Source organism: Aeromonas sp. R1-2, from assembly GCF_040908505.1.
GTDB lineage: Bacteria > Pseudomonadota > Gammaproteobacteria > Enterobacterales > Aeromonadaceae > Aeromonas > Aeromonas veronii.
The window spans coordinates 167,764-225,273 of record NZ_JBFODU010000060.1; the positions used below are offsets into that span (position 1 = coordinate 167,764).

Sequence of the window (57,510 nt, forward strand, 5' to 3'; positions counted from 1 at the left end):
ACCCAAGATCCTTGAGCAGGAGCGTGTAGTAGAGATCATGGCGCAGCCGGGCATCCAGTCCCAGCCGCTCCCCCAGACGGGAACCTATCCAGCAGCAGCGAATGCAGTGTCCTCTTGGTTGCCCCTCAGTCATATCGAGCGCATGACTGAGGGAACCAATCAACTCCGCCAATCGCAATCCATTCACCGTCATAGTCTACTCCCTTAGACATCATGGCGATTTTGCCAGCAGATTAGGTATACCCCATCTGAAGCTGGATCGATCTGGATTCAGTTGAATTTAGGCAGCAGCCTTGCCCTGATTAGCCCGCTCTTCCAGCTCCGCACGGCTCAAGGTAGAGACAAAGCGGCCATCGAAGTAGATATCCATCAACTCGCCACGCTTCTCGCCACGCATCATGCTGCGGCGGCCATCCAGATAGTGCACCTCCATCTGGGCGGTATGCTCGTCCGGGTAGCTGATCTCTACCTCGCGCACCCCTTGTGGCAGCATGGCCAGCGGCACCTTCTTGAGGGCCGGATCCAGATGCTGGTTCACCTTGATCACCGGATTGGCCTTCATGTCCACCACAGCCGGAGATTTGCCGGTGATGGGGTTCTTGCCAGACCAGAACTCGATGGTATTGAAGACGAACAGGTCAGCGGTCGCGGCCAGACCGTAGACAGGGGAGAGCAGCATAAAGACCCCGGCACGAGCGTAGCGGTTATCCACCACGCTCAGGTTGCCCTTGGTGACCATGCCGGAAAGCCCCATCTGCCCCATACAGCCGCCCAGCCCCATGCTCGCGACCATAACCAGCAGGGCCATTGCCCGCCCCTTCTGTTGTAATGCCATCGTGTTCTGTTCCTGCTCTGAAATAAATGAGGCGGCAAGCCTAATCAAGGGGCCAGAAGAGGACAATTCACAATGGCGGGACGATACAGGAGGGGTTCAGATTGGGGCACTGACTGCTCAAATATGAGTCAATGCCCCGGCATGACAGGAAGTCTGGGGGTTCAGATTGCCAGATCAGAGACGGTGCTGGAGACGTTGCTCGCTTCCCGGCGGATGTCGCTCATCACCTCATTCACCTCGCCCACCTGCTGCTTGCCCAGCTCGGCGCTGCTGGCGACATCGGACATCTCGGAGGTGACCTTGGCGGTCAACTCCCGGTTGTTTTGTACCACCTTGGCGATCTCGTCGGTAGAGAGGGAAGTGCGGGCCGCCAGCTGGCGAACCTCGTCAGCCACCACCGCAAAACCACGCCCCTGATCCCCCGCCCGCGCAGCCTCAATGGCCGCGTTAAGGGCCAGCAGATTGGTCTGGTCGGCGATGCTGCTGATGGTGGAGACGATCGCCTCGATGCTGCGCGACTGCTCGTTGAGCTGGTTGATAAGGCCGATACTGTGAGTCAACTGGCTGGCAATCAGGCTGGAGGTATCGACCACCGAGGAGAGCAGACCCGCGCCACGCTCGGCGCAATTCAGGGTCTCCTGCGCCGCATCGTGGGCCAACATGGCCGCTTCCCGCACTGCATCGCTCTTGTTGATCCGCTCGGTAATATCGCTTGCGAACTTGATCACCTTCACCACCCGGCGGTTGTCATCCAGGATCGGGTTGTAGGTTGCCTCCAGCCACACCTTGCTACCGTGACTGTTCTGACGACAGAAGAGACCGGACTTGAACTGACCACGGCCCAGTTCATCCCAGAAGTGAGGCTGGTCTCGATAGAACTGATCGTCGCAGAAGATACGGTGATGCTTGCCCTGCACCTGAGCCAGCGTATAGCCCATGGTATGGAGGAAATTGCCATTCGCAGCAATCACCTCCCCACCGGGGGTGAACTCGATGACCGCCAGCGACCGATCCAGCGCCGTCACCACCGCCTGCTGGCTGAGCAGTTGCAGGTGGTGCTCGGTAATATCGGCCGCGATCTTGATCACCTTGGTCACCACGCCCCGCAACTTGACCGGAAAATAGGTCGCTTCCAGCCAGATCGCCTCGCCCCGTTTGTTGAAGCGCTGGAACACCCCGGTACGGGAGCGCCCCTGCTTCAGGTCCGCCCAAAACTGCTGATAGTCGCTGCTCTGGGCATAGAGCTTGTCGCAAAAGATACGGTGATGCTGGCCGATAACCTCGGGCGCACTGAAGCCCACCACGTTGAGAAAGAGATCATTGGCGGCCAGCACAGTGCCATCCGGCGTAAAGGTGATGGTCGCCACGCTGCCGTGCACTGCGTCAAAAAATCCCTGCTGTTCCAGAAGTTGATCCTGGCACTGCTGCAACTCGGCTTTCAGTTTGCTATTGAACATCGAAACGTATCCTCCAGACTGGCACCCACCATGGCCAAACCACGCAGTGGATCAATAAGATAATGGTGGCGTGCTCCATCAGCATAGTTGGCGGCGTTGCCGCGATCCCATCTGACGCCATATTTATTGCTGTAAATCAAATTCACCGACCAAACGCCACTCATGCAGAGCTGAAACCCTTATTCCACCGCCGGTTGCCACTCCAGATAGGCTGGATTGGCGACAAAGCCGATCCGCTCATAGAGAGGGCGCCCCTGCTCGCTGGCATGGAGCCACACCTTGCCCAGCTGACGCGATCTGGCGAAGGCTGTGATGGCATCGAGCAGCGCCGTGGCGATCCCCTGCTGGCGCCATTGTGACCGCGTATACATATTGAGCAGGTACCCCTCCACTCCCGCCAGATTGCCGGGATAGGGCGGCCGTTCAAATAATGCCAGCGTCCCTGCCGCCACGATCTGTTTGCCGCCCTCCTGCGTATCGGCCTCAGCCAGCCAGGATAAAGCACTCTCTTCACTCATCGCCTGGGTGAAATAATCAAAGGTGGCCTGCCACAAGGCCGGGTCTGCCTGCGGCGTCACCAGCTCACCGACCTCACAAAACAGCTCCATGCGCAGCGCCACCAGTGCGGGAATATCTGCGGCCTTTGCCTGACGAATGATCATTGGCTGCTCCTTTTCTCTCATGGGAAATTTCGCCGGCCGTAATTATGACAAAGAGCGCCTTGTGGCGCTCTTTGTCATTGGGGAAAATCACTGATAAATCAATGGTTGCGACGTGTCAGCCAATAATCCAGGCTCAGCACACCGCCGCCCCAGATGATCAGGGTCAGCAGCATCCAGCCCCACAGCTGGTGATCGTAAAAGCCACCCGCCCAGAGGGTCGGGTAGGAGATCACCGCCATGATATTGAAGCCAAACAGCAGCAAGGCGGCCGGGCGAGTAAAAAGCCCCGCCAGCAGGAAGAGCGGCAGCAACAACTCGGTCGCCGTCCCCAGATAAGCAGCCCACAACCAGGGCAGCAGGGGCACCTGATACTCGGATTCAAACAGATAGAGGGTGGAATCCCACGCCGTCAGCTTGAGCCAGCCTGAAGTGATAAAAACCGACGCGACCCACAGCCGCGCCAGCAACAGCACAGCAGCGCTGCTCCAGCGCGGCAAATCACCACTCGAGCTGGCCAGCGCCAGCCATTTGTTTGCCATCATGGCATTACCTCCATATCCACCAGCAGACCAAGGGTTATCAGGCGAGTGAGATGTTCACTGGCCGCAGGGTCGGCCGCAAGCAGATCGACCAGCGCCGTACCAGCGAGACATCCCTGTAGCAGCGCCCACTCACCCGCCGTCAGGGGCAAGGGGGCAACCCGGCAATCCAGCTGTTTCTTCAATGCCAGCCAGACGGGGGCATCAAGCGCGTCCACCGCTTCACCACAGTGCAGCGCCATCTGCCACAGGGCCAACACCGGATAATCGCTGGCAACCAGCAGCAGATCCGTGGCTGGCAAGAGTCGCAGCCGCTCCCATTGTTGCGGCGATAATGCGGCCAGACGCTCGGCTGGCCAGCTGCGTGATTCCAGCGGCAGCAGACTGGCACGCTCAAGCTGCCATTCGAACTGAGCCAGCGCCTCCAGCCAGGGCAGTCCGGTTGTAGTTGGCAAGCGGGCCAACCATTGGCCAAATCCGACGCCATAGTGCATGACGCTCCCTTCCCTGAGCGGCTCGGCCAATACGAAGCCACGGGCCGCCGCTGCAAAAAAGTCATCCCCGACCATAGCCTTGACGGCGGGATAACTGCTCGCCAGCACCTCGCCAAGGCTCAGGATGAAGTGGTTGCGATAGACCTGCAGCACAGATTCGGCAGGAAAGAGCCGGGAGCTGATGTGAGGGGCAATAGCGTCAGGCGCCCCCAGCAGACCATCGGCAAAGTGCTGTTGCAGCTGTGCCAGTTCAGCCATGGGCCACCTCCCGTGGTGCACTCATGGCACGCGCCTCATCCAGAATGGCACTGGCCTTCGCCGCCTCTGCCAGCAAGACCGGCAGCGGCGGGATCTCGAGGTCCCACTCAATCAGGGTGGGAATGGCCTGCTTGCGGCAGATCTGGCGATAGAGTTCCCAGACCGGCTCCACCACAGGGGCGCTGTGGGTATCGATATAGAGGGAGCCTTCCGGCAGCTGCTTCTCGGTATAACCGGCCAGATGGATCTCCCCGACGGTGGCGAGATCGATCGCCGCCAGATACTCATCGCAAGAGAAACCGTGATTGAAGGCACTGACATAGAGATTGTTGAGGTCGAGCAGGATGCCGCACTCGCTGCGCTGCTGCAGCTCGGCCAGAAATTCCCACTCGCTCATCTCCCCGGCCAGTTGCAGATAGGAGGAGGGATTTTCAATCAACATGCGGCAACCCAGGCTCTGTTGTACCTGCTGGATCTTGTCGCTCATATTGCGCAGGGAGGCGCGGGTATAGGGCACCGGCAGCAGATCGTTGAAGTAACGCCCGCCAATGCTGCCCCAGCTGAGATGTTCGGAGATCCGTGCCGGTTTGATCGCCGCGACCAGTGTCGACAACTGCTGCAGATGGTGCGGATCGAGCGGGTCGGCAGAACCGAGGGACATGCCAACGCCGTGAAGACTGACGGGGTAGTGTTGCGCCAGTTCGGCGAGCACCTGAAAACCCTGGCTGTGCCGTTCGAAGTAATTTTCACTATGCACCTCCAGCCAACCGACTGTCGGCAGCGTTTTCCGGATCTCGTCGTAATGGGGAGTGCGTAATCCGATACCAATCAAAGGGTTCATCGCAAGACTCGCTTTCGCCAACCAGAGAAGATGCAGGGGGCGGCCCGTTGGCCATCCCCTGCCCGATGTCTCTTACTTGGGTTGCAGCGAACCGCCGACCAGCTTCTCGCACAGCCCTTTGGGCATCACCACAAAGGCATCACCCTGAGCATCTTCCTTGGCGGTACCGGCGCAGGAGCTGCTCTTGGTCGCACAGTCATTCTTGCTGGCCTTGACCACGCCGTAGCACTTCTCCTTTTCATCGGCAGCCATTGCTGGTGCCGCGATAAATTGGGCGCCCAGCGCCAGCAGACCGGTCATGGCGGAGGCGATAGCAGTGCTTTTTTTAACATTCATGTTCATGTTCCTTTTGATGTCGTTGGATGTTGCTGATATCCCCGATTTGTCGCAACCGGGTACCTGCAATAGAACCGGCAAACGGGATATTCCCTTTCAAAAAAAACACAAAAAGAGTTAAAAAGCCCAAAGACAAACACTCAATCAATTGATTTTAAACAACTATTTCATCATTGAAAATTGCTCGACGACCACCCATTAATGAACGAGAAAAGTGCCATATGGTGCTTTCATCCCGTTAATCTTCTTCACTGCTTCCGTCAAAAGAGATGCGTCAGACATAAAAAAGCCCCGCCAACAGGCAGGGCTGGATGCAACTTTAAAGAAACAAGAAATAAACAATCGGAGTGGTGTTGGGAACCAGGAGTTGCGGCAAGCAGATAAAAAAAAGAGACAGCTTTGGCTGTCTCTTTTTGCACATGGTGCGAATGGGGTTTAGTAGAAGATCCGCTCGCCACGCTCGCTCATTTTGAGCCAAACCGGTTTGGTGCTGGTTTTATTCCAGATCCGGTGCAGATAACTGTAGAAGCGGGCACGATCGCTGCGAAACAGCATCACGGGGAAAGCCAGAATGCCCACCAGCAATACATAAATGCGACGAAGAATAATCTGAGTCAGGGAAAAGGGATGAAACATGATGTAACTCCTTACTGGTAAGACCACTGAGCAAAGATTACCCCACTCCATGTAGGATTACTACATCATCAACGCATTTTTTTATAAAAAAATGGTGAAAAACGGGAAATACTGAAAACGGGTTACGTCATTAACCAACAGTTAACAAACTTGCGAAAATCGTGCGCTTTGCCACAGTTATCAGGGGAAAAACATGCAGTAGGGAGACACGCATGAAACTGCCGGAAGTGGCACTGCTGGTGCTGATGGTTGCCCTGACACGGGCACAACTGGAGGAGTGGCAAATGAATCGGGAAGATGCCATCGTGCTGGCCGAACGGGGCGTGCCCACCGTCAGCCTGTGGCAATGCGGCACACTGAAGCAGCGGATTGCGGATCTCAACCTGCACAGTGCCGAGGTGCAGTTTCAATATCGGGGGCAAAACATGGCGGATGTGAGCCACTATCTCGAGCGCGAGTGGAAACAGGCTGGCTGCGAACAGTTACTGGTGCAGCAAGGATACTGACCAAGCTTCACGGCTCGAAGAGTGATAAATCAGGTAAAAGAGAGGGAATATGGAGGCACGTTCCGGAGTCGAACCGGACTAAACGGATTTGCAATCCGCTGCATAACCGCTTTGCTAACGCGCCATGCTGACAAGACTGATTGTCTTGAAAGTGAGTTCCATCGTTGGTGCGATGGAAAATTGGAGCGGGAAACGAGACTCGAACTCGCGACCCCGACCTTGGCAAGGTCGTGCTCTACCAACTGAGCTATTCCCGCGTTACTGCTTTCGTGCCAGTTGCCTGACAACGAGGCGCATTATACGTACCACGAGCGCCAGCACAACCCCTTTTTCGCAATTTAAGCCCTGATGCAGACTGTTTGCTCAGGGTTTAAACGCCTTGCTGCATTTTTCTCCAGCCAGCTGTGACCCACCAAGCGAATTTGGGATAAAGTCGTTGAAATGATTACGCTTTCGTTCGAGACTTGAGCGGCTTAATAACCGGATTCTCAATTGAAAATCACAAGATGAAATGGATCTTCACGCTTCGTGGGCTCAGGCCGCAGTTAATGCTGGCTTTTTTCATGTTGGGCATGGTGCCCTTTTTGGTCATCACCCTCTTCTTCCTATACAGCCACGGCAAGGATCTCACCACCCAGACCTCCAACCACCTGGTCTCCGTTCGTAATATCAAGAAGAGTCAGCTCGAGGATTACTTCAACAACCTCAAAGAGCAGATCATCAACTTCTCCCAGCAGGATTTTGCCGGCAACAGTATCGGCCGTTTCTATGGCTTTACCGGCGCCTTCGAGAAGTTGGGCACCACACCGCAGGAGGCCCGCAGCCGCGCCCAGGCCCGCTATCTGCCCGGTTCCTGGGATCAACTGCGCAAACCGGACAGCCAAGTAGAGATCGAACCCTCCATCACGGCGCTTATCCTCGCCGACGAGATGTATGGCCGGGTGCACCAGCGCTTTCATCGCGGCTATGCCGACATGGTGCGCAAGTCCAACTACAGCGACATCTTTCTGGTGGACCTCAACGGTGATGTGGTCTATTCGGTCACCAAGCACCCCAACTTTGCCACCAATCTGCTCTCCGGCCCCTATCAGGGCAGCGGCTTGGGCCAGACCTTTGCCAAGATCAAACGCCGCCTTGATGGCGGCCAGAAGCCGCAGCAGATCTTCGAATTCACCGATTTTGGCCGCAACGAGCTGACCGGGCAGGTGGTCGCCTACATGGCGGCCCCCGTGATGCAGTACGACTATGTGCGCGGTGTGGTGATTTTCGAGCTGCTGCCGGACAAGCTCAACCAGATCATGGCGGAGCGGGAGGGGCTGGGCGAGACCGGCGAGACCATCCTCATCGGCCCCGACAAGCGGATGCGCGCCGATGCCTGGCTGGCACCGGAGTTCAGCGTCGAGAACAGCTTCAGCCCCAACTTCCGGCCGCTGCAAACGCCCCTCATCACCAAGACTCTCTCCGGCGAGCAGGGGGTAGGGCTGTTCCACTCCTATCAGGATGACGAGGTGCTGGCCGCCTACACCCAAGTGAAGGTGTTCGATACCGAGTGGGCCTTTATCGCCGAGATCTCCACCCGGGAAGCCTATGCCCCGATCCGCCAGCTGGAAACTCTGGTGATTGTGCTGGGTGCCGGCTCGGTGCTGCTGCTGATCCTCTTCTCCCGCTGGCTATCCCACTCCATCACGGCGCCGCTGCGCTCTCTCACCGAAGCAGCCGAGCAGGTTGCCGACGGTGCGCTGGATCACCCCATCGCCATCGAGCGCACCGGCGATGATATCGACCGGCTGGCCGAAGCGTTTCGCCATATGCAGCGCTCGGTGAAGGACAAGATCGAACTGATCGAACAGCAGACCCAGGAGCTGCAACAGCAGGTCAAGCTGACCCACAAGCAGAACCTCAGCCTGCAGCAGGCGGACAAGCTCAAGGATGAACTGCTGGCCAACACCTCCCACGAGCTGCGTACCCCCATTCACGGCATCAAGGGGATGGCAGAGTCGATGCTCGCCAGCCAGCAGGATTTGACCGAAGGGCAGCAAAAGCAGCTCGGGCTCATCATCAAGAGTGCAGACGGCTTGGCCCGTCTGGTGGACGATCTGCTGGACTACCACCAGATGCGCTACGGCCAGCTGGAGATCCACTCACAACCCGTCTCATCAAAAGGGGTTATCCGGCTGGTGCTGGATCTCTGCCAGCATCTGGTACAAGCCAAACCCCTCACCCTGGTGGATATCAGCCCGGCCGAACTGCCGCCGGTGCTGGCCGACGAGCAGCGGCTCGAACAGGTGCTCTACAACCTGGTGGGTAACGCCATCAAGTACACGCCGCAGGGCAAGGTGGTGCTCAGTGCCATCGTCGAGAACAACTTCCTGCGCATCAAGGTCACGGATACCGGCATCGGCATCGCCCCCGACCATCTGGAACATATCTTCGAGCCGCTGGTGCAGATGAGCCCGGAGGTAAGCAAGCAGGGAGCCGGCCTTGGCCTCTCCATCACCCGCCAGCTGGTGCACCTGATGGGGGGCGAGTTGTTTGTCGAGAGCGAGCCGAGCGTTGGCTCTACCTTCGCCTTTACCCTGCCCCTTGCCACCGGCAAAGCGGCCAATCTGACTCTCGACAGCCGCCAGATCGAGCATCAGCTGGTGCGCCAGCAACCGCTGATCCTGCCGGACTGGGAGAGCGACGATCTGCCCCCTCCCCCCGAGGATGCTCCGCTCATTCTGGTGGTGGATGACGAGCCCATCAACCTGCACATCCTGCGCCATCTGCTGCAGCCCTGCGGCTACCGCATCCTGCCCAGCAGTGACGGCCACGATGCGCTGGCCAAGCTGGCCGAGGAGCCGGTGGACCTCATCCTGCTCGATGTGATGATGCCGACCCTCTCCGGTTTTGACGTCTGCCGTCGCCTGCGCCAGCAACACCCGAAAGATATGCTGCCGGTGCTGCTGCTCACCGCCCTCAACCAGCCCAAGGATATCGAGGAGGGCTTCGGGGCCGGTGCCAACGACTATCTGGTCAAACCCTTCTGCAAGGAGGAGCTGTTTGCCCGGGTCAAGGCACTGCTGGAAGCCAAGGCCGGACGCGCATCGCTGGTAGAGAACCGGCTATTGAAGCAGGAGATCGAACATCGCCTCACCCTGCAGGAGCGGCTGCATCAGGATCAGCAGCGGCTGCTGGCCCTGCTCGGCGAAGGGGCCGACCCCATGATCTTTATCGACGAGCAGGGCACAGTGCTGTTTGCCTCCCGGGTGATGGCACGCCTGCTGGGACAGGAGCCGGAAGCCATGGAGGGGCAGCCCCTCAATGAGTGGCTCGCCACCCCGCTGCAACAGCAGTGGCCCGACCTTGCCAGCGAGCGGGAACACAATCTGGAGTTTCTGGTGGCCGGGCAGAAGGACGTGCTCAACGCCCGTGCCCTGCCCATCGCGCTCGGAGGACAGGCCGCTTTCGCCCTCACTCTGAGTACCGAGCTGCGTCAGGATGAGAACCGGGTAATGGCGCTGGAGAACGCCCTCAAGAACCTCTCGCGGCAAGCCATCATCGAAGATGAACAGTTGCTGGGCGAGCTGAGCCGCCTGGGTGGTGAGTTCCGTTCGCTGGCCGACGACCTTATTCGCCAGCAGGATGACGAGCCGCTGCGCCGTGCGCTGGTAGAGACCATGCAGCTCACCCTGGATGCCTGGCAGCAGGGGACCGGCAAGGGCAAAATCGTGCTGGCGGAGAAGAGCAAGCTGTGGCGGGTCTATATGGACAGATCCAGCCCGCAGACCCGCACCCTCGACAAATACCTGAGTCTGGACACCCTGCCCAAGTCGCCACGCTGGAAGACGGTCGTGGCCACCACCGAGTATGTGCTGGGCCACTGCCCGCTCAATGACCACCAGCGCCAGCAGTTGCAGCACAGCGCACAGACCCTGCGTCAACTCGCCAACCGCAAGCCGTGACACGGCGCCCTAAACGGGCGCCGGATCACAATTGGCAATCTGGTTTCTTTTTATGCAAAACAAAGCCCCGCCCGACCCCGAAACCGAGAGCAGATCCAATTCACAAATTTGTCATATACGCCATTTTCACAGCCACTTTCTACGCGAGAGCAAATAACGCAAACCAATGATTATAAACAGATAAAAATGCATTTTGACGAGATTGACGTAACACCGTCAATTTTTACGAAAACAACGAAATCAATAGTTGTTGTTTTCCTGTTAATTCTGGTTTGCTTAGGGCGTTGGAAAACAGAACGACAAAGGTTAGACACCTGACCAACACAGAGGGCCGATTTCATCAGCATGCGAAACCGGTGCTCACACAAAACAAGGCGAACCCTCGGGAATGCCAAAAAATAAGAAAGGAAAACATATGCTTGCCAAAGTATCCAAAATCTCTACCGCTGTAATGCTGGGAACCATGATGCTTGCCGGTGCCGCCGGTAACGCCATGGCCGCAGAAAACAAAACCGTGCTGACCATGGTCGCACAGCAGGAAACCGCCTGGGTCAAGAACTTCAACCCCTTCCTGCAAGCGGGCTTGCTGCACACCACCCGTCACTTCATCTATGAACCGCTGGTGATCTTCAACGATATGCAAGGGGGCAAACCCGTCTATCGTCTGGCCACCAACTATGCGTTCAGCGATGACCTGAAATCCGTCACCTTCGATCTGCGTGACGGCGTGAAGTGGTCTGACGGCGAAGCCTTTGATGCCGATGACATCATCTTCTCTTTCAATCTGGTCAAGGCCAACAAGGCGCTGGATGAGCGCTCTATCTGGACCCAGATCAAGAGCGTCGAGAAGCTGGCCCCAAACAAGGTCAAATTCGACCTGACCGAGGTCAACACCAACGTGGTGAACGATCTGGTGCTGGTACCAATCGTGCCGGAGCATCAGTGGAAATCGGTGAAAGATCCGGTTGCCTTCACCAACGACAAGCCGGTTGGTACTGGCCCCTTCACCGAAGTGGACAACTTCTCTGCCCAGCTCTACACCCAGTGCCGCAACCCGCACTACTGGGATAACGCCAACCTCGCTATCGACTGTATCCGCATGCCGCAGATGGCCACCAACGACCAGGTGCTGGCGGCTGTAATGAAGGGTGACATCGACTGGTTCGGCTCCTTCGTGCCGGATATCGAGCGCCTCTACGTCGGCAACGATCCGAAGAACAACAAATACTGGTTCCCGGCCTCCGGTACCGTGGCGTTCAACGTCAACTTCCAGACCAAGAACCCGGGCAATAACGAAGCCTTCAACGACATCAACTTCCGCCGCGCCTTCTCCATGGCGATGGACCGCCAGTCCATGGTGGATATCGCGGGCTACGGCTACCCTACCGTCAACGAGTACCCGTCAGGTCTGGGCAAAGCCTTTGACTCCTGGAACAACCCGGAAGTGGACAAGAAGTACGGCAAGTACAACAAGTTCGACTTGGAAGGGGCCAAGGCCCTGCTGAAAGAGGCAGGCTACAAGGATTGTGACGGCGACAAGTTCCTCGACACCCCGAGCTGCAAAAAGATCGAGTTCAAGGTTCTGGTGCCGAACGGCTGGACCGACTGGGTCAACACAGTACAGATCGGTGTAGAAGGGCTGCAGGCGCTGGGCCTGAACGCCAAGACCGCCACCCCGGAAGCGACCGTCTGGACCGAGAACCTGATCACCGGTGACTTCGATGTCGCCCTGCAGGGTTACTTTGCCGGTGCCAACCCGCACAAGTACTTCGAGACCGCGTTCCACTCCCGCAACATGGGTGACCGTGGCAACCGCTTCGCTGCGCCCCGTTACAAGGATCCCGAGCTCGACAAGCTGATCGATGACTTCACCCAGACCGCCGATGCGGCCAAGCAGAAGGAGATCATGTTCGCCATCCAGGATCGTGTTGGTGCCAACCAGACCATCATTCCGGTCTTCAACAACCCGACCTGGTACGAGTACAGCACCAAGCGCTTCAACGGCTGGTTCAGTGCTGATAACCCGGTAGCCAAACCTCAGCTCCACCCGGACACCCCTGAGCGTCTGCTGCACGTGTTGTCCCTCAAGCCAAACAGCTAAACAATCCCGGCCCCCTGCGGGGGGCCATCTTCCCCGTTAATCCCCTTCTTGCCCGGCACCGCCGGGGTTGGGGTAGCTATACCCGACGCGGGGCAGACTTGCAGTAAAAGGTACTATCATGGGATTCATACTGAGACGCTTTTCCTTCTATCTGGTTGCCTTTCTGGTAGCCGCCACCATCAACTTCCTGTTACCCCGTGCCATGCCAGGGGATCCTGTCTCCGTGATGTTTGCCCGCGCTGGCGCCATGATGGAACCCGCCGCCCTGGAAGCCCTCAAAGCCACCTTCGGCTTTGTCGACGGCCCCATCGGCACCCAGTTTCTCACCTATGTGAAGAGTGTCTTCACCTGGGATCTCGGCACCTCGGTGCGCTTCTACCCGCAGCAGGTCTCTGACGTGCTGGGCCGTGCCATCGGCTGGACCCTGTTTCTGGTCGGCACCTCCACCATCCTGAGCTTCTCCATCGGTTCCATCGTCGGCATCTTTGCCGCTTGGTATCGCGGCGGCCGGATGGACAGCATTCTCTCCCCGCTCACCCTGGTGATGCAGGCCATTCCGCCGGTGGTGGTCTCCCTGCTCGCCCTGTTCCTGTTCGGGGTCAGCCTCGAGTGGCTGCCCATCGGCTACGCCTACAGCCCGGAGATCAAGGCTGACTGGGGCTGGGAGCACATCAAGAGCATCATGACCCACGCCATCATGCCGGTGCTGACCCTGGCCGTGGTGCAGGTGGGGGGCTTTCTCATCACCATGCGCAACAACATGATCAACCTGCTGGGCGAGGATTACATCACCATGGCCAAGGCCAAGGGGCTCTCCAGCAACCGGGTGATCTTCAACTACGGCGCCCGCAACGCCATTCTGCCCAGCGTCACTGCCCTCTCCATGGCGCTCGGTTTCGTCATCGGTGGCTCTCTCATCACCGAGGTGATCTTCAACTATCCCGGCCTGGGCCTGACCCTTTATCAGGGCATTCTGGCCCGCGACTACCCGCTCATTCAGGGGCAGCTGCTCATCATGACCATCACCATGCTCAGCTTCAACTTCCTGGCCGACGTGCTCTACGTCTTCCTGGATCCCCGTCTGCGTACAGGAGGCAAATAAGATGCGTATGCCGACCATTCTCAAGATCCTGCTGGGCAACAAGAAGGCTGCCTGTGGCCTCGCCATCGTGGTTGCCTTCGTACTGATGGCCATCTTTGCCCCCATTCTGGCCAGCAACGAGCCGACCAAACGGGTGGCCCGCCCCCACCAGCCGCCCAGTGCCGAGTTCGTGATGGGTTCAACCCGCATGGGCCACGACATCTGGGCCCAGTTCACCAACGGCGCCCGTATTTCGCTGCTGGTGGGCTTCAGCGCAGGCCTGCTGGTTTGCACCCTCGCCGTCGCCATCGGCATCACCGCCGGTTACTTCGGCGGTCTGGTGGATGAGTGCCTCACCTTCCTGATGAACGTGGTGCTGGTGATCCCCAACCTCCCCTTGCTACTGGTGCTGGCGAGCTTTATCGGGGAGGCGTCACCGGCGGTAATTGCCGTGATAATAGGGTTGACCTCGTGGGCCTATGGCGCGCGGGTCATCCGGGCCCAGACCCTGGCCCTGCGCGAAAAAGAATTCGTTATCGCCGCCGAAGTGCTGGGCGAGCCGGCCTGGCGCATCATTCTGGTGGAGATCCTGCCCAACCTCATCTCCATCATCGGGGTGAGCTTTATCGGCTCCATCATCTACGCCATCGTCACCGAAGCGACCCTGGAGTTCCTGGGTCTCGGCGACCCGACCGTGGTGAGCTGGGGCATCATGCTCTACAACGCCCAGACCTCCAGCGCCATTCTGGTCGGCGCCTGGTGGGAGATCCTGGCTCCCTGCTTTGCCATCGCCACCCTGGGTGCCGGTCTGGCCCTGCTCAACTTCGCCATCGACGAAATTGCCAACCCGCAGCTGCGCTCCCACAAAGGGCTCAACCGCTGGAAGAAACTTGCAACACCGGTCGCAACACCACTCTCTGCCGCACAGGAGAAGACAGCATGAACAAGCATCCCCTGCTGTCAGTACGCAATCTTTGCGTCGACTACATCACCGAAAATGGCGACGTGCGCGCCGTCAACTCGGTGAGCTTCGATATCAGACAGGGCGAGATCTTCGGTCTTGCCGGTGAGTCGGGCTGCGGCAAATCCACCGTCGCCTTCTCGGTGGCCAGGCTGCACAAGCCGCCCGCCTACATCAGCGGTGGCGAGATCCTGTTCAAAGGGGAGAACATCCTCCATTACAACGACGAGCGACTGCGCTCCTACCGCTGGCAACAGGTGTCGGTGGTGTTCCAGTCCGCCATGAACGCCCTGAACCCTGTGTTGCGGATGGAGGAGCAGTTCTGCGACGTGCTGCTGGCCCACAACCCCGGCATGACCCGTTACGAGGCGATCAAGCGCGCCCAGGATCTGCTCACCATCGTCGATATCCACCCGAGCCGGCTCAAGGATTACCCGCACCAGTTCTCCGGCGGCATGCGCCAGCGGCTGGTGATCGCCATCGCCATGGCGCTCAACCCCGAGCTGCTCATCATGGATGAACCGACCACGGCGCTCGATGTGGTGGTACAGCGGGAGATCCTGCAGAAAGTCTATGCCCTGAAAGAGAAGTTCAACTTCTCCATTCTGTTCATCACCCACGACCTCTCCCTGATGGTGGAGTTCTGCGATCGCATCGGCATCATGTATGCCGGTGAACTTGTGGAGGTCGCTCCCTCCAAGGCGATCCTGACCGCACCGCTGCACCCCTATACCAGAGGGCTCGGCAACTCCTTCCCGCCCCTGCACGGGCCGAAGAAGGTGCTGGAGGGGATCCCGGGCACCCCGCTCAACCTGCTGGAGGTGCCGGTCGGCTGCCGCTTTCAGGCCCGCTGCGGCAAGGTGCACGATCGCTGCCGTCAGGAGTACACCAAATTGGCCGAGATCCGCCCCGGGCAACAGACCGCCTGCCACCTCTATGAAGAGCAGGGGCTGCAACAAGATTCCGTGATCTATCTGGACAAGGCCGCTGGCTGTTAAGGATGTCTGTCATGCAAATCGCCAAAACCGATGCACCCATCATCGAAGTCCAGCACCTCTACAAGGACTTCCCCATCAACTCCAATGCCATCAAGAGTGGCAAGATGCGGGCGCTGTCCGACATCACCTTAAACCTGCACCGGGGCCGCGCCCTGGCGGTGGTCGGTGAATCGGGCTCCGGCAAGAGTACCATCGCCAAGATCATCGCCAAGATGTACAAACTCAGTGCCGGGCGCATTCTCTATCGCGGCCACGATCTGGAGGAGTTCAACAAGGGCACCGCCCTGCTGGACTATCGCCAGAGCGTGCAGATGGTGTGGCAAGATCCGTTCGGTTCGCTCAACCCGACCCACACCATCTATCACCACATCGCCCGCCCCCTGCTGCTGCACAGCAAGGTGATCGACAAGAAAGAGCTGCCAGACATGGTCTACGCCCTGCTGGAGAAGGTCGGCCTGACCCCCGCCAAGGCGACGGCGGCCAAGTATCCGCACCAGCTCTCCGGCGGCCAGCGTCAGCGGGTCAACATCGCCCGCAATCTGGCGGTGGAGGCGGAAGTGGTGCTGGCGGACGAGCCCACCTCCATGCTCGACGTCTCCATTCGCATCGGCATCCTCAACCTGATGGAGCAGATGAAGAACGAGCTCGGCGTCTCCATGCTCTACATCACCCACGACATCGCCACCGCCCGCTATGTGGCGGAAGATCTGGCAGTCATGTATGTGGGACACATGGTGGAGTGGGGCGAGGTGGATGAGATCCTGCACCACCCGCAGCACCCCTACACCCAGCTGCTTATCTCGGCGGTGCCCGACCCGGAGAAGAGCATCCATGCCGAACTGGAGGGTGGCCGCAAGGGGGAGATCCCGCTCTGGACGCCGGAATCCTGCGGTTGCCCCTTTGCCGGGCGTTGCAATCAGGCGATGCCCCGCTGCAAGGAGGCGCTGCCCCCCATCACCAAGCTTGCCGACAACCACTTCGTGCGCTGCTACCTCTACGAGTGAGGGTGAGCCTTAGACCGGCCGGACAACCCTGTCCGGCCATGCCTCGATACGGGGCAGCCACAGCCCCGTGATGTGCCTCACCGCCCGGCGGTGAACCACAGGAGTAATACCTTGATGGAACTCTTGATCAATCAGGTGGGCTACGAGTGCGACGGACACAAGGTCGCCCTGTTGCAAACCTCCCCCGCCCCTGATCTCGGCGGCTATGTCAGGCTGCAACGCCTCGATGATGGCCAGATCCTGTTTGAAGCCCCGCTGCAACCGGCTGGCAGCGTCCCAGGCTGGCAAGGCCGCGCTTACTGGCGCGCCGACTTCTCCGCCTTCAAAGAGCCCGGCCACTATCGGCTGGAGGCGATCACTGCCCAAGGCATAGTCCGCTCGACCCGCTTTGCCATCGGCCAGGATCTGCTGGCCAGCAGTTGCCTCTCCGACGTCATTCACTACTTCAAGGGGCAGCGCGCCAGCGGCACCTTTGATCGGGCCGACCGCAACGCCCGCCTGTTTGGCACCGACCAGCACAAAGATGTGCACGGCGGCTGGTTCGATGCCAGCGGCGACATGAGCAAGTACCTGAGCCACCTCTCCTACGCCAACTACCTCAACCCCCAGCAGACCCCCATGGTGGTCTGGTCCCTGCTCAAGTGCCGGGAACTGCTGGCCCCGCGCCGCGATATCGACGGAGTGAACCTCTGCAAACGGCTCAATGACGAGGCGCTGCACGGCGCCGATTTCCTCTGCCGGATGCAGGATGAATCGGGCTTCTTCTTCATGACCCTGTTCGACAAGTGGAGCAAGGATCCCGCCCAGCGCGAGCTGTGCGCCTATGCCACCCAGCAGGGTATCAAATCAGCCAACTGGCAGGCGGGTTTTCGCCAAGGGGGCGGCATGGCCATCGCCGCGCTGGCCCGCGCCGCCCGCGAGAGCGTCAGCGGCGACTTCGATGCCAGCCGCTATGCCGAGGCCGCCAAACGCGGCTACCTGCATCTGCGTGAGCACAACCTTGCCTACCTCGATGACGGGGTCGAGAACATCATCGACGACTACTGCGCCCTGCTGGCAGCGGTGGAGCTGACCCGCTCCTTCGGCTCCGAGTGGCTCAATGAGGCGAGAGTCCGTGCCAGCAAGCTTTGCGCCCGCCAGCGCCCTCATCCTGAGCTGGGTCACTACTGGTCGGCCAACGAGGATGGCTCGCGCCCCTACTACCACGCCGCAGAAGCTGGTCTGCCGGTGCTGGCGCTGCTGGAATATCTGGGCGTGGAGCCGGATCAGGGGCACCAGGCCCGGGTACAAACCGTGGTGGAGCAGGCGCTGGCCGCCGAGCTGGCGCTGTGCGCACGGGCGGGTAACCCCTTCTCCCTCGCCCGCCAATATGTCAAAGGGGTGGATGAAGCGCCGCGCGTCAGCTTCTTTATGCCCCACCACAACGAGTCCGGTTACTGGTGGCAGGGGGAGAATGCCCGCCTCGCATCGCTGGCGGCCATGGCCTTTGCTGGCGCCCGCTACTTCCCCCGCCAGAGCCAGCCGCTCATCACTTACGGTCAGCGCCAACTCGACTGGATCCTCGGGCAAAACCCCTTCAACGCCTGCATGCTGGCGGGCCACGGCATCAACAACCCCGCCTATACCGCCGGGTATCCCAATGCGCAGGGGGGCATCTGCAACGGCATCACCTCAGGGTTTGATGACGAAAACGAGGTGGCCTTTATTCCGGAGGAGTACAAGGATCGGCTGGATCAGAACTGGCGCTGGGGCGAGCAGTGGATCCCCCACGCTGCCTGGTTTGCCCTGGCCATCAGCTGGCAAAATGCCGCAGGAGGTCGACATGATTGAGTACTGGGTCGGGGTTGATGGCGGTGGCACCCACACCCGCGCCCGCATTCGGGATCGGGCCGGCAAGCTGCTCGGTGAAGGGCGCGCTGCTGGCTCCAATCTGGAGCTGGGGATCCCCCACGCTCATGCCAATGTGCTGGCCGCCATCGCCAGCGCCCGCCTTACGGCCGGACTCGGCATCGAGTGCGAACAACAGATGGGGGTCGGGCTGGCGCTCGCCTCCGCCGAGCTGGCCGACTGCTATCACGCCCTGCTCGAGATGCCCTTCCCCTTTGCGAGCGTGCGGCTCACCTCCGATGCCTTTGGCGCCTGCCTCGGCGCCTTTGGTGGTCGGGAGGGGGCCATTCTGATCGCCGGCACCGGTTCGGTCGGGCTGGTTTATCAGAATCACCGGATCCGCACCTGCTCTGGACGGGGCTTTCCCATTTCGGATCTCGGCAGCGGCGCCTGGCTGGGGCTACGCGCCATCCAGCAATCCCTGCTCTGCCACGACGGCATTCTGCCCCCCAGCACCCTCGCCATCCGCTTGATGGATAGCTTCAAGCGGGATCAGGCCGAGGTGGTTCGCTGGGCCGCCCGCGCCATTCCGGCGGACTATGGCCACTTTGCCCCCTGGGTATTCGATGCCGCCAGCGATGGCGACGAGCTCGCCAATCAGCTGCTGGACGAAACCTGCGAACAACTGCGGATCCTGCTGGAGGGAATGACCCAGCTCGGTGCCAGACAGATCGCCCTGCTGGGGGGGATTGGCACCCGCCTCGCTCCCCGTCTCGGCCAGCTCAACCTGATCCCTCCCCAGGCAGATGCGCTCGATGGCGCCATCCTGTTTGCCCAATCAGAGGATTTTCCATGTCTACACCCCTGATCCACACCCAGGTCGCCCGACGTGACGGCGAGGATGTCTGGTTCACCTTCACCCTATCCCGCATGCCGGATACCAAGTGGAAGCTGCACTTCTGTCTGGCTCGCCATATCGACCCCGACTCCTTGCAAGGGGGGGAGCTGGAGCGCCAGAGCGGCAGCTACAAGGTGATTGTCCCGAACGCTGGCAGCTGCGAGCTGCGCTTTTGCTGCCGTCAGACCCCCATCAAGAAGCTCTCCGACATGCCGCAGGGCTTCTTTCTCAGCCTGCCGGAGGCGACCACGGGTGCCCAGCTGCTGCCGGTGACGCTGGCGGCGCAGGATCTCGGACTGGAGAACCCGCCGGTAGCCCGCCCAGATCTGCCGGATATCGAGCCTCTGCCCGGTATAGTGCCGCAACCGGCCCATCTGGTACTGCCGGAGGGGAACTTCCGTCTGGCCGAGCGGGCTCATGTCAGCGCCCCCCGCGATGTGCCGAAATTGCTGGCCCACTTCAACGAGCTGACGTCGCTGGCGCTGGAGCAGGATCACGACGCTGAAATCCGGCTGACCGAGGCCAAGCTGGCCCCCGAAGCCTACCAACTCACCATCACGCCGCAGGAGGTGGTGATTGCCGCCGCCGACGAAGCGGGCTGGCGCCACGGGCTGGTGACGCTAGCCCAGTGGTATCTGCAACATGGGGAGAGCCTGCCCTGCATCACGCTGGAGGATGCCCCGCGCTTTGGCTTTCGCGGCATTTTTCTCGACTGCGCCCGCCACTTCCACACTCCGGCTACCATCAAGCGTCTGCTCAAGCTGATGAGCCTCTACAAGTTCAACCGCTTCCACTGGCATCTGACCGATGACGAGGGGTGGCGACTCGAGATCAAGGCCTTCCCGGCACTGACCGACGTAGGTGCCTGGCGCGGCCACGATCTGGCGATCGGCCCCCAGCTCAGCGGCGGTGCCGAACCCTATGGCGGCTACTACACCCAGAGCGAGGTGAAAGAGCTGGTGAGCTATGCCGGTGAACTCGGCATCACCGTCATTCCCGAGATCGACATTCCGGGCCACTGCCACGCTGCCATCAAGGCGCTGCCCGAGCTGCTGATCGAAACGGCGGATCACTCCCGCTACCGCTCGGTTCAGCATTTCGATGACAACGTGCTCAACCCCGCCCTGCCCGGCACCTACCGCTTTCTGGAGGCGGTGCTGGACGAGGTATGCGAGCTCTTTCTCGGCCCGCAGATCCACATGGGGGGTGACGAGGTGCCGACCGGGGTCTGGACCGACAGCCCCGCCTGCCAGCAGCTGATGGTCGAGCAGGGCTACGCCGACTGCCGCGAGCTGCAGGGCCATCTGCTGCGCCACTGCCAGCGCTATCTGGCCGCCAGAGGCAAACAGATGATCGGCTGGGAGGAGATCCTGCATGGCGACAAGGTGAGCCGCAAAGCGGCCATCTGTGCCTGGACCAGCTTTCAGGCGGGGTTGGATGCTGCCGCGGCCGGTTATCCTGTGGTGATGGCGCCCGCCCAGTTCCTCTATCTCGATCTCGCCTGGAGCGCCGATATTCATGAACCCGGCCTCTACTGGGCGGGTACCCTCAATCTGGAGCAGATCTACTCGTGTGACCCTGCCCCAGCCGATTTCCATGCCAACGATAACATCCTCGGGGTGCTGAGCCCCTTGTGGTCAGAATTGATCACCAGCCGTGATCGTCTCGACTACATGTTGTTCCCGCGTATGCTGGCCACGGCCGAGGTGGCCTGGAGCGATCCCACCCACAAGGGCTGGGAGCACTTCGCCGCCCGCCTGCTGGGTCAGCTGCAGATCCTCGATCAGTTGCAGGTGCGCTACCGGATGCCACAGAGGTAATGTTGTCTCTACTTTGGCGGCCAATCGGCCGCCTTTTTTACGATTAGCCAACAAAACATCAACTTCCCCCTACCATTCATCCGCCATTATTGGCAAAATCCAGCCCCCAATGAAGCTGGTCTGCCTCCTGCTGGCGCGAGCCTGCGGCCACCTCCAGATCTGCCACAATAACAACGACAACATTATCAACAAGAACATCGGAGCGTATTCCTATGGCCCGCAGAGATGTCCATACCCTGGATAGCGAAGTGGAGTTTCCTGCCGACGTACAACTGGTCTCCACCACTGACCTGCGCGGGGTGATCACTTATGCCAATCCGGCTTTTTGCACCATCGCCGGCTATAGCGCCGACGAGCTGGTCGGTCACAACCATAATCTGGTACGCCACCCGGACATGCCCAAGGCCGCCTTCGCCGATCTCTGGGCCCGCCTCAAGGAGGGCAAACCCTGGCGCGGCATCGTCAAAAATCGCTGCAAGGATGGTCGTTACTACTGGGTAGATGCCTACGTCACCCCCATCTACGAAGGCAACAGGATCAGCGGCTACCAGTCGGTACGCTGCAAGCCCGAGCCCCAATTCAAGCGCATCGCCGCTCAGACCTACCAAGCCCTGCTCAAGGCCGAGCGCGGCAACAGCAACAACCTTCCCTCTCTTGCCAGAGTGCGCACCCCGGCCATTACCCTGCTGCTGCTCGGCATGATGGGCTGGGCCTTCGCCAGCCAAGGGGCTATGACCGTCCTGCTGATGCTGCTGCCCCTGTTGCTTCTTGGCGGAGCCTACTGGCGCGAGCTCTTTGCCCTGCCCCACTATCTGCAGCAACTGGGCCGTGAATATGACAGTCTGACTCGGCTGGTCTACTCCGGTGACAACCCCGGCGCCATTGCCGATTTTCATATCAAGATGCTTCAAGCCCGCATCCGAACCGTATTGGGACGGATCAACGATGCCACGGCACCTCTGCAAACCTTGGCCATCAATCTGAAGCAGGCCTCTCATCAGGCCTGTCTCGATATCAACGAGCAAGATGCCCAGACCCAGCAGATGGCTACGGCTATGACTCAAATGGCCAACACAGCTCACGAAATCGCCCGCAACATTCAGGACTCCAACGGTCAGGTCAACGAAGCTCGCAATCGTTGTGAACAAACCAACCAGCAGTTGAACCAGACCGAGCAACAGATCGAACAGCTCGCCAAACAGGCAGAGCTGGCGTTCAACTCGGCAGTGGAGCTCGCCAGCGAATCCGAACGGATTGGCAGTGTAATGGGCGAGATCCAGGGCATCGCCGAGCAGACTAACCTGCTGGCCCTCAACGCCGCCATCGAAGCGGCTCGCGCCGGGGAGCAGGGCCGTGGTTTTGCAGTGGTCGCAGACGAGGTGCGTACTCTATCGACCCGCACCCACAAGGCGACCGAGCAGATCCAGGGCAGCATCAAGCAGATCCAGCACACGCTGGGACGTTGGAAGGAGATGATGCAGGAGAACCTGCAACAGACCCGCGCATGTGCCGAGATGACCCGCCAGGGCGCCAGCAGCCTCCATACCGTGCTGGCAGAGATAGAGCTGGTCACCGAACACTCCACCCAGATCGCCACCGCTGCTGAGCAGCAACAAGCAGTAGTGGAGGAGATCAGCCGCAGCATCCACCAGATCTCCGAGTACTCCCACGCCAACAGTCAGAAGATGCTGGATGTCGATCACTCCAGTCAGGCTCTGCTGGAACGGGCCAAGCAACTGAAGGGGCTTAGCCAGACATTCGGCTGAATCATTGCCAGCTCCATGACAGAAGCGCCACAATGGCGCTTCTGTTGTTTTTGACGAATCGGGTCTATGAGCATTGAATCAAGTCCATCCCCATTGAACAAAGCTGCCCGTATCGAAGCGATCATCGCCCTGATCCCGGCAGGCCGGGTGGTCAGTTACGGTCAGGTGGCCGATCTGGCGGGGCTGCCCGGACGGGCAAGACTGGTAGGCAAGGTGCTGCGGGAAACCGACAAGGTACTGCCGTGGCATCGGGTGCTGGGCGCAGCGGGCACCATCTCGTTACCGAAAGGATCGCCAGGCTTTGCCGAACAGACGGGACGCCTGCAGCAGGAGGGGGTCGTGGTGATCGGGGGGAGGGTCAGAATGAAGGAGTGGCAATGGCAGCCCGATCTGGCCGAGCTGCTTTTTCTACTGCCGTTTTGAGGGGGTCACAGCCGGATCACTCCAGCGGCGCCAGGATCTCGTCGCTGCGCACCTGCACCGGTATGGTCTCATCCGCGCGCTGCAGCAGCACCAGCAGGCTCTGCCGGTCAACCTCCAGCACATAGGCCGCCCCTTCCCGGGTCATGCAGCTCATGCCCGGCCGGATCTCGTTAATCTCCATCTCAACCTCCTTGTCTACTTCGCGATTGACGACAGCTGCACTCCTTGCAGCTGTCTCAGTATACCGCTATCCATAAGCAAAGAGGCCCCTTGTCGGGGCCTCTTTTCATCAGGCTTTTTTAGCCTTTGGCAAACTCTCTTGCCAGGTACCGTTGTCGTAGTGAGCAGTCCAACCGGTCGCCTTGCCGTTAACCTCGCTCATCACATACTGCTCCTTGGTCTTGCGACTGAAGCGCACGATGGCGGGGTTGCCGTCCGGATCGGTGAGCGGGGCACCAGCCAGATACTTGTGCTTGGCGGAGATGCGATCCTTGAAGCGCTTGAGCTCTTCCACCAGCGGCGCGCGGGTCTCGCGAGATTTGGGGAAGTTGCTGGCCGCCAGGAACAGACCGGCAGCCCCGTCACGCAGCACAAAGTGGGCATCGGACTGGGTGCACTTGAGCTCCGGCAGCGGCACCGGATCCTCCTTCGGCGGCGCGATGTCGCCGTTTTTCAGGATCTTGCGGGTGTTCTTGCAGGTCTCGTTGGTGCAGCCCATGTACTTGCCGAAACGGCCGTTCTTGAGCTGCATTTCGCTGCCGCAACGGTCGCACTCGATGCTCGGCCCTTCGTAGCCCTTGAGCTTGAACTGGCCCTTCTCGATCTCGTAGCCATCGCAATCCGGGTTGCGACCACAGACGTGCAGCTTGCGGCTGTCATCGATGATGTAGGCATCCATCGCTGTGCCACAGACGCCGCAGCGGTGCTTGGCGCGCAGCGCTTCGGTTTCCGCCTCTTCGCCGTCAGTGGCGGAGACAAACTCGTCGGCAGAGACCAGGTTGATGGTCTTCTTGCAGCGCTCTTTCGGCGGCAGGGCATAGCCGGAACAGCCGAGGAACACGCCGGTGGTGGCGGTACGAATCCCCATCTTGCGGCCACAATCCGGGCAGTCGATGTCGGTCATCACCATCTGGTTGGCACGCATGCCGCCCTCTTCGGGCGCCTTGTCGGCCTTCTCCAGCTCCTGGGTAAACTCGGCGTAGAAGGCGTCCAGCACCTTCTTCCACTCCAGGCTCCCTTCGGCGATGCCATCGAGTTTGTCTTCCATCTTGGCGGTGAACTCGTAGTTCATCAGCTCAACGAAGTTCTCCACCAAACGATCGGTGACAATCTCGCCCATCTTCTCGGCGAAGAAACGGCGGCTCTCGACCCGCACATAACCGCGATCGACGATGGTGGAGATGATGGAGGCGTAGGTAGACGGACGGCCGATGCCGCGTTTTTCCAGCTCGCGCACCAGCGCCGCTTCGGTGAAACGGGCCGGCGGCTTGGTGAAGTGCTGGCGCGGATCCAGCTTGACCAGTTTCAGCACCTCGCCAACGGTCACCGCCGGCAGCTGGCTATCTTCGCCCTTGCGACCCATCGGCGGTAGTGCCTTGGTCCAACCGGCGAAGCGCAGGGTACGGCCACGGGCCTTGAGCTCGAACTCACCCGCCTTGACGGTCAGGGTGGAGGAGTCGTATTGAGCCGGGGTCATCTGGCAAGCAACGAACTGACGCCAGATGAGATCGTACAGACGCATGGCATCCGGCTCCATCCCTTCCAGCATCTCGGCAGTCACCTGTACGTTGGAGGGACGGATCGCCTCGTGCGCTTCCTGGGCATTGGCCTTGGCGCCATACAAATTCGGCTCGGCTGGCAGATAGGCAGCGCCATACTGCTCGCCGATATATTCACGCACCGCCTCAACCGCCTCTTTGCTGAGGTTGGTGGAGTCGGTACGCATATAGGTGATGTAACCCGCTTCATAGAGACGCTGGGCCATCATCATGGTCTTCTTGACCCCGAAGCTCAGGCGGGTAGAGGCCGCCTGCTGCAGGGTGGAGGTGATAAACGGCGCGGACGGTTTGGAACCGGTCGGCTTGTCTTCCCGGTTAACAACCTTGTAGTCGACCCCTTCCAGGGCTGCGACAGCGGCAAAGGTCTCGGCCTGGGTCACCGGCTTGAAGTCGGCCCCGTTGCGGCTGACCACTTCCATCCGCAGATCGCTCTTGTCGGCGGTCAGCAGGTCGGCATTGAGATCCCAGAACTCGACCGGAACGAACGCCTTGATTTCGCGCTCTTTATCGACGATGAGACGCACCGCGACAGACTGCACCCGACCGGCGGAGAGACCGCGGGCCAGCTTTTTCCACAGCAGCGGGGAGACCATGTAACCCACCACGCGGTCGAGGAAACGACGGGCCTGCTGGGCATTGACGCGGTCAATATTGAGTTCGGACGGCTGGGCAAACGCCTCCTTGATGGCGCTCTTGGTGATCTCGTTGAACACCACGCGCTTGTAGCGGCTGTCGTCGCCACCGATGATCTCGCGCAGGTGCCAGGCGATCGCCTCTCCTTCTCTATCCAAGTCGGTTGCGAGATAGATGGTGTCGGCTTTCTCGGCCAGACTTTGCAACTCGCTGACCACCTTCTCCTTGCCGGGCAAAATCTGGTAGTTAGCCTGCCAGCCAGCGGTCGGATTGATACCCATCCGGGCAAACAGGGCCTTGCGATCCTTGGCAGCCTTCTCGGATTCGCTCAACTTGATGCCGCGAATGACAGGTTTCTTGGGCTCGGTGCTGGCGCTGCCGCTGGTGGGCAGATCGCGAACATGACCCACGCTGGATTTCACCACGTAGTCCTTGCCCAGATATTTGTTGATCGTCTTGGCCTTGGCCGGAGACTCCACTATGACCAGTGATTTGCCCATGCTGTAACTATTATCCTCATTGCACCCGACGGGGTTGGTGTGCGGTTTTGTGGGGCTGTATAAGAGATTTGGCGCGAAAAAGCAATCTTGTGAGCAAATTTGCCTGACCAGCCCGAACCACACGGCTTCTTTTATTGCTTCTTTATTTATTAATGCGAAGGCAACAGGCCGGACGCAACCGCTTTTTCAATTTTCTGCCATACCGCCCCTCTTTTTATATCTGAAACGACATAAAAACGTCTGCTGGTTACCGGCTTGTTACAAAAACATAAAATCTCTTTATAATGGCCCAACCCCGACGCATTGCGCGCGGAAGGAACCGCTACCCATCATAAAAATCGAAAGGATGTACTCAATGAAGCACTTCGAGGTCAATTTCGACGGTCTGGTCGGCCCGACTCATAACTATGCTGGCCTCTCCTACGGCAACGTTGCCTCCCAGAGCAATGCCCAGGAGGCTTCGAATCCGAAAGAGGCCGCCAAACAGGGACTGCGCAAGATGAAGGCGCTGACCGAGCTTGGCATGACCCAGGGGGTGCTGGCGCCACAAGAGCGTCCCGATCTCGCCACCCTGCGCCGCCTAGGCTTCACCGGCAACGATGCCCGGGTGCTGGAGCAGGCCGCCAAACAGGCTCCCGCCGTACTGGCTGCCTGCTATTCGGCCTCCAGCATGTGGACAGCTAACGCCGCCACCGTCTCCCCCAGTGCTGATACCCAGGATGGCCGCATTCACTTCACCCCCGCCAACCTGACCAACAAGTTTCACCGCTCCCTGGAGCCGGACGTCACGGGCCGTATCCTGCGCGCCGTGTTCAACAACGATCGCCACTTCAGCCACCACCTCCATCTGCCGGAAAATGACCACTTCGGCGACGAGGGGGCGGCCAACCACACCCGCCTCTGCCGCGCCTATGGCGAGGCGGGGGTCGAGCTGTTTGTCTATGGCCGCAGCGCCTTTGACTACTCCCGCCCGGCGCCGAAGCGCTACCCGGCACGCCAGACCCTGGAGGCAAGCCAGGCCATCGCCCGCCTGCATGGCCTTGGCGAGGAGAGCGTGGTGTTTATTCAGCAAAACCCGGAGGTGATCGATCAGGGGGTATTCCATAACGACGTGATCGCGGTGGGCAACCAGAACGTGCTCTTCTTCCACCAGCAAGCGTTCCTCAACACCGAAGCGGTGCTGGCCGAGATCAGCGACAAGTTTGGCGAGGGGGATTTGCACTTTATCGAAGTGCCGACCGCCGAGGTGTCGGTGCTGGATGCGGTGAAATCCTACCTGTTCAACACCCAGATCCTCACCCTGCCGAGCGGCGAGATGGCCATTATCGCCCCCACCGAGTGCCGCGATAATCCGGCGGTGTCGGCCTATCTCGGCAAGCTGCTGACGCAGGAGACTCCGATCAAGGCGGTCCACTATATGGATGTGAAACAGAGCATGCGTAATGGTGGCGGCCCGGCCTGCCTGCGACTGCGGGTTGCCATGAACGATCAGGAACTCGCTGCGGTCAATCCGGCCTGCCTTATCAACGACAGCCAGTTTGCCCGCCTCAATGGCTGGGTCGATCGCCACTACCGTGACCGGCTGACCCTCGACGATCTGCGGGATCCCGCACTGGTGCAGGAGTCCCGCAGCACACTGGACGAGCTGACCCAGATCCTGAAACTGGGTTCGGTCTACCCGTTCCAGCGCTAAATGTGATGCCCGGGAAGACCGCCAACGCTGGCGGTCTTCTGCTATCTGCTATCTGCCTTCTCTTCAGCGCGATCGCAAAATTGCACGGATGCTGTTTTGTGCAGAAAAGCAGCGCACAACTTGCTGATAAGCTTGAATTTTGAGCTGGATGTATCAAAAAATCGACGAACAGTCATTTTTTACTGCCAGATGCCTCATCAAGGGGTTCACAAAGCCTCTGGATCTGATAGTATGCGCCTCGCACTTGGGGAGGGGTTCCCGAGCGGCCAAAGGGATCAGACTGTAAATCTGACGGCTCTGCCTTCGAAGGTTCGAATCCTTCTCCCTCCACCATTCAAGTGCAAAAGTAGTGACAATCAGGAAATACCCCGTGGAGGGGTTCCCGAGCGGCCAAAGGGATCAGACTGTAAATCTGACGGCTCTGCCTTCGAAGGTTCGAATCCTTCTCCCTCCACCATTTCCCCGATTGAAATGGCTGAATACAATTTGCTTTGCCCCTGTGGAGGGGTTCCCGAGCGGCCAAAGGGATCAGACTGTAAATCTGACGGCTCTGCCTTCGAAGGTTCGAATCCTTCTCCCTCCACCATCATTCAAGAAAACCCGGCCTAGCGCCGGGTTTTCGCTTTCTTCCATTCTCATCACATTTTCCCGACCTTGTCAGATCTGACAGTTGCAATTGCGTCCGATATTGATGATTGTGGCACCATCAATAACAGGGTATTCACATCATGTTTGAAGTCTGGGACGAGCATGGTCACGCCACCGGTCTGACATTGCAGGCGCTCAAAGTCAGAATCAGCAACGACTATCAGGGCGAGCTGATGGTGCGCTACAGCAACAAGCTGGGACTCCCCACGACCCTCTTTCTGACCATTCATCAGGGCGTTGCCTATCAACGCTTCAAAGCGGGTTCGCCAAGACTGGATTGGGAATGGCTGGCCACTGCAGGCAATGGCCACAGCCCCCGTAATTTTATGAGCGAACAGTTTCCCGATTTTCAACTCGCACTGGATAATTGAACATCAGCAACTATCGCTAACCCACCATCAAAGATTCCCCAAAAACTGATTTTCCATTCGCATGATATTCCTGCCAAATTGCATGATGACGTGGGTGCGAGTACAATCTCGCACCCCGAATATCCGGTGCATCTTCTTTAGATAACCCCGGATATGCCGTCATCGGGTAGCGCTGCATTGAGCCTCCTCTCGGAGAGCTTCTTGCACCGCAACTCAACCACTACGATGCCATCAGGTGGCATCGTCCTGATTTGCAATCAGATATAAAGAGTCCGCCATGTTTAAACCAGAATTGCTCTCCCCCGCAGGTTCCCTCAAGAACATGCGTTACGCCTATGCCTATGGCGCTGATGCCGTCTATGCCGGTCAGCCCCGCTACAGCCTGCGGGTGCGCAACAACGAATTCGATCACGAAAACCTACAGCTGGGCATCAACGAAGCCCATGCGCTGGGCAAGCAGTTCTATGTGGTGGCCAACATCCAGCCCCACAACTCCAAGCTCAAAACCTTTATCCGCGACATGCGCCCTGTGGTGGAGATGAAGCCGGATGCGCTGATCATGTCCGACCCTGGTCTCATCATGATGATGCGCGAAGCCTTCCCGGATATGCCGGTTCACCTCTCGGTGCAAGCCAACGCGGTCAACTGGGCGACGGTGAAGTTCTGGCATCAGATGGGCCTGACCCGCGCCATCCTGTCCCGCGAATTGTCGCTGGACGAGATCGAAGAGATCCGCATGCAGGTGCCGGAAATGGAGCTGGAAGTGTTCGTTCACGGCGCGCTGTGCATGGCCTACTCCGGCCGCTGCCTGCTCTCCGGCTATATCAACAAGCGTGACCCCAACCAGGGCACCTGCACCAACTCCTGCCGCTGGGAGTACAAGGTACACGAGGGTAAAGAAGATGACGTGGGCCAGATCGTCCACCGTCAGGAGCCCATCGCAGTGCGTCCGGACAACACGCTAGGCCTTGGCAAACCGACCGATGCGCTGGTGCTGCTGGAAGAGTCCAACCGCCCGGGCGAGTACATGAGCGCGTTCGAAGACGAACACGGCACCTACATCATGAACTCCAAGGACTTGCGCGCGGTCGAGCACGTCGAACGACTGACCAAAATGGGCGTGCACTCGCTGAAAATCGAAGGGCGCACCAAGTCCTTCTACTACTGTGCCCGCACCGCTCAGGTCTATCGCAAGGCCATCGACGATGCTGTCGCCGGCCGGCCGTTTGACCGCAGCCTGATGGGCACCCTCGAAAACCTGGCCCACCGCGGCTATACCGAGGGCTTCCTGCGCCGTCACAACCACAGCGAATACCAAAACTACGACTACGGCTACTCCGTCTCCGACACCCAGCAGTTTGTCGGCGAGATCACCGGTCGCAAAGGTGACATGGTCGAGGTCGAGGTGAAGAACAAGTTCCTGGTGGGCAACAACCTGGAGCTGATGACCCCGCAGGGCAACGTCCGTTTCAATCTGGAGCAGATGGAGAACCGCAAAGGGGAGCTTATCGACACCGCGCCGGGCAACGGTCACGTTGTCTATGTGCCGGTCCCGAAAGATCTGGATGTGAACTACGGCATTTTGCTACGCAATCTGGGCGACAGCCAGGATACCCGCAACCCGCACACGGCGGCCTGAAATGGCGCTGCTCATCACCGACAAGTGCATCAACTGTGACATGTGCGATCCCGAGTGCCCCAACCAGGCCATCAGCCTGGGTGAGGAGATCTACGAGATCGACCCCAGTCGCTGCACCGAGTGCGTCGGTCACTATGAGAAGCCGACCTGCATCAGTGTCTGCCCTATCGACTGCATCATCTGGGATCCCGCTCATGTGGAGACCGAAGATCAGCTGATGGAGAAGTTTGTGCGGATGCACCGGCAGTAGCGGATACACAGACCGTAAAACGAAAAAAGGCCGAGCAATCGGCCTTTTTTGATCCTGCGTGCAGCGGCTGGCCATCACTTGCCGACCAGCCGGATCAGTTTGTCCAGCTCACGCTGGGCCTCCAGCATCCGGGTCTGGGACTCCTCCAGCCTGGCCTGCCGCTTGGCAATCTTCTCCGGTTTGCCACTGACTCTCGCCTCCTGCAGCTCGAGCAGACGCTCGTCCACCTCACCACGCAGTTTGTTAACCCGCTCTTTCTGCTCCTTGAGCAGACCTTCATCGGTACAGTGGGCCTTGATATTGCGTGCTGCCTGTTCGAGCCCGGCAATTTGCCCGGCATTGTTGTGTGCTTTGGCAAACACCAGCTGGTCGTTGACGGCCTGCAGACGGGCCTTGCAACCGACCGCCTCACTGCCAAAGGCCTGACCCGCCAACAGCAGCAAGCCGGCTCCCAATACTTTCCACATCTCGATTCATCCGGTCTTGTTTGCGAGCTGACCATAAAAACCTCGATCGGCAGCAGGGTCAAGCAAGCGGGAAAAAGGTGCGACAGAAGTTGTGCAACATCACGCAATTGCCACCCTGTTGGTTCTACAATGGCGCTCTTTCCAATCGGGAGTCTGTTATGAATCAACAAATTGTGGTCATTGCCAACGGTGCCCCCTATGGCAGCGAATCCCTGTTCAACGCCCTGCGTCTCGCTATCGCCCTCAACGAACAGGGTGGTGCCAGCCTGAAGCTGTTCCTGATGTCCGATGCGGTGAGTGCAGCACTGGCCGGTCAGGCACCGGCCGAGGGATACAACCTGCGCCAGATGCTGGAGATCCTGCTGGCGCAAGGCGTCACCATTCGCCTGTGCAAGACCTGCACCGATGCCCGTGGCATCACCGCCCTGCCGCTGATCGAGGGCATTGAGGTCGGCACCCTGCCGATGCTGGCCCAATGGACCCTGGCGGCCGACAAGGTGCTGACGTTCTGATCTCCCCCTCCGGATCTCTTGCCCCTTTAGCTCTCATCTGACCCTCCATGGCCCCCGCCACGCGGGGGCATTGCGCACGCCGCCAGCCTCACTGACTACACTATCAGTTGCCACGCCAGCTTGTTTGTCCCACCTCACGGACAGCGTAACGCCCAGTAATAAACCGAGGACGACGATGAATCCGACCGAACAGACCCTGCTTGAGCAGATGAGGATCACCGACTTCGAGATTGCCCATCGCAAGGAGTTATTGCTGCTCAATGAGCAGGATGTGGCGCGGCTGGCAAGTTATTGCGGCAAGATAGAACCACGGATAGACGCCCTGGTGGATCGCTTCTACCAGCAGCAGACGGCCATCACCGAGATCGCCCTGTTGATCGGGGATGCCGATACCCTCATACGGTTGCGCACCGCGCAACGGCGCTATGTGCTCGATCTCTTCAGCGGCCATTACGATCTGGAGTACGTCAACAACCGGCTGCGGATCGGGTTGGTTCACAAGCGGATCGGGGTCGAACCCAAGCTCTATCTGGCCGCCATCAACACCCTCAAAGCCCTGCTGATCGAGGATATGTTCGAGCAGATCCACGATGAACCGGAGCGTCTCGTCATGCTGGCCGCACTGGACAAACTCTTTCTGTTCGACATCACTCTGGTCTTCGAAACCTACATTCGCAGTCTAGTGTCGGAAATAGAGTCCTCCAGAGAGAAGTCAGAGAACTATGCCAAGAGTCTGGAGCAGAAAGTACGCGAGCGTACCAAACAACTGGAGGAGCTGAACCGCACCGATGCCCTGACCGGATTGCTCAACGTTCGCCACCTCAACGAGCTGTTGCTGCTAAGCCTGCGCACCTGTCAGCGCCGTGCCGAACCCATGGCCATCGCCTATCTCGATATCGACAACTTCAAGCAAATCAACGATACCGAAGGTCACCAGCGCGGAGACGAGATCCTGCGCATCGTCGGCAACTGCATCCGTCAGGTCTTTCGCGCCGAAGACAGCTGCTTTCGTTATGGGGGAGATGAGTTCTGCCTGATCCTGCCCAACTGCAACGAGAGTCAGGCGCGGGATATCTATCTCAAACGATTGGTCAACACCGTCAAGGAGCAGCTGGGCGATCTCACCCTCAGTATGGGCATAGTGCAGACCGGGCCGGAGCACTACGACGACGGGCTAAACCTGATCCGGCTCGCCGACGAGAGGATGTACGCAGCCAAGAAGGCGCTCAAGGAGAAGACGCCGGGTAGCACGCACTGAACATTCAGCATCACAGATCCCCGCATTAACTGGGTCAGCTCCGCTCAACCACAGACGTGGCCACTGCGGGACGCTGTACTCTGGCCCCCCACTCATAGAGCGCAAAAATCGCCACACAAAGCATCGCCATCAGCACATAGAGCCACTGACCGCTCCACTGCTCGAGGATCCAGCCTCCCAGCAGGGCGCCGGCGGCTCCTCCCAACCCGGCCAGTGCACTGGCGCCAAAATAGCTTCCCTTGAGGTGGGTGGGGGCCATCTGGTCGATCAGCACGTTGAGCAGGGGGAAGAGGATGGTCTCGCCGATGCTGAGCAGCAGCACGGCGCCAAACCAGTGACTGCGCACCATCGGGTCCCCCAGCGCGAAGAGCAGTTGGGCCGCCAGAAAGAGCGCCATGCCGATATGAAGCCGCACCCGCACCGGCCAGCGTGACAACAACCGCAGCAGCGGAAACTGCAGCAGCACCACGGTCAGGGCGTTGGTCGCCACCAGCAGAGCAACCAGCTCGGCCACCTGCGGCATACCGGCTCGGGTCAGGTATTGCACCAGCGGCGAGTGAAACTGGGAGTAGACCAGCACCATCAGGAGATTGGCCATCACCAGCAGCAGGAAGGCGCGATCCGCCAACAACACCTTGATGGCATCCCGCAGTCCGGGGCCAGCAGTCCCCGGCTTGCCTGTGCTGCCAGCCCGGCGAAATCCCCAGCCAAAGGCCAGCGCCAGCAGCAGATAGCTCACCACCAGAAACAAGAAGGTCTCCTGCTGGGCGTTGATCCCGAGGGTCACCCCGAGCAGAGGCCCCAACGCCGCCCCCAGGTTGAGCAGAAAATAGCGCAGGTGCAGTGCCAACTCCCGCGCCTTGGCCGAGGCCAGACTGTCAGCCATCAACGCCTTACCGGGGGCATCGATGAGCCCCGACGAGAGGCCGCTACCCATCACCCCGACCCCAAGCCAGAACACCGCATGGGAGAAGCCGAGCAGGCCGAAACAGAGCATCGCCACCAGACAACCGGCCAGCAGTATGCTGCGCCGCCCGAAGCGATCAGAGAGCCAGCCGCCGTAAAAACTGACCAGGGTAGAGAGGGCCATCGAGCCACCCAGCAACAGGCCGATGAAGGTGGCCGAAAGGTCATACTCCCGATAGAGCAGAATGGAGAGGAAGGGCCACACCATGTAGTAGCTGGTACGCACCATGAAGGTGCCCAGAATGACGATCCAGACCAGCGGGGTAAATTGCCTGAAGGTGCTCCATGACATCGCTATGCTCCATGCCCCGCAGCTCTTACCACAAGATCCTGTCATAAACGGGGAAAGCATTCAGTTGTAACAGAGGGCCTCAATAGAAACAACCCTCGCTCACCGACAAGGTGCAACCGGATGCAAAAAGGCCAGCCGATGGGCATCGGCTGGCCTTTTTATCGCGGGATTTCCCTCGGGCTAGCGCCAGGGGCTCTGCTGCCACAGACGCCCCAGTCCGGCTTCCAGCGCCTGAGCGCCCTGCTGTCCCAGCTTCTGGGTCAGGCTTTTTGGCTTGCGATAGCTGATGCCGATCACCTTGTGGTGGCTGGCCTGCGCCAGCAGATAGTCATCACTGGTGCAGAGGGTATCCACCAACCCCAGCCCCTTGGCCTGACTTGCCAGCCAGTGCTCACCGGTCGTGACCTGATCGATATCGAGTTGCGGGCGGTGTTCGGCCACAAAGGCCTTGAAGCGCTCGTGGATCGCCGCCAGCTCCTCGCGAAACTTCTCGCGCCCCAGATCGTCATTCTCGCCGAACATGGTGATAGTGCGCTTGTACTGACCGGCGGTGTGCATCTCGAATTCGATATCGTGCTTTTTCAACAACTTGTTGAAGTTCGGCAGCTGGGCGATCACCCCGATGGAGCCGACGATGGCAAAGGGGGCAGCCAGGATCTTGTCCGCCACGCAAGCCATCATGTAGCCGCCGCTTGCCGCCACCTTGTCAATCGCCACGGTGAGCTTGATGTCACGATCGCGCAGCCGCTGCAGCTGGGAGGCAGCCAAGCCATAGCCATGCACCACGCCGCCACCGGATTCGAGTCGCAGCAGCACCTCGTCGCCAGGCTGGGCGACGCCGATCACCGCGCTCACCTCTTCGCGCAGGGAGGCCACCTCTTTGGCATCCATGCTGCCGTTGAAATCGAGCACGAACAGGCGACTGCGCTCATCCCCCGACTTGGCGCGTTTTTTCTGCTCCTCTTTCTGCTGCTTTTCCAGCACCTTGCGCTCGGCCTTGCTGGCGAGCGCGCTCTTGAGGGCAAACTGCCCCTGCTCCAGCTCACTCGAGAGATCGGTCACCACCAGCTCACCCTTGCGCGCTTTCGGCTGGCGAGTGCTGACGATCATCAGGATGATGGCGCCGATGGCCAGCAGGAAGGTCACTGTCTTGGCCAAAAACAGGCCATATTCGGTCAGAAATGTCACGATGGACTCCAGAATGGATCGGTTTTCGTCACATTCTAGGGAGTTTGATGGAGGCGCGCAAAAAATCGCAGCCAGTGCCAGGAAAAACCAACCCGAGCATCACAACCTCTCTATTTTCTTCACATTTTTCTTGCCGCTGGCTGGTCAAACAGGCGCGCGGATCAGTACACTTGGCGCCGATTGCCATGCACTTATGGCCGGAATTTGTTAACAGGAGTTGTCATGCTCGATTATCAGGCGCCCCGCGATCTGCTCAAGGATAAAGTCATTCTGGTCACCGGTGCCGGCGACGGGATCGGCCGCGAAGCCGCCCTCACCTACGCCGCTCACGGTGCCACCGTGATCCTGCTCGGCCGCACCAGCGCCAAACTCGAAGCCGTGTATGACCAGATTGAAGCGGCCGGTTATCCGCTGCCAGCCATCGTGCCGGTGGATCTGAAAGGGGCCACCGCCGCCCACTACCGCGGCATGGCCGAAACCTTCGCCCAGCAGTTTGGCCGCCTCGACGGCGTGCTGTTCAACGCCGGTCTGCTTGGCACCCTCTCTCCGTTTGAACACATTCAGGAGAAGGAGTGGGACGAGGTGATGCAGGTCAACGTCAAATCGGAATTCCTGCTGACCCAAGCGCTGCTGCCGCTGCTGCGCCAAACCGCCAAGGCGCAGGGCGATGCCTCCATCGTCTACACCTCCTCCAGCGTGGGGCGCAAGGGGCGCGCCTACTGGGGCACCTATGCCATCTCCAAATTTGCCATCGAGGGGATGATGGAAGTGCTGGCCGACGAGCTTGAGAACACCGGTGTGCGGGTCAATACCCTAAACCCGGGCGGTACCCGTACCAAGATGCGCGCCAGCGCCTTCCCGGCGGAAGATCCCATGAACCTCAAGACTCCGGCCGACCTGATGCCCCTCTACCTCTACCTGATGGGGTCGGACAGCCGCGGCAAAACCGGCCAGACCTTTGTGGCTCAGCCAAAATAAACAGGCGGCTCAGCCCAAATAAATCAATAAAATACCCAGAGTGTTGTGCGGCAGGGGTTAAATTGAATAGGGGGCACAGGCTCCCTGTTCGAACCACTGACCATCCTATCTCCAATCAGGTTGAACTATGTTTCGTCCCAAGAGCACGTTTGAGCAATGGCGGATCTTTCAGGCGGTGGTCGACTGCGGCGGCTACGCCCAGGCGGCCGAGGCGCTGAACAAGAGCCAGTCCTCCCTCAATCATGCGGTTGCGAAGTTGCAGCAGAGTCTGGGGGTGCCCTTGCTGGAGGTGCGCGGCCGCAAGGCGGTGCTGACACCGGCGGGCGAGATCTTCCTCAAGCGGGCCCGTCAGCTGAGCCAGCAGGTGGAGGAGCTGGAAAATCTGGCCAACAACCTGGAGCGGCAATGGGAGCCGCAGATCAACCTCTATGTTTCGGCGCTACAGCCAAGGGATCGCCTCTATCGGGCCTTGGCCAGCTTCTATCCCCGCAGCCGGGGTTGCCGGGTCAACCTGCACGAACGCATTCACTGCCACTTCAACGCCCTGCAACCGGGGGATCTGATGCTCTCCGAGCACCTGCCCGGCGATCGCACCGGCCTGTTGCTGGACGAGGTGTGCCTGCTGCCTCTCTGCGCCGCCAGCCATCCGCTGGCGCAAGAGGAGGGGCCCATCCGCAGCGACGTATTGACCAGCCACAACCAGATCAGCCTTCATCCCCCCATTCACCGCTCGGTGGACTGGAACGATGCAGATGACACCGGCTGGAAGGCGACCCACTACCACGAAGTGCTCGCCATGCTGCGCCTCGGCCTCGGCTATGCCTGGCTGCCGCGCCATCTGGTAGAGCGGGAGCTGGCGGAAGGTTCACTCATACAGCTGGATCTGGAGAGCGGCAACGAACGCCACCTCTACACCTATCTGCTGACCCTCTCCCCCGAATCCCTCGGCCCTGCGACCGAGCTGCTGCTGCGCTGCCTGCGTAACGAGTATCAGGGCGAGTCATCGCAGCTCCCGCACGCCCAGCCCCAACACGACAAATAACAGCCAGCTCCCCCGTCAGACGTTGGGCACCCGCCAGCTGGCGGCCAGTGCCACCAATGCCAATCCCAACGCCACCATAAAGACCCCGTGGAAACTCCACACCTCCGCCACCACACCGGCGATGGCCCCTGCCATGATGGAACCGGTGCGGATGCTGTTGGCAAACAGGGTAGTCGCCACCCCGGCCCGCCCCGGCATCAGATCCTGAAAGTAAGACATGCCGATCCCCGCCACGATACCGATGAAGATGGCGTTGAACAGCTGCAAGGCGATCAGGGCGTATTGGTCGGTGAGGGTCACCAGACCTGTGTAAAAGGCCGCGCCAGCCAGCACCGCCAGCAACATCATGGGGCGCTTGCCAAAGCGAGCCGTGTAGTAACCCGCCAGCAGCATGAAGGGGATCTCCAGCGCCGCTGCCGTGCCCATCAGGATACCGGCAAGCTTCTCATCCATCCCGAGCTCCCGGGTGATGTAAAGCGGCATATTGATGAGGTACATGCTGTTGCAGGTCCACATCAGGGTTGAGGCGATAAAGAGCGCCCGTACCGCCGGATCCCGCCAACTGCTGACCCGCTCGGTCTCTTCAGCCATCTTGGGCAAAGGCAGAGAGGGCAGCCAGCGCCACACCACCAGGGCGCAGAGCAGGTAGGCCAGTGCCGAGGCCAGGTACATCAGCTCGAAACCGTAGCCGATGGCCAGCGCGAAGGCGATGGGCGGGCCTATGACCCAGGCCAGCGAAAACTGGGCCCGCATCACCGAGCTGAACATGTCAGCCCGCTGGTTGCGGCTGTCAGAATACTCCCGCGCCAGCGCAAACAGCTGGGGACTGGCCGTGGCCGCCAGCGCCGCCAGCATCACCCCCAGACTCGCCAGCAGCCAGTAGTTGCGGTTCCAGGCAAACAGCAAGGAGAGCGCCACCCCGGCAAAACAGCAGCGCAGGATCAGTCGCTTGCGATCCCCCTTGTTGTCGGAGCGGTGGCCAAGCCACTGGCTGACCAGAATGCCCACCACCGCATTGATGGTATAGAAGAGCCCGACCAGAAAGGGGCGCACCTGCACCTCCTCGGCCAGAAACAGACTTAAGGTAGGCACCTGCAGTGCCACCGCGACGCCGGTCATAAAGGTCACGGCAAGAAATGAAAGAGAGACGGGATCCGGGCGTTTGACCGCCGCTATCGACAAGCTCATAGGGTTACCACTGATTGGAGGGACGATACGGGCTAACGGGCAGCAGCCGTATGAAAATTCGGCGCCTATCTTATGTCACTATCAAGAGCGGGCTCAAGGATGGCATAAGCGGGTATGCGCCTTGCGAGGGAGGCCGCGACCCCGTAGAGTGAAAGCCCATCCTGCCAGCACAAGGAGTTCGCATGTTTGATTTTGATCAGGAAGTAGACCGCAGTGGCACCATGAGCCTGAAATGGGACAAGTACAAGGGTCAGGATGTGCTGCCCATGTGGGTTGCCGATACCGACTTTGTCTCCCCCCCGTCCGTGATTGAGGCGTTGACCAAACGGGTCGCCCACGGCATTTTCGGCTATTCACGCCCCTCGCCGCGCCTGATCGAACTCATTATCGAACGGATGGCGACCCGCTATGGCTGGGCAATCGAGCCCGAATGGCTGGTGTTCCTGCCCGGCGTGGTGCCGGGGCTCAACCTCGCCTGCAAGGCCTGGAGCCAGCATGGCCGCGGTATCATCACCCCCAAGCCGGTCTACTACCCCTTCCTGCAGGCGCCGGGCTTCAATGATCGTCCCCTGCTTACCGTGCCGATGATTGAAGAAGCCGGTCGCTGGGTGCTGGATCTGGAAGAGCTGGAGCGTCAGGCCCCCGCCGCAGATCTGCTGCTGCTCTGCAACCCCCATAACCCGGGCGGCACCATCTTCACCCGTGACGAGCTGCTGGCCATCGATGCCATCGCCGCGCGCCACAATCTGGTGATCTGCTCCGATGAAATCCACTGCGATCTACTGCTGGATAAAAACGCCCGCCACATTCCCTACGGCGCCATCAGTGCACAAGCAGCCGAGCGCTGCGCGGTGATGATGGCCCCGAGCAAGACCTTCAATATCGCCGGTCTCTGCTGCTCCTTCGCCATTATCCCCAACGCCCGTCTGCGCTTCAGGCTGCAACAGGCGATGCGCGGCATCAGCGCCGACGTCAACCTGCTGGGCTTTGTCGCCGCCGAAGCGGCCTATGAAGGTGGCGAACAGTGGCTGACCGAGCAACTCGACTATCTGGCGGCCAATCTGGCCCTGATCCAGCAGGCGGTGGCCCGCTGGCCCGGCGTCAAGCTGGCCAGTCATCAGGCGACGTATCTGGCCTGGATCGATGTGAGCGCACTTGGCCTTGCCGATCCCATCGCCTTCTTCGAGCAGGCCGGCGTTGGTCTCTCCCCCGGCGCCCAGTTTGGCGACGGCCAGTTCGTGCGGCTCAACTTCGGCTGCACCAGGGCACGGCTGACCGACGCGCTGGCGCGGATGGAGCGGGCAATCCTCAACAACAAGCCCTGATCAGCCAGCAACGGGATGGGCAAGCCCCATCCCTTTTTCGCTGTGTCATCAGCCAGCGGTCAACTCAGTCAACGGTCAATTATGTCTCTACGGATCTTGCATCACCTTCTGCTCCCACTCTGTGCACTCTCTGCGCTGCTCTCCTTTGGCAGCCAGGCGCTGACTATCGGAACGGGCCCGCTCAATGGGGTCTACTACCCGACCGGTGGCGCCATCTGCCGGGTGCTCAATGCCGGCCATGCCCTGCATGGGGACAGCTGCACCGTGCAGAGCACCCGTGGCTCGATGGCCAACCTCAAGGCACTCGACAAGGGGGACGTACAGCTGGCACTGGTACAATCCGATGTATTGCACCACGCCCTGCACGGCACCGGTCCCTTCAGTGGGCAGGGGGCCAACCATGAGCTGCGCAGCCTGTTTCGCCTCTATCAGGAGTCGCTGACCCTGCTGGCCGCCCCCAATAGCGGCATCACCACCCTGGCAGATATCGAAGGGAAGCGGGTCTATCCGGGCAACAAGGGCGCCGGTGAGCAGATCACCAGCCAGGCCCTGATGGCAGCCATGGGATGGCAACCCGGGCAGTTTGCTGCCTATCAGCTCAAGTCGGACAGCGAACCGCTGGAAGGGCTGTGCGACGGCTCGCTGGATGCCGCTTTTGTGGTTGCCGGTCACCCCAGTCTGGCGGTCGGCGATCTGATCAGCCGCTGCAAGGTGCGCCTCATCCCCATCGAAGGGGAGCAGATCGACACGCTGCTCAAGCAACACCCCTACTACCAGCGCAGCCGTATCGCCGCCAACCTCTATCCGGGACAGACCACAGCCATCAACAATATCGGGATGAGTGCCGAACTGGTGGCGCTGGCCAGCCTGCCGGACCCCATCGTCCGTACCGTGCGCGATACCCTGCTGGCCCGGGTCAAGCAGTTCAGCCGGCTGCATCCTGCCCTGAGCAAGGTGACCCCCGAGCAGTTGCAGGCGCAAACCGAACTGCCCCTCCATGCGGGGATGTCGGATCAACCGCCAGCCCCCTTGCCACTGACCCCCGAGCAGTTAACCGCGGAACAGCTGATGCCGGAGCCGTTAGCACCAGCGCCATCGGCCTCGGAGGCGGTGCCCACGACAGGGCCGGTGAGTGCCGCCGACGGGGCGACTGCGCCCTCTGACGCGACCGCCACCAGCAGTGCCGCAGTGACGACAGAAGCCACAGAGGTTAATCCCTTGCCCGAAGAGGCGCTCGAGGTCACCTCTGAGCTCACTACGCCAGCCACCGAGGGTGAGAGCGGGGCCCCTTCGGCCTCTTCTGCAGTGTCAACGGTTCCACCACCATCGGCTGCCGTTTCGACTCAGTTGCCACAGAGCGTCTCTGCGGCCACTACGCCGCAAGAGCAGGCAATCCAGCCTGCCAATAGCGCGGTGAGTGGCGAAACCCCACCGCAGAATAAAACCGATACACTTCCCTCCCCATCCATCAGCGCAGCCACACCGCTGCAACCCTGAATGGTCAGCGCCAACAAATACATCAGGGCAGCCTCGGCTGCCCTGATTGTTTACGCGCGTTCGATAGTGACGCAATTGATGGCTGCACAGTCACCCCGATAGGCCTGCTCACCTTGCCGTACCGCTACGGCTCCATCACCCGGGTCAGATAGGGGTTGGGCTTCTGGATCTCCTCCTCCACCCAGTGTAGCAACTGCTTGATGGCCCGCGACAACACCTGATTCTGGCGCACCACGTAGCCCAGACTGGTACCGGGAAAGTCGCCGAGGCTGGTGACCGGCGCGGTGAGGTTGAGGCGCGGATGCAGGGAGAAGTCCGGCACGATGGCGACACCAAAGCCTGCCTCGGCCCAATCGAGCTGGGCGTCCACGCTGCCCACCTCCATGATGCGACAGGGGGGCAAGGCCAGCAGCGGCAGGGACGGGTCGATCAGCGCCCGGGTGCGGGTGTCGTGACCGAGCAGGATCAGGGTCGGCTCGTCGAGGGGGTCGCTCTCCCCCGCCACCGCCCGCGCCTGCCAGCGGGCAAGGCCGTGGCCCAGCGCGCACCAGGTTACCTGTTGCAGCTCGGTGTAGAAGAGCGGCTCGCTGCGCTTTTGCGCCATGACAAAACCCAGATCCGCCTTGCCCGCCTTGACCAGCTCGGCGGCCTGATCCGAAGTGGTGTTGAACAGGGTAAGGTCGATGCCGGGGAACTCCCGCTTGAAGCGCTGGAACGGCTGGATCAGCAGCAGGCGCGAGATGATGTCGCTGGCGGCGATGGCCAGCGTCCCCTGACTCAGCTGGTTGAGGGCATTGAGATCGGACTGGCAGAGCTGCAACTCGGCAATGGTGCGCTCGGCGCTTTGCAGCAGCCGCTCCCCTGCCTGCGTCAGGCGAAACGGACTGCGCTCGATCAGCCGCACCCGGGTCGCCTGCTCCAGCCGTTTGATATGCAGGCTGACATTGGGTTGGGTCATGTGCAGCTCGGTGGCGGTTTGACCAAAATGTTGCAATCGGGCCAAGGTGACGAAGGTTTGCAGCCAGTGGATATCCAGCATAAGAGTTCCTCAACCCGCGATGTGCGGGGCTTGCCAGGCAAAATCGGACGGTTTGCCGCTTAATTAGCCATAATTATATGTTTTTCTTATCGGAATTATAAAGATAATTAATTTTTCTAATCCGCATCAGGCTCCTAGGATGGACGCCTAACGTCTTAGGAGAAAGAGTCATGTCGTCTATCGTAGTCGTAGGTGCTAACTGGGGTGATGAAGGCAAAGGCCGCATCGTGGATTATCTGGCAGGTCAAGCTGGCGCCAGCATTCGCTTCCAGGGCGGCAACAACGCTGGCCACACCGTGGTCAACGACCTTGGCACCTTCAAGCTGCACCAGGTTCCGAGTGGCGTATTCAACCCGGATTGCCTGGTTGTCCTCGGCCCGGGCATGGTGATCAGCCCCGAGAAACTGACCGTCGAGCTCGACGAAGTCAAAGCCTCCGGCGTGACTCCGAAGCTGGCCATCTCTGACCGCGCAACCCTCTGCCTGCCGCTGCACGCACTGGAAGATACCCTGGAAGAGCAACGTCTTGGTGACGGCGCCTATGGCTCCACCCGTCAGGGCATCGCCCCTGCCTACGGCGATCGCGTCATGAAAAAAGCGATCCTGGTTGGCTGGCTGAAACAGCCGGACGTGCTGGTCGAGCGCATCCAGTTCATGCTGGACTGGAAACTGCCGCAGATGAAGGCTATCTACCCCTCCTTCGAATTCACCCAGACTGCCCAGGAGATGGCCGACTGGCTGCTGGAAGTCTCTGCCCCGTGGATCGACGCCGTCTGCAACGTCAGCATGCCGCTCAAAGCGCTGCAGGCTGAAGGCAAGACCCTGCTGTTCGAAGCGCAGCTGGGCGCTGGCCGTGACCTGATCTACGGCGAATACCCCTGGGTGACCTCCTCCCACGTATCTGGCGCCTACGCCGGTATCGGTGGCGGTCTGCCGGGTCTGCGCCCGGAGCGCGTCATCGCAGTGGCCAAGGCATTCAGCTCCTCTGTCGGTACCGGCACCCTGCTGACCGCCATGGAGAACCAGGACGAGTTCCGCAAGATCACCAACGAGTTCGGTGCCACCACCGGCCGTCCCCGTGATGTCGGTTACTTCGACGCCGTCGCCACCAAGAACGGTGTCGAGCTGCAAGCCGCCACCGAAGTGGCACTGACCAAGCTGGACTGCCTGACCGGTCTGCCGGATCTGAAGATCTGCGTGGCCTACGAAGGTGCCCACACCGAGAACCCGATTTGGCCGCAAACTGCAGCCCTGAAGCCGGTTTACGAGCAGATGGAAAGCTGGAGCGAAGACATCACCGGCTGCCGCACCTTCGAAGAGCTGCCCAAAGCGGCCCAGCAGTACGTGCTGCGTATCGAAGAGCTGCTCGGCGTACCGGTTCCGATGGTTTCCGTCGGCCCGGGCCGTGACGAGATGATCCTGCGCTAAGCCGCACCTCTTATCGTCAAACAAAAAACCGGCATCCATATGCCTAATGCCAGTCAGTTAAGCCTGACTGGCATTGTTTTTATTGGTTTTTTGCACCGCATACTTTTGTGGTCTTGCCTTCACACTGCGGGGGTAACTCCGCTCCCTTCGTTCCGGCAGTACAAACTGCCCCGCCTGCTTATCCAGCTCCGCCACCCGCTTCGGGATACTCCCCGGTGACAAGTACGGCATGCAGCTCAGTTCATGGATGAGGTACACCGATGCCATGTGAAAACTCAGCTGGCTCGCCGTGTATCCCTTCAGACTCGCCGCCATTTTTACCATCTGGCGGCGCAGCAGGTTGTACGCCAACAACACGCCCCACAGCTCTTGCCGTATCCCCATTGCCTTCTTGCTACGCAGGGTCAGTCGGTGTTGTTGCAGGCTGTGCTTCATCTCCCGATAGCCCAACTCGATTTCCCAGCGCTGGCTGTAGAGCTCGACAATATCGGCGCTCGGAAAGCGCATCGGGTCGACCATTGAGGTCAGCACTTGCCGCTCTTTGCCGTTGATGGTGCGGGTAAGTAAGCGGGCTTCTAGTGTCTCTGGCAGCTGCGACCACTTCTTCCTCGCCTGCGGACTGGTGTTCAGCAAGACCAGTGCATCCTGGCGCCCCAGTTTGCGCACCACCTCGTATTGGGTGCCCTTTTTGAGCGGCAGCAACCAGTGCCGCTCTACGCCCGCAGCCCGCCATGCGTGGAGCAGGCCGAGGGAGTAAAACCCCTTGTCGAACAGGGTGAGCGAGTGGTCCGGCGTGCGCGCGATGAGTTGCTCGGCCAGTACCATCTCGCTGACGGCGCAGCTCTCCATGACGGCTTGCGTGAGCAGGTGGCTGGTCAGCTCCATCTGACAGAGCATGCGCACCTGCGGATAGGTGGTCTCGCCATGCCGGGTACCGGGCTTGGCAAAGGCGGCGGCATTGTCCGGGGTATCGGGTGTGCGCCACATCACGCCATCAACGGCGAGCAGTTGCAGCCCGGCCCAACCCGGATGATTGGCCTGCTGGTGCCAGCGCGAGGCGGTCTCGTGAAACAGGCGTTCGATGCTCTTGTCCCCCAGTTTTTGGCGAGCTTGCAGGAAGGCACTGGGAGCAACGAATGGGCGGTCGCCGGGCAACAGGATATCAAGCTGATTGACCAGCTGGGTCATGGGGACGTGGCGGAAGATGGCCATGCCGATGATGGCCCAGACCAGGCGCTCCATGGGCATACGGCGACGGCGCAGGGTAGCAACGCCCTCTTCGCCGAGCAGGGAAGTGATGAGTTCGAGGTGAATGAGGTCGGAGAGTGACTCAAACTGAGCGGCATTACTGGCGTGTAGGAAATCGAGAGCCTGGTCGATACGCATAAAAAATCCGAAACCAATCAACAGGTTTCGGATTTTCACACAACAGAAGGATCGGTCAATGGATCCTTAACTGATCGGCATTAGCATCCATATGCCGGTTTTTTGTTTGGCTCATGGCCGCGAGTTAATGTCAGCACAGTGAAAAGAAGTAAGTAAAAATAATGCCTGTCAGATTTAACTGACTGGCATTAACTATGATGGTGTTCTTATCCCAACCAGCTTAGCGCTGCGTTACTGCACAGAGACCGTGAGCTCTGGATGCCCAAATGCGATGAGCTGGCCGTTTGACCGTTGGAAATATTGACTCCAGAAGGATTCTAGATTCTGGATCATCTTGCCACTTCGATAGCCGTTCTTTGTATCGGTTGGCACAAAGGCCGCCCCATGCACATAAACCCTGGCACCGTTGAAGTCAGCGACTAGATTAGCCTTTTCGACCTTGGCTAGCTCCACTGCTGGGGAAATATCACGGATCCCTTTGGCTTGATAGAAGCTACCAAAGTCGCTGTATTCCAGCATGTCAGACATCAGCAGAATGATGTTTTCCTTCACGCCATCAGCCGCTCGGATGTCGTCACCCACAGCCTTGAGGCTAAACAGGATCTCGCTGCGCGGGATATCGGTGGAGGATTTGCCCATGGTCTGCACGAAACGCTGACCAAACTGCTGCAACATCTGCTTCGGCTGGGCCGCGAGGCATTTGTCGAGCTTCTTGGCACTCATCATTGGCACATCACCCAGCGTCGACTGGTCGAGCCCTTTCTCCAACTGTCCTGCATATTTGAGCTGCATGTAGTGACCTTCCAAATAAGCGGAGAAGGAGTACAGACGCAACTGATCGCCCGGCTGCAGGAATCGCTTGATATGATCCCAAGCGGTACGCTGCAGATCCGGCGTGAGCGGCGTGGTCTGATCCACCACAACCGACAACATACGGCCCGAGGGCGCAGGCTTGAACTCGGTAATCCTAGCCTGTTGATAGCAACTGCTCAGGTCGTTGCGCTCCGCTGCCATTACGACCACAGGCAGTAAAATTGCCAAAGTCAGGAAGTGTTTCAGAGTTATCACGCTTCCACCTTGTCCAAGAGCTGCAGGCGACGAGCCCGTTTAAGATCTTCCACTAACGCACCCTTCTTGTTGGCAACGTATTCCATATCATCCTCATCGAACTGAGTCAGGTCACCCCAGGCATGAGGATTAAAACTCGCCATCTTGCTGTTGACGGCAAGTGCCTCTCGCTCTTTTTCTGGCTGTTCTATTGCGACAACCGGTGTAGTTATTACTGGCTCAGACACCGGCTTGGGGAAGTGCTGTATGGGCTGGGGAATCTGGATGGGGGGCGCTTTGGCACTGAAGAAATTGACCACGGCGTAGAAACGCTCCTTCTCACCATTGAGCTCCGGGTCATTGATAGCCTCGAAGCGAGGTCCGGCAATAGCGATGATCTCTTCGATCCGCTGGTTGTCCCCAGCTTTTGTGGCGGCGTCCAAGTCGTCTAGGGTCTTCTTGACATAGTTGCGGATCAGATTGGTACCTTGCTTGCCAATCTCACGGTTTTTCTTGATATGATCGATACTCTCCTGCTCTTCCACGTAGCGCAGGAAAGTACGACTGTCTTTGTTATGACTCAGGTTGTCCTTCGTCTTGCCGCTCACTCTGAACACCTTGTCCTGCAACGACTGCAACTTCGCCAAGGAAGATTGAGCGTCTTGGGCAATAGCGTCAGCTTTGATCTTGTGGTGTCTTACAAACTCGGAGGCACTATTGTACTTATGAGTCATCTCCCAAGCCCCACGAGAGTACGTTCCAGCAAAGCTGTGCCTAAATGCAAGGAAGGTTGAAGTAAATTGAATAAAAACGAACAACCCCGATAACACAGCAAAGGTCACCAGCGAAGCACGATGGATGGCATCAATCTGGTCTTGTGCGGACTTCTGGCTGGAACTGGCGGACAACTCTGCCATATCGGATGGCAAAGGAATCTCGTCCTCACCAGATGCAACCGGGAAGTCATCAGTACTCTGGATGACAGCAGTCGGATTCTCGACCAGCAATGCTTCCTGCTGGTTCAGGGTTTCGGTTCGAACCCAGAACGCGGCGACGGCCAGCCCTATGATAAAGATCCCGTACCCGGCAATGATCGAGAAGCGGCGCTGCGGCTGCCCGTATTTATCGATTGGCACATTGATCCGGTTCAGTAATTGCTGGAAGGGTTTAGCGCCATTGTCGTCATAGGTATTGTCGATGGTGGCGTTGAGAGTCTTGGTCATGTCTGCACCATCGCGGATCGACTCGTAAGAGAGGATTTTGTTCACTACCCCGTTACGGTAAAGCTGGCGACCTGCAAGCTCAGACAGAGCCAAGGCAATGATTGAGATAACCAAACCTAGGAAAAAAGCGCCAACAATAGCGGTGTTGGGGGTCGCCATGGTGAGGGCAAACGGCGCTAACGCATAACCAAAGGCAGATGCTTCTATCACCATCAGGACGATCATGAGTAGCCAGATCCCTAACCCTTTCTCAGACCGATCCGCCTCATCCGCTTTTCCCAGATAATCCAGATTGCGTTTGAAGTTCTCTTCCGAGGGCTGATACATCTTGTAGAAGGTGTCATATGCACTACATACACCTTTCTCACCCGGGTTGAAACCTACCGCATTGGGGTTGTCCTCGGATGCCTTCTCGTTTTCGCCGGGGGTCCTTACCCAAGCCGCGATGCGGCCAAACCACGGCATACGAAGCCGCATCTCCATGTGCCAGTATTTTACTTCGTACCAGTAAACGATGGCTGTCACGACTGCAACCATCAAACCGATCACCAGACTGATGATGTGCCAGGCACCCGACAGGGCGTGAATAATATTTTCAAACATATCTAGTTTCCTTAACGACGCTTGGGCAGGTATTGGGCCACGTAGGCGTCACCCTGCTTCGGATAATAAATTTCGCCCGCAACCGCGGAACCAGTTCGTTTGTCGAACACAACGTCCATGCATGACACTGGCGAAGCAGCCTGATTGACGGCGAACACCCGATAGAGGATTTGAGTCTCCCCTTCGTAGGTATTGGCGACTGATTCAATCTTGGTGGTCTGCTTTTTGGATTTTTTGTAATTTGGGATGAACTGCATTGCGGGCTGCTTAGCCACTTTCGCTTCGTCACGCAGGACCGCAACCGGTCCCACCGATGCCACATGACCATTCACGGCAGCAACCCATGGCTTGCCATTGAGGCCAGGGAAGTATTCTTCTGTAGAATGTTCCGCCAGCGGTTGGCCATTCGCCAGGTTCTTAACCTGGCCCTCCACACGAGGCAGATCGCCGATACAAGAACTGATAGGAGCGCTTGCGTAAGCCGGAGTGATAATGGAGAAGGTGGGGGTTTTGGGCGCAATGCTGCCGGTCAGCAGTGAGGAATTGTCAGTAACCAAATGGCCACCAAAGTCGATGGTTCCCTTGCCGGCCAGTTTGACCGTTACAGAACCACTGGCATTCGATGAAGGGGGGAAAACGTCATCCGACTTAGGCTGAGCGACCGGCTTATCCTTGAGGGGGGCTGCAGCAGTAGTCATCGACTCGGCCGTGTTAGCAGACTTAGCGGGTATTGTTTCAGCCTTCACAATCTTTTGGGTCACCGCAGTGGTAGTGGCGGCCAATGCGACCTTGCTCGCAGAACCAGTGCCATGAGCTAAATATTTGGGACTGGCACGTTCCTCACTCACACGCTTGACCAGCAAGGCCTCATTTTGCACCTCGACCAACTCGACCCTGCGGTTCTGTGCTCTACCATTTTCGCTATCATTGCTGGCTATCGGTCGGGAAGAACCAGCCCCCTGGTAGTAGATATCGCTACGAGGCACCCCGGCTGCAGCCAGTATCTGGCCCATTGCCCGAGCTCGTTCTTCAGAGAGGCGCTGATTGAACTGAGCAGCGCCAGCAGAATCGGTATGGCCGACCACCAGCACCTTTCTACGTTGATTCTCGGGGAGTTTGGATTGATCTTCCCGCTTGCTGGCAAACTCTTGCGCCACACGGGTCATTTTCCGATAGCCTTCGGTGGTAAGGGTCGCGGAGCCCACCGGGAACATCTCGGCGTACTCTATAGACGCTTCAAGTCCCACTGCTGTAGGTTTGTCCTTCTGTTTCTGCTGCTCTTGGGCGGCAGCCACTTGCAGTTCACGAACCTGCATTTTTAAGCCTTCTTCTTTGGCTATTTTTTGCAACCGATCAACTCGATCTTTGTACCAAAGGCCGCCGCCACAACCCACAGCAGCACCGGCAACAGCCCCAATGAGCACCTTGTCGCTACCGCCTTGAGTGGCACCAATCGCAGCACCAGCAAGAGCGCCTAGCAGGCCACCACCGGCACAGCTTACCCAACTATCATTCTCGGCCACTTGCTTATCGATGGTTGCACACCCCGTCATCGACAAGGTTATGGCCATCGCCAGCACCGTTGGCCTATATATAGGCATCCTAATCATTACTTATCCCTTTTTTTGTTATGTTTGCCTGAAATAACAAGATTTATTGCCAGCCCCTCAAATCACCGCAAGTCAGTAGACAAAACGCTAAGGACCACGTTGATAAACAATTCCATGATAAATACCAGCACATCAGGAATATCTCGGGACTGGTCTTAATATTGAGTTGGGCAAAAATCATCATCACACCACGTACGGTCACACGCATACCCAGGCCATTCAATAAACAACCAGTTACTTTTATTTGAGTTTTGAGGCAGTTTTCCTGGGTAATACTGTTTCTCCCTAGGCATTTTTCAGCAAAAGACAGGCTCTCTTATCCAGCTATCCAATCGCCTCACCATTGAGAAAATGTCCACAAACCAAGGCTCTCCAAATGGAGTCATACAATCAATATTTCGGCCCATATTGTGCCTCATTCGAGAATCCAATGCAGCCTCATTATGTTGATTGCGAAGGGTGGAGCCCGCTCTGGGCAGAGGTCGCCGACAAGGAGAAAGCGGCGCGGGTGCGCGAAGTGATGCTCAACGCCCAGGAGTTCAACACAAAGATCCCGCTGGGCACAGCCGCGCTGACCAACCCGGCCTACGACCCCAATATCTACTGGCGCGGCCGGGTATGGCTCGATCAGTTCTACTTCGGGGTGAAGGGGCTGGAGAACTACGGCTACCGCAGCGATGCCGAAGCACTGGTCAACAAACTGTTCAACAACGCAGAAGGCTTGGCGGGCAGCGGCCCCATCCGCGAAAACTACAATCCGGAGACCGGCGCCATGCAGGGGGCCAGCAACTTCAGCTGGAGCTCGGCCCACCTCTATATGCTCTATCGCAACTTCCTGAAACCACAGGCGTAAGCTTGCTCCACCATGCAAAAGGCCTCCGGATGGAGGCCTTTCTGTTTTCACTCAAGTTGCACTCACACAATACCTGCCACGCTGCGGGTACGGGCTCGTCTTAGCCGGTCGTGAGCGGCAGAGAGAGGCGTTTAGCCAGTGCCTGGAAGTGCTGGCTCACCTCGGCCCCGAACAGGGGGTCGCCAATGGCGCGATTCTGCCAGTTTTGCTCCAGATGACGCCAGTCATCCTCGGTCAGGGAGTCACGCAGATGGGGGAAGATCACCCCCTCTTCGTAGTTCATGTGCGCCTCTTGCAGCTCCACGAAGCGCTCCAGCTTGGTAGTGAACTGATCGAGGGGGATCACCGCATCCATCAGGATCATCTCCACCATCTCCTTGAGATCGGCCCCGGCCTCCAGCAGCTTGACGTGCTCCTCCTGCAGGCGGTTGGCGACCTCCCCCTCCACCACCCGATATTTCAGGTAGTAGTCATAGATGAGATCTTCCTTGGGATGGTGGTACTTGTCGGAGACCTCCCGCAGGTAGTCGATGACATCGCGCACCAGAAAATAGCTGATGGGCTCTTCGGCACGAATGGCTGCCAGCTTGTGCTTGAGCAGCTCCAAAAGTCGGGCGATGTTGAGATGGTCCTTGTGCAGACTGGATAACATGGGCACTCCTTGGCTCTGAATTAATCTTATGTCCCTGAGTATACGGTCATTTGTCGCCCGAACTTTGCACTCAATCAAGTGGGATGCAGACAGATTTCCACTCTATCGGACTCTTGCCCTGTTGTTCCAGCAAGCGATTGGTCTCGCTAAAGTGGCCGCAACCGATGAAACCGCGGTGGGCAGAGAGTGGGCTCGGGTGCGGCGCGGTCAGCACATAGTGGCGCTGGCGGTCGATGAAACGTCCCTTCTTCTGGGCGTGGGCCCCCCACAGCAGGAACACCACACCCTGACAACTGGCATTGATCTGCTCGATGACCCGATCGGTAAAGGTCTCCCATCCCAGATGGGCGTGGGAATGGGCCTGACCGGCCTGCACCGTCAGCACAGTGTTGAGCAGCAAGACCCCCTGTTTGGCCCAGGATTCGAGAAAGCCGTGATTGGGTGTGACGAAACCTGGCAGGTCACGCTGCATCTCTTTATAGATGTTGACTAGTGAGGGAGGCGTACGCACGCCGGGCAGAACGGAGAAACAGAGGCCGTGCGCCTGATTGGGGCCGTGGTAGGGGTCCTGGCCCAGGATAACCACCTTGACCTGATCCAGCTCGGTCAGCTTGAAGGCATTGAACACATCGGTAGCTGGCGGGTAGATCACCTTGCCCGCTTCCCGCTCGGCTCTGACAGTTGCCAGCGTACTCTTGAAATAGTCCTGCTCTTTCTCAGAGCCAATCACATCACTCCAGGTCAGCACCCCGGCCTCCTCACTTGATACGGCGAAGGGCTCAGGATAGGGGGCCAGCCCGCAAGACGCAACCGTGGCTCACGCTTTCCAGAGCCTGGCTAGGCGCCCCGAGCGCTCCAGCTTGCGCAGGCCGGTATTGAACAGCAGCATCAGACGGCGCGCCTCGGGATCGACCTTGCGCATCAGCAGGTATCCCGGTTGCGACCAGATGGGGTCGGCGGCACCGGTCAGTGACAGCGATTGGGGATGACGAACGAGCGCCTGCTGGAACAGGGTCTGTGCCACCTGCTCATCCATCACCAGATAGTGGATCCGCCCGTCGAGCAGCTTGCCCATGCTCTCCTCATCGGAATCTGACCACTCGAGGGTGAGCCCGGCTTGGCGAGCGGCAAAACCATCGCCATAGAAGTAGCCACGGGTCACCCCGACCGGCTCGTGTTTCAGCTCACCCAGATTGACCGCGGGCGTACCGGTCAGCGTCATCAGGCGAGTGGTGAAATGGCCGAGCGAGGCGGAGAGATAGAAAAGCTGCTCCCGCTCGCGGGAGCGAAACCAGGGCATGGTGACCACATAGCGCCCCTCCAGAGTCAGTCGGTAAGCCTCGGCCCAAGAATAGAAGTGAAAGCTGACATCGAGCCCCTCTTCGGCAAAGGCCTGGCGCACCACCTCACAGAGAAAGCCCTGATTGGGCAGCGCCTCACTGATATAAGGTGGCCACTCGCCCACAGCAATACGCACCGTCTCGGCCCGCACCGCAACACTGCTTGCCCAGCAACAGAACAGGGCCAGCCATGCCCACTTTCGCCACCCATTATTCACCCGGCACTCTCCTCGCTTTTTTTGCTGAGTGTAGCCACCCCCTCAATTAACCTCAGAAAAAAGCCCAAAAGATGTAGTTAAATTACTAGATTAACGAGATAAAAGATGCATAATTTGGATATCTTACAAAATCAGAAAAATGACCTATTTTTGATTCAACTCAAGAATTTAATCCCATTGAAATGGCACTTTGTCAGATTTTCTTGATCTAGATCAATTTTGGTAATATTACCACCATGGTATATATGACCCCATCAAAGAAAAGGTGTAAGGCAAGGGCCCTTTAAGTCATCGCCATCGACGGTAGCTTAAATACATCAGGGTAATTTCCTTACAGTTGGATTCGCGTTCCCATTGAGGAGTCATACCATGATCAAAGGCATTCAAATCACCCAGGCCGCCAACACCGCTCTGCTGAACTCTTTCTGGCTGCTGGACGAAGAGAAGCAACAAGCTCGCTGCATCTGCGTCAAAGGCGATGCTTTCGCTGCCGATCAAGAAGTGCAACTGGCTGACTTGGGTCAGTTCGAATACCGCGAACTGCCGGTTCAGGCTGAGCCTGCTGTTGAAGGTGGCCAGCACCTGAACGTCAACGTGCTGCGTCGCGAAACTCTGGAAGATGCTATCGAAAACCCGGAGAAGTACCCGCAGCTGACCATCCGTGTATCTGGCTACGCAGTGCGTTTCAACGCCCTGACCCCGGAACAGCAGCGTGACGTGGTTACCCGTACTTTCACCCAGAGCCTGTAATCAGCGCCCTGCAGTGAAGAGCTGATACTCGCTGTATCGGCACAAAAAAACGGCCAATCGGCCGTTTTTTTATTGCCCCCGCACCAGCCAACGCGGTCGTGCGGGGGGAAACAGCGCTTACGCCCTGTCCGCTTCCAGTTGCCCGACCTTGCCGCCGAGCACTGCATCCATTTTCTTCTCGTCCAGCTGCTTGCAGTATTTGGCGACCACCACGGTGGCAACCCCGTTACCGATCAGGTTGGTCAACGCCCGCGCTTCGGACATAAAACGGTCGATCCCCAGGATCAGCGCCAAACCAGCCAGTGGCAGATGGCCCACCGCCGAAATAGTCGCCGCCAGCACGATAAAGCCACTACCAGTCACCCCTGCCGCCCCTTTCGAGGAGATCAGCAGTACCACCAGCAGGGTGATCTGTTGGAACAGATCCAGCGGCGTATTGGTAGCTTGGGCGATAAAAATCGCCGCCATAGTCAGATAGATGGAGGTGCCATCCAGGTTAAAGGAGTACCCAGTCGGAATGACCAGCCCCACCACCGATTTCTGGCAACCCAGCTTCTCCATCTTGTCCAGCATCCGCGGCAGTACCGACTCGGAAGAGGAGGTCCCCAGCACGATCAGCAGCTCCTCGCGAATGTAGGAGATGAAACGCAGGATGCTGAAGCCTGAGGCTTTAGCGATGCAGCCCAGCACAATGAAGATAAAGAAGAGGCAGGTGAGATAGAAGCAGGCAATAAGCTGGCCCAGCTGTACCAGTGAACCTACTCCATATTTGCCGATGGTAAATGCCATTGCCCCGAATGCACCGACCGGCGCCAGTCTCATTATCATATTGATAATGCCAAATATGACTTTGGAGAAACTGTCGATGACGCCAAAAATAACCTGTCCCTTTTCACCGATATGATGCAGGGAGAAGCCGAACAGCACCGCAAACAGTAACACCTGCAAGATATTACCGCTGGCAAAGGCACCGATCACACTGCCCGGAATAATATCCAGCAAAAAGGCGATAATGCCCTGGGACTTGGCCTGCTCCGCATAGGCGGAGATGGCGCTGGCATCCAGCGCTGCCGGATCGACGTTCATGCCGGCACCCGGTTGCAGCAGGTTGACCACGCACAGCCCGATGATCAAGGCGATGGTGCTGACCACCTCGAAGTAGAGCAGAGCAATGGCGCCGGTCTTGCCGACTGCCTTCATGCTCTCCATCCCGGCAATGCCGGTAACCACGGTACAGAAAATAACGGGGGCGATGATCATCTTGATCAATTTGACGAAGCCATCACCGAGGGGCTTCATATCTGCGCCCAGTTCCGGATAGACATGCCCCAGAAATACCCCGAGGGTAATCGCGAGCAATACCTGAAAATAGAGGCTGCTAAATAGTTTCTTTCGCATTATTAACGTCCTGTTAATTTAATTGCACATTGTTATGGCAGCAATAAACATGCAGATAGCCGGACGAGATATCTGCGTACCTCACCCGATCCATGCTGTTTCTGCATTACTACGGGGACCACTTTACATGTAATAAAAAACAATTAAGAGACATTAATCACACAACAAAATTAACACCATTAACACCGCGGCAACCGACAATTGTTTGCTCGCAGATTAATTTGAGTCTTCAACTAAATATGGCAGATATAAAAATACCCCGCATTGCGGGGCATTTTCATCAGGCATGACAGCGTCGGGATCAGGCCGAAGTATCGAGGGGTTCGAAGCCCTTGATCAGGTCATCGATGGCCTTCATCTGTTTGAGGAAGCCTTCCAGCTTCTCCAGCGGCAGGGCACTCGGGCCATCGCAGCGGGCAATCTTCGGATCCGGGTGGGATTCGATAAAGAGACCGGCCAGACCGACTGCCATACCGGCGCGCGCCAGCTCGGTCACCTGCTCGCGACGACCACCGGAGGCCGCCCCCAGCGGATCACGGCACTGCAGGGAGTGGGTCACGTCAAAGATCACCGGATAGCCACCGGTGCTCTTCTTCATCACGCCCAAACCCAGCATGTCCACCACCAGGTTGTCGTAGCCGAAGTTGGCACCACGCTCGCACAGGATCAGCTGATCGTTGCCGCACTCCTCGAACTTGTCGGTGATGTTCTTCATCTGGCTTGGGCTGAGGAACTGCGGCTTCTTGATGTTGATAACGTTGCCGGTGCGGGCCATGGCTTCCACCAGATCAGTCTGGCGCGCCAGGAAAGCGGGCAGCTGGATAACGTCAACCACCTCGGCGACCGGCTTGGCCTGATGGGGTTCGTGCAGATCGGAGATGACCGGCATGCCGAAGGTCGCTTTCAGCTCCTGGAAAATCTTCATCCCCTCTTCCAGACCCGGACCGCGGTAGGAGTGGATGGAGGAGCGGTTGGCCTTGTCCCAGCTCGCCTTGAAGACAAACGGGATGCCCAGCTTGCTGGTCACTTCCACGTACTTCTCGCACACAGCCATCGCCATGTCGCGGGATTCCAGCACATTCATGCCGCCAAACAGCACGAACGGTTTGTCATTGGCAACGTCGATCTGGTTGATCTTGATATTCTTCTGTTCCATCTAAGACTTCCTTAATGAAGGGGCCTGAAGCCAAGTTACTCCGTTGCAGCCGAGCGCTGCGGCCTTGATATTCTTCTGTTTCAACTCCAAGACATCCTTAATAAAAGGGCCTGAAGCCAAGTTACTCCGTTGCGACCGGACGCAGCGGCCTTGATATTCTTCTGTTTAAGTTTCAAGCCGCCACTAATGGAGGGGCTTGGGGCTCAGATCCAGCGCGGCCAGCTGCACTTTCAGCACATCGGCGACCGGATCGTCCGGGCATTGTTCAATAAAATATTCAAAATCATCGGCCGCCTGGCGCGGGCAATCGAGCTGCTCGTAGATAAAGCCGCGATCCCGCGTCTCCAGCGGATCGCCGGGCTTCATCCGCAACAACAGCTCGCTGCAACGCAGCGCCTCGGGCATGCGGTCTTCCCGCAGCAGGGCCCCCTTGCTGACGTTGAGCAGCCGTTCGATGATCTCCCACTGGCCGGATGGCTGCAGGTAGTCCGGGGTCAAGGTGGCCAGATCGCCGAGCGCACCGCGCAGCAGCAGCTCGATGCGGGCCAGACTCAGCTCGTCGCCGGTAAAGGGGTCGACATAGACCTCCCCCTCGCCACCGGCAAAGCTCACCAGGAAGTGGCCGGGGAAGCAGATTCCCTCTACATCGAGCCCGAGCTTGCGCCCCAGCTGGATGATGAGAATACCGAGGCTGACCGGGATCCCCTTGCGCTGAACCAGCACCTGATTGAGATCGCAGTTGTTGGCAGAGAAATAATCCTGCCAGTCGCCATGAAAACCGAGGCTGTGGTAGAAGCCCTGCAGCAACTGCTGGCGCACCTCGTCGCAGGTGCCCTCTTCGATCTGCTCGTCCAGCCACTCGTCCAGCAGGTTCAACTCGCGCATCCCCTCCTCGACCGAGCCATAAATCTCGTCGCTGACTGACAACGCCAGTTCGGTGATGTCGTGGGCTTCGAAATCGGTCCATTCGTCTATGTGTAACATTCTCTTCATGCCTTAGCCGAACACACTCGTCTGTTTGAGCACTACCAACTTGGCAATAAAGTAGATCCAGCCGAGCGCCCCCAGAAAGGAGCACCAGCGCACCAGATTGCTTTTGGCCAGCCGCAGCGCCATCGCCGCCAGAAATACCAGCACCAGAATGGCCATCAGCTTCTCACTGAGCCAGGGCGTTCCGTTATTGAGCGGGTTGAGAT

General features: G+C 58.9%; 51 protein-coding genes, 5 tRNA genes and 1 pseudogene (2 of these 57 cut by a window edge). 28 read left to right on the top strand and 29 right to left on the bottom strand.

The features are described from left to right. From AB5Y76_RS21230 to AB5Y76_RS21270, 9 genes are all read right to left on the bottom strand, one after another. Positions 1-193, bottom strand: the 5' end (the start) of a protein-coding gene (locus tag AB5Y76_RS21230; protein ID WP_263716867.1) for an HD-GYP domain-containing protein. The gene continues 1,181 nt to the left of window position 1, outside the view; 193 of the gene's 1,374 nt are visible here — the first part of the coding sequence; its start codon is at positions 191-193; its stop codon lies beyond the left edge, outside the window. Positions 194-280: 87 nt separating this feature from the next. Next, on the bottom strand, positions 281-835 hold the full coding sequence (locus AB5Y76_RS21235; protein ID WP_005334841.1) for a DUF3332 domain-containing protein: 555 nt from the start codon (positions 833-835) through the stop codon (positions 281-283). A gap of 161 nt (positions 836-996) precedes the next feature. Further along, the gene (locus AB5Y76_RS21240) at positions 997-2,292 is read right to left on the bottom strand and encodes a PAS domain-containing methyl-accepting chemotaxis protein (protein ID WP_263716868.1); all 1,296 of its coding nucleotides are present in this window, start codon (positions 2,290-2,292) and stop codon (positions 997-999) included. Between the two features lie 179 nt (positions 2,293-2,471). After that, positions 2,472-2,954, bottom strand: coding sequence for a GNAT family N-acetyltransferase (locus tag AB5Y76_RS21245; RefSeq protein ID WP_263716869.1), 483 nt, complete (start codon positions 2,952-2,954; stop codon positions 2,472-2,474). A gap of 98 nt (positions 2,955-3,052) precedes the next feature. Next, a complete protein-coding gene (locus AB5Y76_RS21250; protein ID WP_257697671.1) occupies positions 3,053-3,496 on the bottom strand; it encodes a DoxX family protein in 444 nt (147 codons plus the stop codon). Then, positions 3,493-4,245 (bottom strand): DNA-binding domain-containing protein, encoded by a 753-nt coding sequence (locus AB5Y76_RS21255; protein WP_263716870.1) that lies wholly within the window; start codon positions 4,243-4,245, stop codon positions 3,493-3,495. The genes AB5Y76_RS21250 and AB5Y76_RS21255 overlap by 4 nt, the downstream gene beginning before the upstream one ends. Continuing rightward, on the bottom strand, positions 4,238-5,086 hold the full coding sequence (locus tag AB5Y76_RS21260; RefSeq protein WP_263716871.1) for a DUF692 domain-containing protein: 849 nt from the start codon (positions 5,084-5,086) through the stop codon (positions 4,238-4,240). The genes AB5Y76_RS21255 and AB5Y76_RS21260 overlap by 8 nt, the downstream gene beginning before the upstream one ends. A 72-nt stretch (positions 5,087-5,158) precedes the next feature. Next, positions 5,159-5,422, bottom strand: coding sequence for a DUF2282 domain-containing protein (locus AB5Y76_RS21265; protein WP_005334862.1), 264 nt, complete (start codon positions 5,420-5,422; stop codon positions 5,159-5,161). A gap of 435 nt (positions 5,423-5,857) precedes the next feature. Beyond that, positions 5,858-6,058, bottom strand: a complete 201-nt coding sequence (locus AB5Y76_RS21270; protein WP_005334863.1) for a YbfA family protein — start codon at positions 6,056-6,058, stop codon at positions 5,858-5,860. Positions 6,059-6,270: 212 nt separating this feature from the next. Here AB5Y76_RS21270 and AB5Y76_RS21275 point away from each other — a divergent pair, with 212 nt between their 5' ends. Next, complete coding sequence (locus AB5Y76_RS21275) at positions 6,271-6,564, top strand: hypothetical protein (RefSeq protein WP_139437567.1); 294 nt, start codon at positions 6,271-6,273, stop codon at positions 6,562-6,564. Between the two features lie 50 nt (positions 6,565-6,614). Here the strand turns inward: AB5Y76_RS21275 and AB5Y76_RS21280 are convergent. Further along, positions 6,615-6,688, bottom strand: a tRNA-Cys gene (locus tag AB5Y76_RS21280). Between the two features lie 57 nt (positions 6,689-6,745). Next, positions 6,746-6,821 (bottom strand) — tRNA-Gly (locus AB5Y76_RS21285). A 249-nt stretch (positions 6,822-7,070) separates the two neighbouring features. Here AB5Y76_RS21285 and AB5Y76_RS21290 point away from each other — a divergent pair. The 11 genes from AB5Y76_RS21290 to AB5Y76_RS21340 all read left to right on the top strand — a co-directional run bounded on the left by AB5Y76_RS21290 (position 7,071) and on the right by AB5Y76_RS21340 (position 23,387). Beyond that, on the top strand, positions 7,071-10,508 hold the full coding sequence (locus tag AB5Y76_RS21290) for an ATP-binding protein (protein ID WP_216975497.1): 3,438 nt from the start codon (positions 7,071-7,073) through the stop codon (positions 10,506-10,508). A 415-nt stretch (positions 10,509-10,923) separates the two neighbouring features. Continuing rightward, complete coding sequence (locus tag AB5Y76_RS21295) at positions 10,924-12,609, top strand: ABC transporter substrate-binding protein (protein ID WP_005353816.1); 1,686 nt, start codon at positions 10,924-10,926, stop codon at positions 12,607-12,609. 118 nt (positions 12,610-12,727) lie between these two features. Continuing rightward, positions 12,728-13,711 (top strand): ABC transporter permease, encoded by a 984-nt coding sequence (locus tag AB5Y76_RS21300; RefSeq protein WP_005353818.1) that lies wholly within the window; start codon positions 12,728-12,730, stop codon positions 13,709-13,711. A gap of 1 nt (position 13,712) precedes the next feature. Beyond that, entirely contained in the window at positions 13,713-14,633 is a 921-nt protein-coding gene (locus tag AB5Y76_RS21305) for an ABC transporter permease (protein ID WP_201994502.1), read from the top strand. After that, on the top strand, positions 14,630-15,649 hold the full coding sequence (locus AB5Y76_RS21310; RefSeq protein ID WP_263716874.1) for an ABC transporter ATP-binding protein: 1,020 nt from the start codon (positions 14,630-14,632) through the stop codon (positions 15,647-15,649). The genes AB5Y76_RS21305 and AB5Y76_RS21310 overlap by 4 nt, the downstream gene beginning before the upstream one ends. A gap of 11 nt (positions 15,650-15,660) precedes the next feature. Beyond that, the gene (locus AB5Y76_RS21315; protein WP_263716875.1) at positions 15,661-16,653 is read left to right on the top strand and encodes an ABC transporter ATP-binding protein; all 993 of its coding nucleotides are present in this window, start codon (positions 15,661-15,663) and stop codon (positions 16,651-16,653) included. Positions 16,654-16,767: 114 nt separating this feature from the next. Further along, the gene (locus tag AB5Y76_RS21320) at positions 16,768-18,483 is read left to right on the top strand and encodes a glycoside hydrolase family 9 protein (RefSeq protein ID WP_263716876.1); all 1,716 of its coding nucleotides are present in this window, start codon (positions 16,768-16,770) and stop codon (positions 18,481-18,483) included. Next, positions 18,476-19,348, top strand: coding sequence for a BadF/BadG/BcrA/BcrD ATPase family protein (locus AB5Y76_RS21325; protein WP_263716877.1), 873 nt, complete (start codon positions 18,476-18,478; stop codon positions 19,346-19,348). The genes AB5Y76_RS21320 and AB5Y76_RS21325 overlap by 8 nt, the downstream gene beginning before the upstream one ends. Next, entirely contained in the window at positions 19,333-21,198 is a 1,866-nt protein-coding gene (locus AB5Y76_RS21330; protein WP_263716878.1) for a beta-N-acetylhexosaminidase, read from the top strand. Before AB5Y76_RS21325 ends, AB5Y76_RS21330 begins: the two co-directional genes overlap by 16 nt. 212 nt (positions 21,199-21,410) lie before the next feature. After that, complete coding sequence (locus AB5Y76_RS21335) at positions 21,411-22,964, top strand: PAS domain-containing methyl-accepting chemotaxis protein (RefSeq protein WP_263716879.1); 1,554 nt, start codon at positions 21,411-21,413, stop codon at positions 22,962-22,964. A 66-nt stretch (positions 22,965-23,030) separates the two neighbouring features. After that, positions 23,031-23,387, top strand: a complete 357-nt coding sequence (locus tag AB5Y76_RS21340; RefSeq protein WP_005362155.1) for an MGMT family protein — start codon at positions 23,031-23,033, stop codon at positions 23,385-23,387. A gap of 16 nt (positions 23,388-23,403) precedes the next feature. Here AB5Y76_RS21340 and AB5Y76_RS21345 read toward each other — a convergent pair whose 3' ends face one another. Together AB5Y76_RS21345 and topA are read right to left on the bottom strand one after the other, a co-directional pair. After that, positions 23,404-23,568: a hypothetical protein gene (locus AB5Y76_RS21345; RefSeq protein ID WP_005334891.1), complete on the bottom strand. Its 165-nt coding sequence runs from the start codon at positions 23,566-23,568 to the stop codon at positions 23,404-23,406. 108 nt (positions 23,569-23,676) lie between these two features. Continuing rightward, the gene (gene topA / locus AB5Y76_RS21350) at positions 23,677-26,298 is read right to left on the bottom strand and encodes a type I DNA topoisomerase (protein WP_107683628.1); all 2,622 of its coding nucleotides are present in this window, start codon (positions 26,296-26,298) and stop codon (positions 23,677-23,679) included. 355 nt (positions 26,299-26,653) lie between these two features. Between topA and astB the strand changes: the two genes are divergently transcribed. The 7 genes from astB to AB5Y76_RS21385 all read left to right on the top strand — a co-directional run bounded on the left by astB (position 26,654) and on the right by AB5Y76_RS21385 (position 30,899). Next, positions 26,654-27,991: an N-succinylarginine dihydrolase gene (gene astB, locus AB5Y76_RS21355; protein WP_368177821.1), complete on the top strand. Its 1,338-nt coding sequence runs from the start codon at positions 26,654-26,656 to the stop codon at positions 27,989-27,991. Between the two features lie 248 nt (positions 27,992-28,239). Continuing rightward, positions 28,240-28,324: transfer RNA gene (locus tag AB5Y76_RS21360), tRNA-Tyr, on the top strand. Between the two features lie 39 nt (positions 28,325-28,363). After that, positions 28,364-28,448: transfer RNA gene (locus AB5Y76_RS21365), tRNA-Tyr, on the top strand. A 44-nt stretch (positions 28,449-28,492) separates the two neighbouring features. Continuing rightward, positions 28,493-28,577 (top strand) — tRNA-Tyr (locus AB5Y76_RS21370). A 142-nt stretch (positions 28,578-28,719) separates the two neighbouring features. Then, positions 28,720-29,010 carry a hypothetical protein gene (locus AB5Y76_RS21375; protein ID WP_263716881.1) on the top strand — a complete coding sequence of 97 codons (291 nt, stop codon included), beginning with the start codon at positions 28,720-28,722 and terminating at the stop codon, positions 29,008-29,010. A gap of 277 nt (positions 29,011-29,287) precedes the next feature. After that, the gene (gene yegQ / locus AB5Y76_RS21380) at positions 29,288-30,649 is read left to right on the top strand and encodes a tRNA 5-hydroxyuridine modification protein YegQ (RefSeq protein WP_263716882.1); all 1,362 of its coding nucleotides are present in this window, start codon (positions 29,288-29,290) and stop codon (positions 30,647-30,649) included. 1 nt (position 30,650) lies between these two features. Then, positions 30,651-30,899, top strand: a complete 249-nt coding sequence (locus AB5Y76_RS21385) for a YfhL family 4Fe-4S dicluster ferredoxin (RefSeq protein ID WP_005334896.1) — start codon at positions 30,651-30,653, stop codon at positions 30,897-30,899. A gap of 74 nt (positions 30,900-30,973) precedes the next feature. Here the strand turns inward: AB5Y76_RS21385 and AB5Y76_RS21390 are convergent, their stop codons facing one another. Beyond that, complete coding sequence (locus tag AB5Y76_RS21390) at positions 30,974-31,366, bottom strand: DUF1090 domain-containing protein (RefSeq protein WP_127005868.1); 393 nt, start codon at positions 31,364-31,366, stop codon at positions 30,974-30,976. A 158-nt stretch (positions 31,367-31,524) separates the two neighbouring features. Between AB5Y76_RS21390 and AB5Y76_RS21395 the strand changes: the two genes are divergently transcribed. Together AB5Y76_RS21395 and AB5Y76_RS21400 are read left to right on the top strand one after the other, a co-directional pair. Then, a complete protein-coding gene (locus tag AB5Y76_RS21395; protein ID WP_005334901.1) occupies positions 31,525-31,878 on the top strand; it encodes a DsrE/DsrF/TusD sulfur relay family protein in 354 nt (117 codons plus the stop codon). Between the two features lie 175 nt (positions 31,879-32,053). After that, entirely contained in the window at positions 32,054-33,136 is a 1,083-nt protein-coding gene (locus AB5Y76_RS21400; protein WP_263716885.1) for a protoglobin domain-containing protein, read from the top strand. Positions 33,137-33,170: 34 nt separating this feature from the next. Here the strand turns inward: AB5Y76_RS21400 and AB5Y76_RS21405 are convergent, their stop codons facing one another. After that, entirely contained in the window at positions 33,171-34,394 is a 1,224-nt protein-coding gene (locus AB5Y76_RS21405; protein ID WP_263716886.1) for an MFS transporter, read from the bottom strand. A 180-nt stretch (positions 34,395-34,574) separates the two neighbouring features. Continuing rightward, positions 34,575-35,582, bottom strand: a complete 1,008-nt coding sequence (gene sohB / locus AB5Y76_RS21410) for a protease SohB (protein ID WP_263716887.1) — start codon at positions 35,580-35,582, stop codon at positions 34,575-34,577. A 222-nt stretch (positions 35,583-35,804) separates the two neighbouring features. On the opposite strand from sohB, the gene AB5Y76_RS21415 reads away from it, so the two are divergent. Both AB5Y76_RS21415 and AB5Y76_RS21420 read left to right on the top strand, forming a co-directional pair. Further along, positions 35,805-36,560: a YciK family oxidoreductase gene (locus tag AB5Y76_RS21415; RefSeq protein ID WP_005334909.1), complete on the top strand. Its 756-nt coding sequence runs from the start codon at positions 35,805-35,807 to the stop codon at positions 36,558-36,560. 127 nt (positions 36,561-36,687) lie between these two features. Continuing rightward, positions 36,688-37,602, top strand: a complete 915-nt coding sequence (locus AB5Y76_RS21420; protein ID WP_139463475.1) for a LysR family transcriptional regulator — start codon at positions 36,688-36,690, stop codon at positions 37,600-37,602. Positions 37,603-37,617: 15 nt separating this feature from the next. On the opposite strand, the gene AB5Y76_RS21425 is transcribed toward AB5Y76_RS21420, so the two are convergent. Next, positions 37,618-38,790 carry an MFS transporter gene (locus tag AB5Y76_RS21425; protein WP_263716888.1) on the bottom strand — a complete coding sequence of 391 codons (1,173 nt, stop codon included), beginning with the start codon at positions 38,788-38,790 and terminating at the stop codon, positions 37,618-37,620. Positions 38,791-38,972: 182 nt separating this feature from the next. Here AB5Y76_RS21425 and AB5Y76_RS21430 point away from each other — a divergent pair, with 182 nt between their 5' ends. Further along, complete coding sequence (locus AB5Y76_RS21430) at positions 38,973-40,115, top strand: MalY/PatB family protein (protein ID WP_201904797.1); 1,143 nt, start codon at positions 38,973-38,975, stop codon at positions 40,113-40,115. An 81-nt stretch (positions 40,116-40,196) separates the two neighbouring features. Then, entirely contained in the window at positions 40,197-41,612 is a 1,416-nt protein-coding gene (locus AB5Y76_RS21435) for a TAXI family TRAP transporter solute-binding subunit (RefSeq protein ID WP_263716889.1), read from the top strand. Positions 41,613-41,736: 124 nt separating this feature from the next. Here the strand turns inward: AB5Y76_RS21435 and AB5Y76_RS21440 are convergent, their stop codons facing one another. Beyond that, the gene (locus AB5Y76_RS21440) at positions 41,737-42,651 is read right to left on the bottom strand and encodes a LysR family transcriptional regulator (protein ID WP_005353868.1); all 915 of its coding nucleotides are present in this window, start codon (positions 42,649-42,651) and stop codon (positions 41,737-41,739) included. Positions 42,652-42,821: 170 nt separating this feature from the next. On the opposite strand from AB5Y76_RS21440, the gene AB5Y76_RS21445 reads away from it, so the two are divergent. Beyond that, positions 42,822-44,078 carry an adenylosuccinate synthetase gene (locus AB5Y76_RS21445; protein WP_005334922.1) on the top strand — a complete coding sequence of 419 codons (1,257 nt, stop codon included), beginning with the start codon at positions 42,822-42,824 and terminating at the stop codon, positions 44,076-44,078. A gap of 57 nt (positions 44,079-44,135) precedes the next feature. Here the strand turns inward: AB5Y76_RS21445 and AB5Y76_RS21450 are convergent, their stop codons facing one another. The 4 genes from AB5Y76_RS21450 to AB5Y76_RS21465 form a co-directional block, all read right to left on the bottom strand. Further along, the gene (locus AB5Y76_RS21450) at positions 44,136-45,464 is read right to left on the bottom strand and encodes an IS4 family transposase (protein WP_263716891.1); all 1,329 of its coding nucleotides are present in this window, start codon (positions 45,462-45,464) and stop codon (positions 44,136-44,138) included. Positions 45,465-45,695: 231 nt separating this feature from the next. Next, entirely contained in the window at positions 45,696-46,532 is an 837-nt protein-coding gene (locus tag AB5Y76_RS21455) for a hypothetical protein (RefSeq protein WP_263716893.1), read from the bottom strand. Next, entirely contained in the window at positions 46,529-48,337 is a 1,809-nt protein-coding gene (locus AB5Y76_RS21460) for a hypothetical protein (RefSeq protein WP_263716894.1), read from the bottom strand. The genes AB5Y76_RS21455 and AB5Y76_RS21460 overlap by 4 nt, the downstream gene beginning before the upstream one ends. Before the next feature lie 11 nt (positions 48,338-48,348). Next, positions 48,349-49,908 carry an OmpA family protein gene (locus AB5Y76_RS21465; protein ID WP_263716895.1) on the bottom strand — a complete coding sequence of 520 codons (1,560 nt, stop codon included), beginning with the start codon at positions 49,906-49,908 and terminating at the stop codon, positions 48,349-48,351. A 493-nt stretch (positions 49,909-50,401) separates the two neighbouring features. Here AB5Y76_RS21465 and AB5Y76_RS21470 point away from each other — a divergent pair. Further along, positions 50,402-50,800 (top strand): annotated as a pseudogene (locus tag AB5Y76_RS21470) (alpha-glucosidase); the annotation flags it as partial. Positions 50,801-50,900: 100 nt separating this feature from the next. Here the strand turns inward: AB5Y76_RS21470 and AB5Y76_RS21475 are convergent. The 3 genes from AB5Y76_RS21475 to AB5Y76_RS21485 form a co-directional block, all read right to left on the bottom strand. Beyond that, positions 50,901-51,452 (bottom strand): hemerythrin domain-containing protein, encoded by a 552-nt coding sequence (locus AB5Y76_RS21475; protein WP_005353878.1) that lies wholly within the window; start codon positions 51,450-51,452, stop codon positions 50,901-50,903. A 70-nt stretch (positions 51,453-51,522) separates the two neighbouring features. Beyond that, positions 51,523-52,200 carry a uracil-DNA glycosylase gene (ung, locus tag AB5Y76_RS21480; protein WP_005353881.1) on the bottom strand — a complete coding sequence of 226 codons (678 nt, stop codon included), beginning with the start codon at positions 52,198-52,200 and terminating at the stop codon, positions 51,523-51,525. A gap of 69 nt (positions 52,201-52,269) precedes the next feature. Beyond that, on the bottom strand, positions 52,270-53,010 hold the full coding sequence (locus AB5Y76_RS21485) for an ABC transporter substrate-binding protein (RefSeq protein WP_263716896.1): 741 nt from the start codon (positions 53,008-53,010) through the stop codon (positions 52,270-52,272). Between the two features lie 369 nt (positions 53,011-53,379). Between AB5Y76_RS21485 and grcA the strand changes: the two genes are divergently transcribed. Next, positions 53,380-53,760, top strand: a complete 381-nt coding sequence (grcA, locus tag AB5Y76_RS21490) for an autonomous glycyl radical cofactor GrcA (RefSeq protein WP_005334936.1) — start codon at positions 53,380-53,382, stop codon at positions 53,758-53,760. Between the two features lie 117 nt (positions 53,761-53,877). Here the strand turns inward: grcA and AB5Y76_RS21495 are convergent, their stop codons facing one another. The 4 genes from AB5Y76_RS21495 to AB5Y76_RS21510 all read right to left on the bottom strand — a co-directional run. Next, positions 53,878-55,158, bottom strand: coding sequence for a dicarboxylate/amino acid:cation symporter (locus AB5Y76_RS21495; RefSeq protein WP_263716897.1), 1,281 nt, complete (start codon positions 55,156-55,158; stop codon positions 53,878-53,880). Between the two features lie 301 nt (positions 55,159-55,459). Beyond that, a complete protein-coding gene (gene kdsA, locus AB5Y76_RS21500) occupies positions 55,460-56,314 on the bottom strand; it encodes a 3-deoxy-8-phosphooctulonate synthase (RefSeq protein WP_005334937.1) in 855 nt (284 codons plus the stop codon). Positions 56,315-56,497: 183 nt separating this feature from the next. Then, positions 56,498-57,298 carry a SirB1 family protein gene (locus AB5Y76_RS21505; protein WP_005334938.1) on the bottom strand — a complete coding sequence of 267 codons (801 nt, stop codon included), beginning with the start codon at positions 57,296-57,298 and terminating at the stop codon, positions 56,498-56,500. Between the two features lie 12 nt (positions 57,299-57,310). After that, on the bottom strand, positions 57,311-57,510 hold the 3' portion of the coding sequence (locus AB5Y76_RS21510) for a SirB2 family protein (RefSeq protein WP_263716899.1). The gene runs 184 nt beyond the window's last position; 200 of the gene's 384 nt are visible here — the last part of the coding sequence; its start codon lies beyond the right edge, outside the window; the stop codon is at positions 57,311-57,313.

Coding starts and splice junctions, on each gene's coding strand:
- AB5Y76_RS21335 (WP_263716879.1), top strand. CDS start 21,411: ATGGCCCGCAGAGATGTCCATACCCTGGATAGCGAAGTGGAGTTTCCT.
- yegQ (WP_263716882.1), top strand. CDS start 29,288: ATGTTTAAACCAGAATTGCTCTCCCCCGCAGGTTCCCTCAAGAACATG.
- AB5Y76_RS21340 (WP_005362155.1), top strand. CDS start 23,031: ATGAGCATTGAATCAAGTCCATCCCCATTGAACAAAGCTGCCCGTATC.
- AB5Y76_RS21305 (WP_201994502.1), top strand. CDS start 13,713: ATGCGTATGCCGACCATTCTCAAGATCCTGCTGGGCAACAAGAAGGCT.
- AB5Y76_RS21275 (WP_139437567.1), top strand. CDS start 6,271: ATGAAACTGCCGGAAGTGGCACTGCTGGTGCTGATGGTTGCCCTGACA.
- AB5Y76_RS21400 (WP_263716885.1), top strand. CDS start 32,054: ATGAATCCGACCGAACAGACCCTGCTTGAGCAGATGAGGATCACCGAC.
- AB5Y76_RS21330 (WP_263716878.1), top strand. CDS start 19,333: ATGTCTACACCCCTGATCCACACCCAGGTCGCCCGACGTGACGGCGAG.
- kdsA (WP_005334937.1), bottom strand. CDS start 56,314: ATGGAACAGAAGAATATCAAGATCAACCAGATCGACGTTGCCAATGAC.
- AB5Y76_RS21325 (WP_263716877.1), top strand. CDS start 18,476: ATGATTGAGTACTGGGTCGGGGTTGATGGCGGTGGCACCCACACCCGC.
- AB5Y76_RS21250 (WP_257697671.1), bottom strand. CDS start 3,496: ATGATGGCAAACAAATGGCTGGCGCTGGCCAGCTCGAGTGGTGATTTG.
- AB5Y76_RS21460 (WP_263716894.1), bottom strand. CDS start 48,337: ATGTTTGAAAATATTATTCACGCCCTGTCGGGTGCCTGGCACATCATC.
- AB5Y76_RS21270 (WP_005334863.1), bottom strand. CDS start 6,058: ATGTTTCATCCCTTTTCCCTGACTCAGATTATTCTTCGTCGCATTTAT.
- AB5Y76_RS21345 (WP_005334891.1), bottom strand. CDS start 23,568: ATGGAGATTAACGAGATCCGGCCGGGCATGAGCTGCATGACCCGGGAA.
- AB5Y76_RS21420 (WP_139463475.1), top strand. CDS start 36,688: ATGTTTCGTCCCAAGAGCACGTTTGAGCAATGGCGGATCTTTCAGGCG.
- AB5Y76_RS21245 (WP_263716869.1), bottom strand. CDS start 2,954: ATGATCATTCGTCAGGCAAAGGCCGCAGATATTCCCGCACTGGTGGCG.
- AB5Y76_RS21255 (WP_263716870.1), bottom strand. CDS start 4,245: ATGGCTGAACTGGCACAGCTGCAACAGCACTTTGCCGATGGTCTGCTG.
- topA (WP_107683628.1), bottom strand. CDS start 26,298: ATGGGCAAATCACTGGTCATAGTGGAGTCTCCGGCCAAGGCCAAGACG.
- AB5Y76_RS21405 (WP_263716886.1), bottom strand. CDS start 34,394: ATGTCATGGAGCACCTTCAGGCAATTTACCCCGCTGGTCTGGATCGTC.
- AB5Y76_RS21415 (WP_005334909.1), top strand. CDS start 35,805: ATGCTCGATTATCAGGCGCCCCGCGATCTGCTCAAGGATAAAGTCATT.
- AB5Y76_RS21295 (WP_005353816.1), top strand. CDS start 10,924: ATGCTTGCCAAAGTATCCAAAATCTCTACCGCTGTAATGCTGGGAACC.
- AB5Y76_RS21505 (WP_005334938.1), bottom strand. CDS start 57,298: ATGTTACACATAGACGAATGGACCGATTTCGAAGCCCACGACATCACC.
- AB5Y76_RS21430 (WP_201904797.1), top strand. CDS start 38,973: ATGTTTGATTTTGATCAGGAAGTAGACCGCAGTGGCACCATGAGCCTG.
- grcA (WP_005334936.1), top strand. CDS start 53,380: ATGATCAAAGGCATTCAAATCACCCAGGCCGCCAACACCGCTCTGCTG.
- AB5Y76_RS21265 (WP_005334862.1), bottom strand. CDS start 5,422: ATGAATGTTAAAAAAAGCACTGCTATCGCCTCCGCCATGACCGGTCTG.
- astB (WP_368177821.1), top strand. CDS start 26,654: ATGAAGCACTTCGAGGTCAATTTCGACGGTCTGGTCGGCCCGACTCAT.
- AB5Y76_RS21475 (WP_005353878.1), bottom strand. CDS start 51,452: ATGTTATCCAGTCTGCACAAGGACCATCTCAACATCGCCCGACTTTTG.
- AB5Y76_RS21385 (WP_005334896.1), top strand. CDS start 30,651: ATGGCGCTGCTCATCACCGACAAGTGCATCAACTGTGACATGTGCGAT.
- AB5Y76_RS21495 (WP_263716897.1), bottom strand. CDS start 55,158: ATGCGAAAGAAACTATTTAGCAGCCTCTATTTTCAGGTATTGCTCGCG.
- AB5Y76_RS21315 (WP_263716875.1), top strand. CDS start 15,661: ATGCAAATCGCCAAAACCGATGCACCCATCATCGAAGTCCAGCACCTC.
- AB5Y76_RS21425 (WP_263716888.1), bottom strand. CDS start 38,790: ATGAGCTTGTCGATAGCGGCGGTCAAACGCCCGGATCCCGTCTCTCTT.
- AB5Y76_RS21240 (WP_263716868.1), bottom strand. CDS start 2,292: ATGTTCAATAGCAAACTGAAAGCCGAGTTGCAGCAGTGCCAGGATCAA.
- AB5Y76_RS21235 (WP_005334841.1), bottom strand. CDS start 835: ATGGCATTACAACAGAAGGGGCGGGCAATGGCCCTGCTGGTTATGGTC.
- AB5Y76_RS21450 (WP_263716891.1), bottom strand. CDS start 45,464: ATGCGTATCGACCAGGCTCTCGATTTCCTACACGCCAGTAATGCCGCT.
- AB5Y76_RS21300 (WP_005353818.1), top strand. CDS start 12,728: ATGGGATTCATACTGAGACGCTTTTCCTTCTATCTGGTTGCCTTTCTG.
- AB5Y76_RS21375 (WP_263716881.1), top strand. CDS start 28,720: ATGTTTGAAGTCTGGGACGAGCATGGTCACGCCACCGGTCTGACATTG.
- AB5Y76_RS21445 (WP_005334922.1), top strand. CDS start 42,822: ATGTCGTCTATCGTAGTCGTAGGTGCTAACTGGGGTGATGAAGGCAAA.
- AB5Y76_RS21465 (WP_263716895.1), bottom strand. CDS start 49,908: ATGGCCATAACCTTGTCGATGACGGGGTGTGCAACCATCGATAAGCAA.
- AB5Y76_RS21310 (WP_263716874.1), top strand. CDS start 14,630: ATGAACAAGCATCCCCTGCTGTCAGTACGCAATCTTTGCGTCGACTAC.
- AB5Y76_RS21395 (WP_005334901.1), top strand. CDS start 31,525: ATGAATCAACAAATTGTGGTCATTGCCAACGGTGCCCCCTATGGCAGC.
- AB5Y76_RS21390 (WP_127005868.1), bottom strand. CDS start 31,366: ATGTGGAAAGTATTGGGAGCCGGCTTGCTGCTGTTGGCGGGTCAGGCC.
- AB5Y76_RS21440 (WP_005353868.1), bottom strand. CDS start 42,651: ATGCTGGATATCCACTGGCTGCAAACCTTCGTCACCTTGGCCCGATTG.
- AB5Y76_RS21435 (WP_263716889.1), top strand. CDS start 40,197: ATGTCTCTACGGATCTTGCATCACCTTCTGCTCCCACTCTGTGCACTC.
- AB5Y76_RS21320 (WP_263716876.1), top strand. CDS start 16,768: ATGGAACTCTTGATCAATCAGGTGGGCTACGAGTGCGACGGACACAAG.
- AB5Y76_RS21260 (WP_263716871.1), bottom strand. CDS start 5,086: ATGAACCCTTTGATTGGTATCGGATTACGCACTCCCCATTACGACGAG.
- AB5Y76_RS21290 (WP_216975497.1), top strand. CDS start 7,071: ATGAAATGGATCTTCACGCTTCGTGGGCTCAGGCCGCAGTTAATGCTG.